Genomic DNA, 57671 nt, shown 5'->3' with positions numbered 1-57671 from the left:
CGCAGGCCATGGGCGGCGCGATGAGCACCACCGGCTTCGAGGATGGGCCGCCGACCGCGACCGGCGCGCAGATCGGCGACTCCGGCACCGGCATCCACCTGGTGGCCGCCATCCTCGCCGCGCTGTACCAGCGGACTTCCACCGGCCGCGGCCAGCGCGTCCAGGTCGCCATGCAGGACGCCGTGCTCAACCTGTGCCGGGTCAAGCTGCGCGACCAGCAGCGGCTGGCCCACGGTCCGCTGGGGGAGTACCCGAACGACCAGTTCGGCGACGAAGTCCCGCGCTCGGGCAACGCCTCCGGAGGTGGCCAGCCCGGCTGGGCGGTCAAGTGCGCGCCCGGGGGGCCGAACGACTACATCTACGTGATCGTCCAGCCACCCGGCTGGGCGCCGCTGGCGCGGCTGATCGGCAAGGCCGAGCTGGCCGACGACCCGGCGTGGGCCACGCCCGAGGTCCGGCTGTCCAAACTGGACAAGATGTTCGCGCTGGTCGAGGAGTGGACCGAAAAGCACACGAAGTGGGAAGTGATGGAGAAGCTCAACGCCTGCAACATCCCGTGCGGTCCGATCCTGTCCACGAAGGAACTGATCGAGGACGAGACCCTCGCCGAGCTCGGCTCGGTCGTCGAGGTCCCGCACCCGGAGCGCGGCACCTTCAAGACCGTCGGCTGCCCGCTCAAGCTGTCCGACTCCCCGGTGGAGATCGAACGGCCGCCGCTGCTCGGGGAGCACAACGACGAGGTACTGGCCGAGCTCGGCTACGGTGAGGCGGACCTCGACAAGTTCCGCGCGGCGGGGGTGATCTGACGTGGTTGATCGCGCGGCGGTCGAACAGATCCTCGAGCACGCGGCCGCCGAAGGCCGGTCGTCACTGACCGCGCCCGAGGGGCGTGCGGTGTGCGAGGCCTACGGTATCCCGACTCCCGCCGAGCGGCTGGCCACGACGGCCGAAGAGGCCGTGGCCCACGCGGGGGACATCGGGCTGCCGGTGGTGCTCAAGATCGTCTCGCCGGACATCCTGCACAAGACCGAGGCCGGCGGCGTGCTCGTCGGTGTGAGGGACGCCGAAGCGGTGAAGGCGGGCTTCGAGAAAATCGTCGAGAACGCGAAGGCGTACGACGCCGGCGCGAAGATCCTCGGCGTCCAGGTGCAGCAGATGCTCACCGAGGGCCAGGAGGTGATCATCGGCTCGGTCACCGACCCGACGTTCGGCAAGATCGTCGCGTTCGGTCTCGGCGGCATCCTGGTCGAGGTGCTCAAGGACGTCACCTTCCGGCTCGCGCCGACGAGCACGGCGGAAGCGCTGTCGATGATCGACGGTATCCAGGCCGCCGAAATCCTGCGCGGCGTCCGCGGTGCGGATCCGGTCGACCGCGACGCGCTGGCGGCCGTGATCACCGGGCTCGGGCAGCTGGTCGCGGACTTCCCGCAGCTGTCCGAAGTGGACCTCAACCCGGTGCTGGCCACGGCGGGCGGAGCCACCGCGGTCGACGTCCGGATCCTGGTCGACCCGGCGGCGGCGAAGGAGCCGGTGCGGTTCACCCAGGAGGAGATCCTCGCCTCGATGAACCGGATCATGAAACCGGCGTCGGTCGCCGTCATCGGCGCGTCGGCCGAAGCCGGCAAGATCGGCAACTCGGTGCTGAAGAACCTGGTCGACGGCGGTTACGCGGGGGAAATCCACCCGATCAACCCCAAGGCCGCCGAGATCCTCGACCGCAAGGCCTACGCGAGCATCACCGACGTACCCGGCGACGTCGACGTCGCGGTCTTCGCCATCCCGGCGAAGTTCGTGCCCGCGGCCCTCGAAGAGGCCGGCCGGAAGGGCGTGGCCGGCGCGATCCTCATCCCGTCCGGCTTCGGCGAAACCGGCAACATCGAGCTGCAGGACGAGGTCGTCGCGATCGCCCGCAAGCACGGCGTGCGCATCCTCGGACCCAACATCTACGGCTACTACTACACGCCGGAAAACCTGTCGGCGACATTTTGCACACCGTACGACGTCAAGGGCGGCGTCGCCCTCTCGTCGCAGAGCGGTGGCATCGGGATGGCGATCCTCGGCTTCAGCCGGTCGGCGAAGATGGGTGTCTCCTCGATCGTCGGGGTCGGCAACAAGGCCGACATCGACGAAGACGACCTGCTCACCTTCTTCGAGCACGACGACCACACCGAGCTCATCGCCATGCACCTCGAGGACCTCAAGGACGGCCGGGCGTTCGCGGAGACGGCGAAGCGGGTCTCGCGGCGGAAGCCGGTCGTGGTACTCAAGGCCGGCCGGACGTCCCAGGGCGCCAAAGCGGCGAGCTCGCACACCGGCGCGCTGGCCGGCGACGACAAGGTCTACGACGACATCCTGCGCCAGAGCGGCGTGATCCGGGCCCCGGGGCTGAACGACATGCTCGAATACGCCCGCGGTATCCCGCTGCTGCCCACGCCGCAGGGGGAGAACGTCGTCATCATCACCGGCGCGGGTGGCTCGGGCGTGCTGCTGTCGGACGCCTGCGTCGACAACGGGCTCGACCTGATGGCGATCCCGCCGGACCTCGACACGGCGTTCCGGAAGTTCATCCCGCCCTTCGGCGCGGCCGGCAACCCGGTGGACATCACCGGCGGCGAGCCACCCTCGACCTACCGCAACACGATCGCGCTGGGCCTCGAGGACGATCGCATCCACGCCCTGATCCTGGGCTACTGGCACACCATCGTCACCCCGCCGATGGTGTTCGCGGAACTGGTCGCCGAGGTGGTCGCGGAGTACCGCGCGAAGGGGATCCACAAGCCCGTTGTCGCGTCCCTGTCCGGTGACGTCGAAGTCGAGGAGGCGAGCGACTACTTGTACGACCGCGGCGTCGTCGCGTACCCGTACACGACCGAGAAGCCCGTGGCGGTGCTCGGCGCGAAGTACCGCTGGGCGCGGGCCGCGGGCCTGCTTTCGAACCTGAGTCAACGCTGACGAAGGAGAACTCTCATGACCGCAGCTACATACCAGGAGATCACTGACGAGAACGGACGGGTGTACCGGATAGGGGAGTCACCGCACGACATCATGGGGCGCTCCCGCAGTTTCATGGTCTGGCTGCCCTGGATCGCCATGATGGCGGTCAGCGTGTTCGAGTACGGCTGGGGCGCCGTCGAAGGCACCCTCGAGGAGAAGTACGGCTGGACGCTGTCCGACGCGTTCTGGCTGGCGAGCGTCTGGGCGGTGTTCCAGGCAGGGGTGGCGTTCCCGGCCGGCCGGCTCAGAGAGCGCAACGTCGTCTCGGCGAAGACGGCGATGCTGGCCGGTGCCGTGTGCAGCGGAATCGGCTACTTCACCATCGCGCACAGCGGGAACCTCACGCTGGCGTTCATCGGGTACTCGGTCCTCGGCGGCACCGGCGCCGGGCTCGTGTACGCGACCTGCATCAACATGGTCGGCAAGTGGTACCCGGAGAAGCGCGGCGCGCGCACCGGGTTCGTGAACGGCGGCTTCGCCTACGGCTCGGTGCCGTTCATCTACCTGTTCAGCGCGTTCCTCGGGCACGAGAACGTCACCGGGGTGCTGGACGGCATCGGCCTGTACATGCTGATCGTCGTCGGCGTGTGCGGGTTCCTGTTCAAGGACCCGCCGAAGAGCTGGTGGCCGAAGGAGGTCGACCCGCTCACCTGGGCGAAGGGCAAGGCCGGCGTACAGACCCTGGCCAAGAACCCGCCCGCGGTCCGCCAGTTCACGCCGGTGGAAGCGATCCGGACCGGCATGCTCCCGCTGATGTGGGTCTGCCTGGTGATCATCGGCGGGGTTTCGCTGTTCGGCATCAACTTCCAGGTGCCCTTCGCCAAGGAAAGTCACTTCGGCGCGTTCGTCGCGGCTTCGTCGGCCGGCGTGCTGGCGATCGTCAACGGCACGGGTCGCGCGGTCGTCGGCTGGGCGTCGGACAAGCTCGGCCGGCGCCAGACGCTGACGATCGTGCTGCTGATCGCCGCCGGCGCGCAGTTCGGCGTGCTGTACGCGGGGAACACGCACAACCTGGTGCTGTTCATGGTGTTCGCGTTCCTGACCGGCTTCGGTGGTGGCGCGTTCTACCCGCTGTTCGCCGCGCTCGTGCCGGACTACTTCGGCGAGAACAACAACGCGTCGAACTACGGCCTGGTCTACAGCGCGAAGCTGGTCGGTGGGGTCGGCGGCGGCGGGCTCGCCGCGGGGGTGATCAGCGCGTGGGGCTACACCGGCGCGTACGTCCTGGCCGGGTGCATCGCGGTGCTTTCGGCGGTGCTGACGCTGTTCCTGCGCCAGCCGGGCCGGCCGCGCCACCAGCTCGCCGAAACCGAGCTGGTGGCACGCCCGTCCGCCGCGGCGGGCGGCTGATCCGGTTACCTGCTCCCCGGTCCTGCCTCAATCAGGATCGGGGAGCCTCCGGACGTTCGTGGTAGGCCTGGCGGGTCCGTTCGGTGTGCTTGCCCATGATCTTCTCGGCCAGCTCCCCGTCCTCCATGGCGATCGCGGTGATCAGCTCCTCGTGCTCGTTCCACGCGTCCCGCCCACGGGGCCGGGCGATCGGCGTGTAGTACCACCGGACCCGGCGGTCGACCAGGCCGATCAGCTCCGCCAGCACGGCGTTCCCCGACAGCTGGGTGATGAACGCGTGCAGGGCGGCGTTGGCGGCGACGAGGCCTTCGGTGTCCTCGGCTTTGAGCGCCGTGAGCCCGGCTTTCTGCAGTTCCCAAAGCCGGTCGATGTCTTCCGGGGTCGCGTTGCCGGCGGCGAGCTTCGCGGAGTGGGTCTCCAGCACACTGCGGACGCTCAGCAGCTGGTCGGCCTCCTCGTCGGTGGGCAGGTGCACGAAGGCGCCCTGCGCGGGGCGGAGGTCGACCCAGCCTTCGCTCTGCAGCCGCTGCAGCGCTTCCCGGACCGGCTGCCTGCTCACGCCGAGGTATTCGGCGAGGTCGGCCTCCACCAGGTGCTGCCCGGGTTCGAGGGTGCGGTTGATGATCAGCTCGGCGAGCGCTTCGTAGACGACCTGGCGCAGCGGCGCGGGCCGCTCGACGCGCTTGGCGGCGGTCGAGCTGAGCGAGCCCTTGGCCGTGCGGCGACCGGTCGGGCCGCGGTCGGGCAGCGGGGAAGCGGGCTGGCTCACGGGACACCTCGAGTCGGAGAGGAAAGCGGTGATCTGCCTCCAGGATACAGGTTTTGGTATGCAAAATCCCACAACTCACCCGCTGGTGCCGGTTTTGGGTCGATGTGGATCAGTCGCGGCCGGAGGACGTTACCTGCGGTGTCTGAATTGTCGCTTTCAACTGCGCCGCCTGTGTGATCGCGGGGCGAAGACTGGTTTCGATAGTGGATCCAGGATACTGTATGCAATGATGCGCAGGACCAGGGAGGCACATCATGAAGGTGGCTGTTCTCGGGGCCGGGGCGATCGGCGCCTACGTCGGGGCCGCGCTGCACCGCGGCGGGACCGAGGTGCACCTGATCGCCCGCCGGGCCCACCTCGCGGCGATGCGCGAGCACGGCGTCCGCGTGCTGAGCCCCCGCGGTGACTTCACGGCCCACCCCCACGTCACGGACGACCCCGCCGAGGTGGGCGAAGCCGACTTCGTGTTCCTCGGCCTGAAGGCCAACTCCTACGCTTCGTGCGGCGAGCTGCTCGCGCCGCTGCTCGGCCCGGAGACGGCGATCGTGGCCGCGCAGAACGGCATCCCGTGGTGGTACTTCCACGGCCTGCGGGGGCATCCGCTCGAAGGGCGGCGGGTCGAGACCGTCGACCCCGGCGGCTCGGTGACCGCGGTGCTGGAACTGCACCGGGCGATCGGCTGCGTCGTGTACTGCTCGACGGTCATCGAGGAGCCGGGCGTCGTCCGGCACCTGGAGGGCACCCGGTTCTCCCTCGGCGAGCCCGGCGGCGAACTCTCGGCGCGCGCCAAGGTGCTCAGCGCGGCGATGATCGCCGGTGGGCTCAAGGCGCCGGTCGAACCCGACCTGCGCAACGACATCTGGATCAAGCTCATGGGCAACGTCGCCTTCAACCCGCTCTCGGCGCTGACCCGGGCGACCATGGCCCAGATGTGCGAGCACGAGGACACCCGCGAGCTCGTCGCCACGATGATGAGCGAGACCCTCGCCATCGCCCGCGCGGCCGGCGCCGACCCGGAGATCTCGGTCGAGAAGCGCATCGACGGCGCCCGGCGCGTCGGCCACCACAAGACGTCGATGCTGCAGGACCTGGAAGCGGGCAAGCCGCTCGAGATCGACGCGATCATCGGCGCGGTCGTCGAGCTGGCCGGCCTCACCGGCGTGCCCGCGCCGGCCCTGCGGTACGTCCACGCCGCCGTTTCCCTGCTCGACCACACCAGCAAAGTCCCCGTCGGGTCGCACTGACCGGAGGTCACCGTGAAGCGCAGGAACACCGAGCCGTACGTCCGGCTCACCCAACCCCTGGTCCGCGATTCCGGCGTGCTGCGGCCGGCCACCTGGGCCGAAGCCCTCGACCGGGCCGCCGCCGGGATCCGCCGCACCCTCGCCGGAAAGGGGCCCGAGGCGTTCGGGATGTTCTCGTGCGCCCGCGCCACCAACGAGATGAATTTCGTCGCCCAGAAGTTCACCCGCGCGGTGATCGGCACGAACAACGTCGACTCGTGCAACCGCACCTGCCACGCGCCGAGTGTCGCCGGCCTGGCGAGGGTGTTCGGCAGCGGCGGCGGCACGTCGTCCTACCAGGAGATCGAGGACGCCGACGTCATCGTGATCTGGGGTGGCAACCCGCGGGAGGCGCACCCGATCTTCTTCCACCACGTGCTCAAGGCCGTCCACAAGGGAGCGAAGCTCTTCGTGGTCGACCCGCGGCGGACCAGTACCGGGAGCTGGGCGCACCGGCAGCTGCAGCTCGAGGTCGGCACCGACATCCCCCTGGCCCACGCCATCGCGCGGGAGATCATCCACTCCGGACTCGTGAACACCACGTTCGTCGAGCGGGCCACCGAGGGGTTCGCCGAGTTCGCCGCGTCGGTCGAGCCGTGGACGCTCGAAGCCGCGGAGAAGACCACCGGTGTCCCGGCCGGGCTGATCCGCGAACTCGCCCACACCTACGCCCGCGCCGACCGCGCCCAGCTCTCGTGGACCCTCGGCATCACCGAGCACCACAACGGCACCGACAACGTGCTGGCGCTGATCAACCTGGCCCTGCTGGCCGGGCAGGTCGGCCGCTACGGCGCCGGGCTGAACCCGCTGCGCGGGCAGAACAACGTCCAGGGCGGCGGCGACATGGGTGCCATCCCGGACCGGCTCCCCGGCTTCCAGGACGTCCTCGACGCCGGCGTCCGCGCGAAGTTCGACAGCGCGTGGGGCTCGTCGATCCCGCCGCACCACGGCCTGAACCTCACGCAAATGCTCGACGCGATGGAACGCGGCGAGCTGACCTGCGTGTACATCATCGGCGAAAACCCCGTGCAGTCCGAAGCGGACTGCGAGCACACGATCAAGCGGCTGGCCAACGTCGACCACCTGGTCGTCCAGGACATCTTCCTCACCAAGACCGCCCAGCTGGCCGACGTCGTGCTGCCGGCGACGGCGGCCTGGTGCGAGAGCGACGGCACCTTCACCAACTCCGAACGGCGGGTCCAGCGCGTCCGCAAGGCCCTCGAGCCGCCGGACGGCGCGCGGGACGACATCGAACTGCTGTCGGAGCTGGCCCGCCGGCTCGGCCACGACTGGCACTACACCGGCGGCGAAGAGGTCTGGGACGAGCTGCGGTCGCTGTCGCCGATGCACGCCGGGATGTCGTACGCGCGCCTGGAAGAGCTCGGCGGCATCCAATGGCCGTGCTACGCCGAGGACACCCTCGAGCCGACGTTCCTGCACGCCCGGCTGTGGGCCGGGGACCCGGCCGAACGCGGCCGGCCGGCGCCGTTCACGGTCATCGAGCACAGCCCGCCGGTCGACCTGCTCACCGAGGAGTTCCCGATCCGGCTCACCACCGGGCGGCGGCTGGACTCCTACAACACCGGCGTCCAGTCCGGCGGGTTCCCGTCCCCGCTGCGGCAGGGGGAGACCCTCGACCTCTGCCCCGAGGACGCTCGCGCCCTCGGCGTCGAACCCGACGAGCTGGTCCGGATCTCGTCCCGGCGCGGCGAGATCGTCGCGCCCGTACGGCTGGACAAGGGGCTGAAGCCCGGGCTGGCGTTCATGACCTTCCACTTCCCGGACGAGGTCGACGTCAACGTCATCACCATCGAGGCGACCTGCCCGATCGCCGGCACCGCGGAGTACAAAGCGGCGGCCATCCGCGTCGACAAGATCCCGGCCGAGGTCTGAAGTGGACCTCAAACTGCTGGACGCGATCGCGTCGCACGAAGAACGGGCGGCGGTCGCCGGGTTCGCCGGCGGCGGCCGTGACCAGCTGCTCCCCGCCCTGCACGCCGTCAACGACCGGGTCGGCTGGATCAGCCAGGGCGCGCTGAACCTCATCTGCGAGACACTGCACGTGCCGCCCGCCGACGCGTACGGCGTCGCGAGCTTCTACTCGCTGTTCGCGCTGGAGGAGCGCCCGGAGCGGGTGGTGCACGTGTGCACCGACCTGGCCTGCCGGCTCACCGGCGCCGAGACGGTGTGCGACGTCCTCATCGAGCACGTCGGCGCCGCGGGGAAGGCACGCGGCGGGGTCACGTGGCTGCGCGGCCCGTGCCTCGGCGTCTGCGAACGGGCCCCCGCGGCGCTGACGTTCCAGGCCGGCGACCCGGCGACGACCGAGCTGCTCGCCCCGGCCACCGGTGCCTCGGCCGTCCTCGCCGCGGGCCGGGCGCCGGCGGCCGCCGAGGGCGCGCCGCCGGTGATCCACCAGAAGGACGGGCTGCGGCTGCTGCGCCGGGTCGGCGTCGTCGATCCGTCCAGTTTGGACGAATACCGCGCTACCGGCGGCTACGCAGCCCTGCGGAACGCTCTCCGCATGGGCCAGGCCGCGGTGATCCGCGAGGTCACCGATTCCGGGCTGCTCGGCCGCGGCGGCGCGGCGTTCCCGACCGGGCGCAAGTGGGCCGGCGCGGCCGGCCAGCCCGCCGCGCCGCACTACCTGGTGTGCAACGCCGACGAGAGCGAACCCGGCACGTTCAAGGACCGGGTGCTGCTCGAAGGCGACCCGTTCGCCCTCGTCGAGGCGATGACGATCGCCGCGTTCGCGATCGGTGCCCGCCAGGGGTACGTCTACCTGCGTGGCGAGTACCCGCGGGCGCTGCGGCTGCTGCGGAACGCGCTGGACGTCTGCCGCGAGCGCGGGTTCCTCGGCGTGGATGTGATGGGGCACGAGGGTTTCTCGTTCGACATCGAGATCCGGCGCGGCGCGGGTGCGTACATCTGCGGCGAGGAGACCGCGATCTTCAACTCGATCGAGGGCTTCCGCGGCGAGCCTCGCACGAAGCCGCCGTTCCCGGTCGAACAGGGCCTGTTCGGCAAGCCGACCGTGGTGAACAACGTCGAGACGCTGGTCAACGTGCCGCTGATCCTCACCGAAGGCGCGGCCGCGTACCGGGCCATCGGCACGGAGGCGTCGGCCGGGCCGAAGCTGTTCTGCCTGTCCGGCAACGTCGCACGGCCCGGTGTCTACGAGGTGCCGTTCGGGGCGACGCTGCGGGAGCTGCTCGCCCTGGCCGGGGGAGTGCCCGGGGGCCGCTCGCTGCGCGCGGTGCTGCTGGGCGGGGCCGCCGGTGGGTTCGTCCGTCCGGACGAACTGGATCTGCCGCTGACGTTCGAGGACGCGCGGGCGGCGAAGACGACGCTCGGCTCGGGCGTCGTCCTGGTCCTGGACGACCTCGCCGACTTGGGTGGGTTCCTGCTGCGGATCGCGGAGTTCTTCCGCGACGAGTCGTGCGGCCAGTGCGTCCCCTGCCGGATCGGGACCGTGCGGCAGGAAGAGGCGATCCGGCGGGTCCTCGCGGCCGGTTCGGAGGAGCGGCCGCTGCTGCGCGAGGTCGGCGGGGTCATGCGGGACTCGTCGATCTGCGGGCTCGGCCAGACCGCGTGGAACGCCATCGAATCCGCCATCGACCGGCTGGGAGCGCTGCAATGACCAGCGACGACACACGTTTTCCCGTGGAGGAGCCATGACCATCGTGGACATCGGGATGCCCAAGCGGCTCGTCGAGTTCACTGTGGACGGACAGACGGTTCGGGTGCCGGAGGGCTCGACGATCCTCGACGCGTGTACAGCGGCGGGCAAGGACATCCCGACGCTCTGCTACGGCGACACCCTCGAACCGGCGAACGCGTGCCGCGTCTGCATGGTCGAGGTGGAGGGCACGCGGACGCTCGTGCCGTCGTGTTCGCGCAAGGCCGAGCCGGGGATGGTGGTCCACACCGAATCCGAGCGGACCCGGACCAGCCGCAAGGTGGTGCTGGAACTCCTGGCGTCGGCCACGGACCTGTCGACCACGCCGGGCGTCGCGGAGTGGGTGGCGGAAACCGGCGCCGATCCCGGCCGCTTCGGCCCGGACGCCGCCACCGTCGCCCAGCCGGCCCTGGTCGACAACGAGCTGTACGTCCGGGACTACGGGAAGTGCATCCTCTGCTACAAGTGCGTCGACGCCTGCGGCGACCAGTGGCAGAACTCGTTCGCGATCACCGTGGCCGGCCGCGGCTTCGACGCCCGGATCTCGACGGAGTTCTCGAACCCGCTGCCGGACAGCGCCTGCGTCTACTGCGGCAACTGCGTCGAGGTCTGCCCGACCGGGGCGCTGAGCTTCAAGCGTGAGTACGACAAGCGCGAAGACGGCACGTGGGACGAGTCCCGCCAGACGGCCACGTCCACGATCTGCACGTTCTGCGGGGTCGGCTGCACCCTGACGCTGCACGTCCAGGACAACGAGATCGTGAAGGTGACCTCCCCGCACGAGAGTTCGGTGACGCACGGGAACCTCTGCATCAAGGGCCGCTTCGGCTGGCAGCACGTGCAGAACCGGTAGCGGCACCGACCGTGGTTCAGGCGAACCGGACGGTGAACCGCTTCTCCGGCGGATCCGCCGCGTCGCTCTCCATCACCTTGACGAGGAGCGCGGCGATGCGTCCGTACCGCTCCTCGCCGAGGTGCTCCGCGCTGGTGGCGGCGTCTTCCCACACCAGCTCCACGGGCCGGGCGACGTCCCGGTAGAGCCGATCCCAGAGGGCGTCGAGGTTCCGGCCGTAGTACGGCCCGAAGTCGAGCGGGCCGGCCAGCTGGTCGTGCAGGTCCCGTTCGGACCGGATGGTCTTCCCATCGAGGACGACTCGCATCGCTCACTTCCTCTCGGCAACCCGGACCGGCCGAACCTACCGCAGTGGCGTCCGCGCGCCGTTGACCTCGAGCCCGCGGACCAGCTATTCTCGATATGCGAAAGAAAAATTCCGGATAGCGAAATTCGAGGTCGCGATGCCTGAAGAGGGCCACTCCCTGCCGTACGTCGCCAACCTGTCGATCCTGTTCAAGGAGGTCCCCCTCCTCGAGCGGGCCGCCGCCGCGCGGGACGCCGGGTTCACCGACGTCGAGTACTGGTGGCCGTTCGACACCGCGGTCCCCGCGCGCGACGAGGTGGCCGCGTTCGTGCGGAGCCTGGACGGGGTTCGCCTGCGCGGGCTGAACTTCTACGCCGGCGACATGGCGGTGGGGGAGCGCGGCCTGGTCTCGTGGATCGGCCGCGAGGCCGAGTTCGCCGACAGCCTCGTCGTCGCCCTCGGGATCGCCGAACGCACCGGGTGCCGCAGTTTCAACGCGCTCTACGGCAACCGGCTCGACGGCGAAGACCCGGCCAAGCAGGACGACCTGGCCCGCGTGCACCTGGACAAGGCCGCCGACGCCGCCGCGCGGATCGGTGCGCAGCTGGTCCTGGAGCCCCTCTCCGGAGCGGACCGCTATCCGCTCAAGACCGCCGCGGACGCCGTGGCCGTGCTCGACGACCTCGGGCGCGAAAACGTGCGGCTGCTGGCCGACCTCTACCACCTGGCAGTCAACGGAGACGACCTGGACACCCTGGTCACGGTGCACACACCGCGGATCGGGCACGTGCAGATCGCCGACGCGCCCGGCCGACACCAGCCCGGCACCGGCGAGCTGGACCTCGACGGGTACCTCGCGAGGCTCCAGAACGCGGGTTACGCGGGGTTCGTCGGGATCGAGTACGTCCCGGAACCCGACACCGTCACGTCGCTGAGCTGGCTGCCGAAAACCCGAAGGGGACGAGCATGAAACTGGGATTCATCGGACTGGGCGTGATGGGCGCCCCGATGGCCGCGCACCTGGTCGCGGCCGGCCACGACGTCAGCGGCTACGACGTCGCCGCGGCCGCGGGGGAGAAGCTCGAAGCCGCCGGCGGGCGGGCGGCCCGCGACGTGGCCGACGCCGTGGCCGGCGCGGACGTCGTGATCACGATGCTGCCGAACCACCCGCACGTCGAAGAGGTGGTGCTGGCCGCCGGTGGCGTCCTCGACACCGCCGGGCCCGGGACGCTCCTGATCGACATGAGCACCATCCGGCCCGAGACGTCGATCGCGGTCGCGGAAGCCGCGCGGGACAAGAAGATCCGCGTGCTCGACGCCCCCGTCTCGGGCGGGCAGGCCGGCGCCGAACAGGCGTCGCTGTCCATCATGGTCGGTGGCCGCGAAGAAGACTTCGAGGCCGCCAAGCCGGTCCTGGACGCGGTCGGCAAGACCGTCGTGCACGTCGGGCCGCACGGCGCCGGCCAGGTCGTCAAGGCCGCGAACCAGCTCGTCGTGGGCGGGATCTACGGTCTCGTGGCGGAGGCGATCGTGCTGCTCGAAGCGTCCGGTGTGGACGCGGCCACGGGCCTCGACGTGCTCGCCGGCGGCCTCGCCGGCAGCCGGATCCTCGAGCTCAAGCGGCAGTCCATGGTGGACCGCCGGTTCGCCCCCGGGTTCCGGATCGACCTGCATCACAAGGACATGGGGATCGCGCTGGCCGCCGCCCGGCAGGCCGACGTCGCGCTCCCGCTCACCGGGCTGGTCGCCCAGCTCGTCGCCGCCGGCCGCGCCATGGGGTACGGCTCCCTGGACCACTCGGCCTTGCTGAAGGTCGTCGAACAGTTGTCGGGCCGCGTCCCGGCGGAGGTGTGACATGCCCAGAATCCCCGCGATGCAGGCGGTCGTCGACGTCCTGGAAAGCGAAGGCGTCGACACCGTCTTCGGTTGCCCCGGCGCCGCGATCCTCCCGCTGTATAACGCCCTACAAGGCCGGGCGATCGAGCACCTGATCGTCCGTCACGAAGAGGGCGCGACGCACATGGCCGACGGCTGGGCGAGGACGAACGGCAACGTCGGCGTCGCCATCGGCACGTCCGGGCCGGCCGGGACGAACATGATCACCGGGCTCTACACCGCGCACGCGGACTCGATCCCGATGATCTGCATCACCGGCCAGGCGGCGACCACCAAACTGCACCAGGAGGCCTTCCAGGCCGTCGACATCGTCGAGATCGCCAAGCCGGTGACCAAGTGGGCGGTGCAGGTCAAGGAGGCCGCGCAGCTCCCGTGGATCTTCCGCGAGGCGTTCCGGATCGCCCGGTCCGGCCGCCCGGGTCCGGTGCTCATCGACCTGCCGATCGACGTCCAGAGGCAGGACATCGAGTGGGACTCCTCGATCGACTCGCCGCTGCCGGTCACGGCCGTCAAGCCCGCGCCGGCGCGGGTCGAGCGCGCCCTCGAGATGCTCCTCCAAGCCGAGCGCCCGCTGATCCTGGCCGGTGGCGGGGTCGTCCTCGGCGAGGCGAGCGAGCAGCTGCGGGCCGCGGCCGAGCGGCTGGACGTCCCGGTGCAGGTGACGCTGATGGGCAAGGGCAGCTTCCCCGAGGACCACGAGCTGTTCGCCGGGATGGCCGGCATCCAGACCTCGCAGCGCTGGGCGAACGCGGCCTTCCTCGAGGCCGACCTCGTGCTCGCGCTGGGCGCCCGGTTCGGCGACCGGCACACCGGCGAGCTGTCGGTCTACCGCGGCGAGCGGAAGTTCATCCACGTCGACATCGAGCCCACGCAGCTGGGCAAGGTGTTCGGTCCCGACCTCGGGATCGTCTCGGACACGCGGGAGTTCCTCGACGCGCTGCTGGCGGCCCTGGAGAAGCGCGAGGTTCCGGAAAGGCGGGCCTGGGTCGCCCGGATCGCGGAGCTGAAGCAGGCGCTGCCCCGGCGGGACGACTTCGACAGCCTGCCGATCAAGGCGCCCCGGGTGTTCAAGGAGATCAACGAAACCTTCGGCGAGGACACCTACTTCGTCACCGCGATCGGGCTCTACCAGATCTGGTCGGGCCAGTTCCAGCAGGTGCACAAGCCGCGCCACTACCAGGTGTGTGGCCAGGCCGGCCCGCTCGGCTGGGAGATCCCGGCCGCGATCGGCGTCAAGAAGGCGCGTCCCGAAGCCGAGGTCGTCGGCGTGGTCGGCGACTACTCGTTCCAGTTCCTGGTCGAGGAGCTGGCGGTGGCCGCCCAGTACGACGTCGGGTTCGTGCTGATCATGCTGAACAACGAGTACCTCGGGCTCATCCGGCAGGCCGAGACCGGCTACGAGATGAACTTCGAGGTCGACATCCACTACGACTCGATCGGCACGGACAACGTGAAGATCATGGAGGCCTACGGCTGCTCCGGCACCCGCGTGCACGAGCCGGGGGAGATCCGCACGTCCCTGGAATGGGCGCGCAAGGAAGCCGAGCGCACCAGCCGCCCGGTCCTGGTCGAGATCATGATCGAGCGCGAGGGCAACGCCGCCATGGGCGCCGCCCTCGACGCCGTGAAGGAGTTCGAACTCGCGTAACCCCCGCGTGACCACGGCCGCCGTACGAGACCTGACCTCGTACGGCGGCCTTTCCGCGCGCTCGGCCGGGCGGTTGTCGGAAAGTACAAACCCGGGCCGTAAATTCACCCGTCTTTCAGGGGTTTAGCCGTGGTCGGAGCCACACCCGAGCGTGTGTACTTCTTCACGAAGCAGCCCCGAAAGGACGTCCACAGTGGAATTCCTCCGACCCGCCTCGCTGGCCGACGCGCTCGCCGCGAAGGCCGCGAACCCCGGTGCGGTCCCGATCGCCGGCGGCACGGACGTGATGGTCGAGCTCAACTTCGACCACCGCCGCCCGGAGTCGCTCCTCGACCTCGGCCGCGTCGCCGAGCTCCACGAGCACGGCGCCGACGGCGGCCGGATCCGGATCGGCGCGGCCGTGCCCTACGCCCGGATCATCACCGAGCTGGGCACGAAGCTGCCCGGCCTGGCGATGGCCGCGCGGACCGTCGGCTCCCCGCAGATCCGCAATCGCGGCTCGGTGGGCGGCAACCTCGGCGCGGCCTCGCCCGCGGGGGACTCGCACCCGGCCCTGCTGGCCGCGGACGCCGAGGTCGAGATCGCCTCGGTCCGCGGCACCCGGGTGGTCGCGGCGAAGGACTTCTACACCGGCGTCAAGCGGAACGTCCTGGAGCCGGACGAGCTGATCACGGCCGTGCTGCTGGCCCCGGCCGGCGGACCCCAGCAGTTCAGCAAGATCGGCACCCGCAACGCCATGGTCATCGCCGTGGCTGCCTTCGGCCTGGCCCTGCACCCGTCGGAGAAGCGGGTGGGCACCGGCGTCGGCTCGGCCGCGCCCACCCCGCGCCGGGCCCTCGACGCCGAGGAGTTCCTGGCCGGCGAGCTGGACTGGGACTCGCCCCGGGCGCTGACCGACTCCGTGAAACGTCGCTTCGGCGAACTGGTCGCGTCGGCCGCCTCGCCGATCGACGACGTCCGGGGGAGCGCGGCCTACCGGCGTCACGCGTTGAGCGTGATGGCGCGGCGCACGTTGACCTGGGCCTGGAGCGAATACTGCGAAGGGAGCGCGAAGTGCGCGTGAACGTCACCGTCAACGGCGAGCACCGCCGGGCGGACAACGTCTGGGAAGGCGAAAGCCTGCTCTACGTGCTGCGCGAGCGGCTCGGGCTGCCAGGCTCGAAGAACGCCTGTGAGCAGGGCGAATGCGGCTCCTGCACGGTCTACCTCGACGGCGTGCCGGCGTGCGCGTGCCTGGTCGCGGCCGGGCAGGCCGAGGGCCGCGACGTCGTCACGGTCGAAGGGCTGGCCGACGGGGACGCCCTCGACCCGGTGCAGGAGGCGTTCGTCGAGCGCGGCGCCGTCCAGTGCGGCTTCTGCACGCCCGGCCTGCTGGTCGCCGCGCACGACCTGATCGAGCGCGTCCCCGACCCCAGCGACGTCGAGATCCGCGAGGCCCTCGCCGGCAACCTCTGCCGCTGCACCGGGTACGAGAAGATCCTCGACGCCGTCCGTGACGCCGCCGCGAAGAAGGCCGTCCGATGAGCGCCCCGGCCCGCTCCCCGCAGGAGCTGCACGACACGATCGCCGGCGGCATCGGCGAGAGCCCGCTGCGCCCGGACGGCACGCTCAAGGTGCGTGGCGAGTTCGCCTACTCCTCGGACCTGTGGCACGAGGACATGCTGTGGGGCGCCACCCTGCGCAGCCCGCATCCGCACGCCCGGATCGTCCGCCTCGACGTCTCCCGCGCGCTGGCCCAGCCCGGCGTGCACGCGGTGCTCACGCACGAGGACGTACCGGGCGAGAACGTCTACGGCCTGAAGTACCAGGACACCCCGGCGCTGGCCGAGGGCCTGGTCCGTTACCAGGGCGAACCGATCGCGATCCTGGCCGCCGACCACCCGGAGATCGCGCGGCAGGCGCTCAAGGAGATCGTCGTCGAGTACGACGTCCTCGAGCCGATCACCGACCCGGAGCGAGCCGCGCACGACGACACCCTGCCGAAGCTGCACCCCGGCGGGAACCTGGTGCGCCACCAGCGGATCGTCAAGGGCGACCCGACGGCGACCGCGGACGTCGTCGTGTCCGGCGTGTACGAGATCGGCATGCAGGACCAGGCGTTCCTCGGCCCCGAGTCGGGGCTCGCGGTGCCGGCCGAGGACGGCGGTGTCGACCTCTACCTGGCCACCCAGTGGCTGCACGTCGACCAGCGTCAGACGGCGAAGGCCCTCGGCCTGCCCCTGGACAAGGTCCGGCTGACCCTCTCGGGGGTCGGCGGGGCGTTCGGCGGCCGCGAGGACCTGTCCATGCAGATCCACTCGTGCATGCTGGCCCTGCGCACCGGCCGCCCGGTGAAGATGAGCTACAACCGCCTGGAGTCGTTCTTCGGGCACGTCCACCGCCACCCGGCGAAGATGTACTACGAGCACGGCGCCACCCGCGACGGCAAGCTCGTCTACGTCCGCGCGAAGCTGTACTTCGACGGCGGCGCGTACGCGTCCAAGACCCCGGTCGTGGTCGGCAACGGCACCACGCTGAGCGTCGGCCCCTACGACGTCCCGAACGCGCACATCGAGGGCTGGGGCGTCTACACCAACAACCCGACCTGCGGCGCGATGCGCGGCCTCGGCGCGGTGCAGCCGACCTACGCCTACGAGTCCCAAATGGACAAGCTCGCGGCCGCTTTGGACCTGGATCCGGCGGAGCTGCGGATCCGCAACGCCCTGAGCGAAGGGTCCACTGTGGTCACCGGCCAGGTCGTCGACTTCCCGGCGCCGGTGGCGGAGCTGGTGCAGCGGGTCCGCGACCTGCCTCTCCCGCCGGAGCTCACCGGTGACCGCGACATCCGCGAGCTGCCCGGCGGAGCGTCCAACACCACTCACGGCGAAGGTGTCGTCCGCGGGGTGGGCTACGGCGTGACGATCAAGAACATCTCCTACGCCGAAGGCCTCGACGACTACTCGACCGCCCGGGTCCGCCTGGAGGTGCTCGGCGGCGAGCCGGTGGCGATGGTCCATACCGCGGCGGCCGAGGTCGGCCAGGGCCTGGTGACGCTGCAGCAGCAGATCGCCCGCACCGAGCTGGGCGTGACGCGGGTCAGCGTGCACCCGGCCGACACGAGCGTCGGCGACGCCGGCTCCAGTTCGGCGTCGCGGCAGACCTACGTCACCGGCGGCGCGGTCCGCAACGCCTGCCGTGCGGTCGCCGACGCGGTCTGCGCCCGGCTCGGTGTCTCCGCCGAAGGCATGTCCCTCACCGGCGGGAAGGTGGTCGCGGCCGACGGCGAAGTCGTCGCCGACCTGGCCGAGCTGCTCGGCGACACCGCGATCGAGGAGACCCGCGAGTTCCACCACCGGCCGACCTACCCGCTCGACCCCGAAACCGGCCAGGGCGACGCCCACGTGCAGTACGGCTTCTCGGCCCACCGCGCGGTGGTCGACGTCGACCTCGACCTCGGCCTGGTCAAGGTGGTGCAGCTCGACTGCGCCCAGGACGTCGGCAAGGCGATGAACCCCGACGCCGTCGTCGCCCAGATCCAGGGCGGCTCGGCGCAGGGCCTCGGCCTCGCCGTGATGGAGGAGATCCTGGTCCAGGACGGGAAGGTGCGGAACCCGTCGTTCACCGACTACCTCATCCCGACCATCCTCGACATGCCGCCGATGCGCGTCGACGTCCTCGAACGCCCCGACCCGCACGCGCCCTACGGTGTCCGTGGCGTCGGCGAACCGCCCACGATCTCGGCGACGCCGGCGATCGCCAACGCCATCCGCGCGGCCACCGGCCTCGAGCTGCCGCGCGTTCCGATCCGCCCCGAGCACATCACCGGAGTCTGAGATGACCACGTCCGTTTCCGTCGAGCAGGAGTGGCTCGACGAAGCCGTCCGGATCGCCACCCAGAACGTCGAGAACGGCGGTGGCCCGTTCGGCGCGCTGATCGTGCAGGACGGCAAGGTCGTCTCGACCGGCGTCAACCGCGTCACCGCGAACCTCGACCCGACCGCGCACGCGGAGGTGGTCGCGATCCGCGCGGCCTGCCAGGAGCTGGGCACGTTCAAGCTGGACGGTTGCGTGCTCGTCTCCAGCTGCGAGCCGTGCCCGATGTGCCTGTCCTCGGCGCTGTGGGCCCGGGTGGACAAGGTCCTCTTCGCCGCCGACCGCGACGACGCGGCCAAGGCCGGCTTCGACGACCGCGCCTTCTACGAACTCTTCGACCGTCCTCGGGAAACGTGGACCGTTCCCGTGACGCGACTGTCCGCAAAGGACGGTTTCGCGCCGTTCGCGGCTTGGCTCGACAAGAGCGACCGCACCGACTACTGACCCACCGCTTACTGACCCACAAGGCCAGCTGACCGGAGCACAACCGAATCGAACGTCCCGCTCGCCCAGGCACGGCGCTGTGCCTTGGCCTGGCCGAGCACACCCACCGGCAAGGGCAGGACGCATGACCCAGGTAGAGATCCAGGAATCCGAACTCGGCGAAGTACCCGAACCACCTCAGCGTCGTTCGCTGCTCGACAAGCTCTTCGAGCTGAGGGCCCGGCAGAGCACGATCGGCCGCGAAGTTCGCGGCGGCGTCACCACGTTCGTCGCGATGGCCTACATCGTGCTGTTGAACCCGCTCATCCTCGGCGCCTCCGCCGACATCACCGGCGCCCGGCTCTCGGCCGCCCAGGTGACCACGGCGACCGCGCTGGCCGCCGCGGTGATGACCGTCCTCATGGGACTCGTGGGCAACGCGCCCCTCGCGCTGGCCGCCGGCTTGGGCATCAACGGCATCGTCGCCTTCCAGATGGCGCCGTCGATGACGTGGGCGCAGGCGTTCGGGCTGGTCGTGCTCGAAGGCGTGTGCATCGTGCTGATGGCGGTCAGCGGCGTCCGCGAGCGGATCATGAACGCCATCCCCAGGCCGCTCAAGATGGCGATCACCGTCGGGATCGGGCTCTACATCGCCCTGGTCGGCCTGGTCAGCGCCGGGTTCGTGACCCGCATGCCGGACGCGGCGCAGACCACGGTCCCGGTGCGCCTCGGGGCGAGCGGGCACCTGCACGGCTGGCCGATCGTGGTGTTCTGCTTCGGCCTGCTGCTGATGGTCGTGCTGATGGCCCGTAAGGTCCCGGGCGCGGTCCTGATCAGCATCGGGGTGGCGACCGTGTTCGCCGTGGTGCTGCATCAGGTGTTCGGCGTCGGCGGCTGGGGCCTGACCACCCCCGCCTTGCCCGACCACGTCGTCGCGGCACCCGACTTCGGGCTCTTCGGCCACATCGACCTGTTCGGCGGGTTCGCGTCGGCCGGCGCGCTCGCGACCACGGTCTTCCTGTTCACGCTGGTGCTCTCCGGGTTCTTCGACGCCATGGGCACGATCACCAGCGTCTCGGACGAAGCCGGGCTGTCGAAGAACGGAAAAGTTCCGCGGATGGGCCGGATCCTGCTGGTCGACGGCGCGGGCGCGATCGCCGGAGGCGTCACGGGTTCGTCGCCGAACACGGTGTTCCTGGAATCGGCGGCGGGGGTCGGCGAAGGCGCCCGGACGGGCCTCGCGAGCGTCGTCACCGGACTGCTGTTCGCCGGGACGCTGCTGTTCACGCCGCTCGCCGGGGTGGTCCCGGCCCAGGCGGCCGCGCCCGCGCTGGTGGTCATCGGCGGCATGATGGTCGCGCAGTGCCGGAACATCCCGTGGCACGACCCGGACTACACGATCCCGGTGTTCTTGACGGCCGCGCTGATCCCGTTCACCTACTCCATCACCAACGGCGTCGGCGCCGGCCTGATCGCGTTCGTGCTGATCAAGATCGGGCGCGGCAAGTGGCGCGAGGCCGGTTGGCTGCTTTCCCTGCTGGCGCTGGTGTTCGCGGTGTACTTCGCCGTCGACGGCGTCGAAGCCCTCTTCCGCTAAGGAGTTCTCGTGGCCTTGATGTTCTTCAACGGCGGCGCCATGCGCGGCGAGCCGCTGCACCACCTCTTGGCGGGTTCGCCGTTCGTGGCGACCACGAAGACCGCGCCGAAGTACCGGTTCTACGCGGTCGGTGACCAGTGCCCGGCGCTGTACCCGGTGTCGCACGGCGGCGCGCCGGTGACCGGCGAGGTGTACGACGTCTCCCTGGACGCCTTGCGCGACAAGGTGCTCCCGTCCGAACCGCACGAGCTGGAGCTGGGGGTGGTGGAGCTGGCCGACGGCAGCTCGGCGTTCGCGATGCTGCTGCGACGGCCGTACACCTCGCACGTGGCCCTGCGGGACATCACCGAAATCGGCGACTGGCGGGCGTACAAGGCGAGCGCGTGAAGGTCCTGATCGCCCCGGACAAGTTCAAGGGGTCGCTGACCGCGGCCGAGGTGGCGTCGGCGGTGGCCGCGGGCCTCACCGACGTCCACCCGGCGGCGGTGGTCCGCACCCTCCCGGTGGCCGACGGCGGCGAGGGCACGGTCGACGCGGCCGTCGCCGCCGGGTACGAGCGGGTGCGGGTCCCGGCCCGCGGGCCGACGGGGGCGCCGGTGACGGCGTCCTACGCGGTGCGCGGAGAAACCGCGGTGGTCGAGCTGGCGGAGGCGTCCGGTCTGCACCTGCTACCCGGGCCACCACAGCCGCTCACGGCAACCAGCGCGGGAACCGGCGACGTCATCGCGGCGGCCATCCGGGCCGGCTGCCGCCGGATCGTCCTGGGCGTCGGCGGCAGCGCCTGCACCGACGGCGGCGCGGGCATGCTGACAGCACTGGGCGCCCGCCTCCTCGACGACGCCGGGCGCGAACTCCCACCGGGTGGCGCGGCCCTTTCCCGGCTCGCCTCGCTGGAGGTGCCCCGCCTGTCCGAAGTGGACATCGAGCTGGCGAGCGACGTGGACAACCCGCTGTATGGACCGAGCGGAGCCGCGGCGGTCTACGGCCCGCAGAAGGGCGCGTCCCCCGGAGACGTCCCAACCCTGGACGCGGCGCTGCGGCACTGGGCATCGATCGCGGGTCCGGAGTTCGCATCCCGCCCGGGCGCCGGAGCGGCCGGGGGAGTGGGCTACGCGGCGATGGCCCTGCTGGACGCCCGCATGCGGCCCGGCATCGAGCTGCTCCTCGACCTGCTCGGCTTCGACGCGGCCCTGGCCGGCACCGCACTGGTGATCACGGGCGAGGGATCGCTGGACGACCAGACGTTGTCCGGCAAGGCCCCGGCGGGAGTGGCCCGGGCCGCGGCGGCCCGGGGCATCCCCTGCGTCGCGGTATCCGGCCGCTGCCGGCTGACGACCTCGGAGCTGGCGAACGCGGGCATCTCGGCCGCGTACGCGCTGACGGACCTGGAGCCGGACCCGGCGCGCTGCATGGCGGAGGCGGCACCGCTGTTGCGTCGTCTCGCCCACCGAGTGGCGCTCGACCACTGCTCGCCGCCCAGCTGAGCCCCGCCCCGCCACCCGGGCCGAACACCTGATACCCAAGATTTGTTACCATCGTAACCATGGCAACGAAGACGGCGGTGGACACCCGCATCCGCATCCTCGAAGCGGCAGCGGCCCTGCTGGCGGCGGAGGGCCGCGACGGTCTGTCGACCCGAGCGGTCAGCGCGGCGGCGGGCGTCCAGCCCCCAGCGTTGTACAGGTTGTTCGGAGACAAGGACGGCCTCCTCGACGCGGTCGCGGCGTACGGCTTCGACGAGTACTTGAAGAGCAAGCGCGCGATGGGCTCGACGGGCGACCCGGTGGAGGACCTCCGCCGAGGCTGGGACTTGCACCAGGAGTTCGGGCTGTCCCGCCCGGAGTTCTACGTGCTGATGTACGGAGACGCCCGCCCGGGCCGCACATCGCCGGCAGCCCGCGAAGCGGAGGCGATGCTGCGAGCGATCATCGAGCGAGTAGCGGCGGCGGGCCGCCTGAGGGTGAGCGTGGAGCGAGCGGCAAGGCTGACGCACGCGGCGGGGATGGGCGTCGTCCTGACGCAAATAGCAACACCAGAGGACCAGCGCGACCCCGACCTCTCGGAAACGGCCCGCGAGACGGTACTGGCCCGCATCCTGACCGGAACACCAGAGCCACAGGGATCAGACCTGCCAGAGCGGGCAAACGCCCTACGAGCAGGCCTCGAGGGCGCAACGGCATTGACCAAGCCAGAGCGAACCCTGCTGGCCGAGTGGCTGGACCGCATAGCGGACGCGTAGGCACTCCCCAAGCCCGCAACCGCCCTCGAAACTCGACCCTCCGGCGGAGCTCACCCCCTCGGAACCCAGGCCCCCCGCAACCCCGATCCGAAGCCAGAACACGGCCGGTGGTGCCGGGTCAAGGCACGTTTTCCCGCCTTGACGCGGCGCCGCCGGCCGTAGTCACAATCCGGCTTCGGGGTTGCGGAGAGCGGCAGCCTCGGCCCGCAGACATCAGCAGCGGCGACCCGCAACCACAACTCAGGAGCACCCAACAGAATCGATCCAGTCCGATCAGACATTGCCCCCAACCCCCAAACAAGCCCAATATGTTGCCGCCCACAACATATTCTCCCGACAGAGCCGTCGAAGGGGCCCGATGATCAGCTGGAAAGCACTCCTGGCCGCCACCGGAACAGCAATCCTCCTGGCCGGAGCCCTCCCCGCAACAGCCCAGGCGACGGGCACGGCAACCGACTGCTGCGGCAGCGGAGCCTCCTGGTCAACGGGCAACAAATCCGCCCTGGGCACCGCCACAACCCCGAGCAGCCCAGTCTGGTTCACCGTCGCGGACGGCATAACATCCGAGGTCTTCTACCCCCGAGCGGACATCCCCAACACCCAGGACCGCCAGTTCGTCATCACCGACGGCGCGACATTCGTAGACCTGGAGCGCGACGCCACAGACCACGTCGTGACCATGCCCGACGAGAAGGCCCTCCAGTACACGATCACGAACACGGCCAAGAGCGGCAAGTACCGCATCACGACGGACTACGTCACCGACCCGGCCCGCGCAACGCTCCTGACGAACACCCACTTCCAGTCCCTCGACGGCGGAAGCTACCGGCTGTACCTCCTGGCCAATCCATCGATGGCAGGCGGCGGCGCGAACGACAACGCCTGGTGGGACTCGTCCGGCGCCCTGATGGCCGCCGGAACCGAGACACTCTTCGGCGGCACAGCAACGACGGTCGTCTCCGCGCTCCGCGTCTCGACCGGTTTCACGGCACACGACAACGGCTACAGCGGCGCGGCCAGCGACTGCCTGGTCGACCTCCGCGCCGACAAAACCTTGAACAACCAGTTCGACACGATCTCCGGCACCGGCAACGTCGTCCAGTGTGGACAGATCCCGGTAGGCACCGACACGACCTTCACGGTCGCACAAGGCTACGGCGACACGGCGGCGGCCGCCACGTCCACCGCGAGCGCCTCGCTGAGCAGCGGGTTCACGGCCGTGGCCAATTCCTACCGCAGCGGCTGGAACTCCTACGTGAACTCCCTCAAACTCGCCCCGGCCAGCGTTTCCGGGGACACGCAACGGCGTCGCGCCTACTACGTCGCGGCCATGGCCCTGAAGACCGCCGAAGACAAACAGCACCCGGGCGCGAGCGTCGCGGGGCTCGCCACCCCCTGGGGCAACTTCACGAACGGCGACCAGCTCAACGACGGCTACCACCGCGTCTGGGGCCGTGACCTCTACCAGCAAGCCACCGGGCTCCTGGCCGCGGGCGACAGCGCGCAGGCCAAGCGGATGGCCCAGTTCCTCTGGAACGCGCAGTGGATCGGCAGTCCCACGGCCGGCGACGGCATGACGTACCCGGCGGGGTCCTTCCCGCGCTACAGCCCGGTGTCCGGCGTCGCGGGGGCGAGCGCCCAGCAGCTCGGCTGCTGCGAACAGCTGGACCAGGACGCCGACGCGATCCTGCTGGCCTGGCTGACCGGCGTCACCGACGCCTCGACCTACGCCAAGGTCAAGACGACCGCCAACCACATCGTCTCCACCGGCCCGGACACCACCGAGCGGTGGGAGGAGCAGTACGGCAAGTCGCCGTCCTCGGTGGCCGCGGAGATCGCCGGGCTGATCGCGGCCGGGGCCATCGCGCGGGCGAACGGCGACACGGCGAGCGCGTCGACGTGGGAGTCCACCGCGGATTCGTGGCGCAACTCCCTGGCCGGCTGGACCGTCACGACGGCCGGCTACTGGGGCGGCCACACCTACTACGAGCGCCTCGACCGCGCCGGCAACCCGAACGACACCGCGACCATCTGCTTCGACGAAGGCTGCTTCTACGAACACGACGTCACCGACTTCGGCTTCCTCGACCTGGTGCGGCTCGGCATCCGCCCGGCCGGGGACGCGACGATCGCGAACTCGGTCGCGCCGACGGCCGCCGCGTCGGACGGCAACTCGGCGATGCAGGTCACGCTGCCGAACGGCGACGTCTACTTCCACCGCTACCCGCACGACAACTACGGCGAGAGCACGGCGAACTGCGGGGGCTGGCCGGCCGGCGGTGCCCAGCGGTTCGGGCGGCTGTGGCCGGTGCTGTCGGGGGAGCGCGGCCAGTACGAGCTCGCCAACGGCCGCTCGGCCGCGGTGTACCTGAAGTCGATGGCGGACTCGGCCAACGGCGGCTACTTCGTGCCCGAGCAGGTCTGGGACCGCGCGGACGTCGGCTGCTTCGGCCTCGGCCGGCCGACCGGCAGCGCGGGCCCGCTGATGTGGGCCGAGGGCCAGTACCTGCGGCTGGCACAAAGCATGGACGCAGGCCACAACCTAGACACCCCCTCGATCGTCAAAACCCGCTACGGCACCTGACCCGCTCCCGCCGTGTCGTCCCTCCAGACACGCGTGTCGTCCGTTCAAGCACGCGTGTCGGCCGTTCCGTCACCGCACCAGGCGGACGGTCTTCGCCGCGGGGGCGAAGGTCGCCGTCTGGCCGCGGGTGAGGGCGACCGTGTCGGCCTCGAGCCCGTCGCCGAACGCGACCAGGCGGTCGGATTCGACCTCGACCGTCAGCGGCGCCCGCGTCAAGTCGCCTTCGGTGCGGGTGGTCCCGGTCGACGGCGACGGCCACGCCTCCCGCACGAACCAGACCAGCCGGGCCTCGCCGGGGGCCGGCAGGGGCAGCCCGCTGCGGCGTTCCCGCCACACCGAGCCGCACCAGCCGGTCGCCCCGGTGCCGGTCCCGACCAGGATGCCCGACGACGCCTGGCGTTCCGCCCGCCCGCCACCGACCCCCAGCCGGTAGCGGGCGGTCTGGTGCCCGGCGTGCCCGAGGTAGATCTCGTTGAGGGCGAGCAGCCGCTGGCCGTCGTCCGCGGTCAGCTCGGCCATCGTCCGGTGTTCGACGTCGTTCGCCGACCGCACCAGGTCCGCGACCGCCTCGACCGGATGCTTGACGAGGACGCCGGGCTCGCCGGGAGCGACGCCGATCACCGGCTGGCCGTCGAGGTACTTGGCCACGTTGGCGATCAGGCCGTCCTGCCCGACCACCACGACGACGTCCTCCGGGGTGAACAGGAACCGGTCGAGGTCCGCCCGTTCGACCTCGCCGCGGCGCCAGTCCAGCGGGATCGCCGCCGACGCCGCGGCGAGGGCGGTGCGCACGGCCGCGTCCGCCGCGGTGACCTCGGCCAGGTCGCGACCGCGGGTGCGCAGGAAGAATTCGGCCTGGCCGCGGGTGCCGTGGCGGGCGACGAGCTCGGCCAGCTCGGTGCGGCGGTGGACGAGCACGACCCGCGGGGCGAGGCTCACGAGCGGACCCCCAGCTTCGTCAGCAGCGGCGTGAGCAGGTCCGGGGTGAGCACCAGGCTGTCGATCCGCGGCAGGTTCCCGGCCAGTTCCTTCAGCGCCAGCCCGGTCAGCACACCCTCGGGCAGATCGCGGTACGCCGCCAGCCGGGCCGCCTCGCCCGCCGCTTCCGCTTCGCCGAGCGCCCGCTTGCCATCGGCCTTCACCTGCGTGAGCCGCTCTTCGCGCGAAGCCTGCGCCTCCGTCTCGATCCGGTTCGCCGCCGAGGCTTCTTCGGCCTGACGACGGGCGTTCGCGCCGCGCTGGGCGAGCAGCTGCTCCTCCCGGCGGGCCAGCTCGATCTGGCTCTGCAGCTCGTTTTCGCTGATCGCGCGTTCGCGTTCGACGGCGAGCGCGCGCCGCTCGAAGGTCGCCCGGTCGGCCTCCTGCTGCACCTTCTCCCGCGCGGTCGTCTGGAGCGCCTTCTCGACCTCGGGCTGGGCCCGGATCGCGACGACGCGGACGTCGAGCACCGCCGAACCGGTCTGCGCGAGCCGCGTGTCCTCTTCGGCCAGGCCCGCGCGGATCCGGTCGCGGACCGCGCGGACGCCGTCGGCGAGGGCTTGTTCGAGCGGCGTGCGGGTCAGCACCTCGACCGCGTACTGCTGGACGTTCTCGGTGAGCAGCCCGCTGATCTGCCCCAGGGGATCGCTTCGCCAGCGGCCGGTGTCCGGGTCGATGGAGAAGTCGATGCGCTGCGCGGCGAGCGCCGGGTCCTCGATCCGGAAGGTGAGGGCGAGCTGGACGGTGACGTCCTGGAAGTCGGCCGTGCGGGCGTGGAACAGCAGCGGCAGCTCGCGGTCGTCGACCGGCACTTCCGAGACCACCGCCGTCAGCGGCCGGTACCAGAACGACAGCCCGACGCCGTCGTGCGCGAGCTTGCCGCGTCGGTAGTGCCGGATGTGCACGGTGGGCGCACCGCGCAGGTGCCGGAACCCGAACCGGCGGTTGATGTCGGCCATGAAGCCCTCCTCTTATCGTCGTGGTGACGATATGGGGTGGACTTGCTAATCGTCAAGCTGACGATTAGGGTGGGTGGCATGGGTCACCCGCCGTTCGCCGTCACCGTGGACCTCGTCGTGCTCACCCTGACCGGGGACGAGCTGTGCGCGCTGCTGGTGCGCCGGGGCGTGGAGCCGTACCTCGGCGAGTGGGCACTGCCGGGCGGGTTCGTCCGGGAGGACGAGGACCTGGCGGACGCGGCACGGCGCGAGCTGGCCGAGGAGACGGGACTGGCCCCGGGGACCGTCCACATCGAACAGCTGGCGGGCTACGGCGCCCCCGACCGCGACCCGCGGATGCGGGTGGTGACGGTGGCGTACCTCGCGCTGGCGCCGGACCTGCCGGTGCCGCGCGCGGGCACGGACGCGGCGGAGGCCCGCTGGGCACCGGTGCGCGCACTGCGGGCCGAGCGCCTGGCGTTCGACCACGACCGCATCCTGGCCGACGGCGTCGAACGCGCCCGCGCGAAACTGGAGTACTCCCCGCTGGCGACGGCGTTCTGCGCGCCGGAGTTCACGGTCGCGGAGCTGCGCCGGGTGTACGAACTGGTCTGGGACACCCGGCTCGACCCCCGCAACTTCCACCGCAAGGTGACGGGAGCGGAGGGCCTCCTGGAGCCGACGGGCCGCACGACCACCCGCGACGGCGGCCGCCCGGCCCGGCTTTACCGGCGGGGGAAGGCGGACGTGCTGTACCCGCCGATGTTGCGGAGCTGAATTCGATAGGTCCGAATCAATTTCACGGACAACCCTCAGTCGTTGACAGACTCAAGCGACCGTGCCCGTGCTCGCCTCGCCCAGCTCCGTGTGACGCCCACCCGGTCCGCGACGCGCACTGCGGGCCGCCGCGGAGGGGTCATCTGATCGAGTTAACCCGTCCGGGCCGGTAGAGTTTCTCCCATGGATCTCGACCAGCTGACTCGGCGTCTTCGCGAGTTTGCCTCTGAGCGCGATTGGGACCAGTTCCACACGCCCAAGAATTTGGCCATGGCTTTGGTGGGCGAAGCGGGCGAGCTGACGGAGATCTTCCAATGGCTGACACCGGAGGACTCCGCGCGGATCATGGAGGACCCGGCGACCGCGCAAGAGGTGCAGAACGAGATCGCGGACGTGTTCGCGTATCTCCTGCGCCTTGCCGACGTCCTCGGCATCGACATTGCGGCAGCGCTGACCGGAAAGATCGCTTTGAACGAGGTGAAGTACCCCGCAGCCCTGGCCAGGGGCACGGCAGTGAAGTACGACAAGCTGCGAACGGAACACTAATGCGAATCGTCCTCCAGCCGGCTGCCCGCAGCGATCGGGAAGTGGCTCGTCATTTCCGCGACACCATCGACACCCGGGTCCGCTTGGCTGACCACGCCGATTTGATCGAGCCGGAGACCTTCGACGCGTTGACGGCGATTCATCCGGAGGGCCTGGCCCAGCTCTGGGGAGCGACGCCCGGGTTGAGCGGTCGTAACGTGAGCAGGTGGCGCAAGCTCTTGCCTGGTGACGGAGTGTTCTTCTACGGCGAGAAGCAGATATACATGGCCGGGCACATCGCTCTCACCTTCCACAACCCGGACCTTGCGGTCCGGCTCTGGGGAAGAGACCCGAACGGGCTGACGTGGGAACTCATTTACGCCCTGGTCAACCTCCGGGACATCACGCTGCCGATCGGGGAGGTCCGTACCGCGCTAGGCTGGAACGACAAGGCCTTCATCCAGGGTTTCACAGTGGTCGATGGCCGTCAGGCCGAGAACATGGTCGAACTCTCCAACCTCCAGGACACGAGCAATCTCCTGCAGATATGCCGGGCGTTTGCTCGCCCATCCGGGACGACGGTGGCGCCGGACGGTCCGACCGATAGTGTGAGAACAGTCAACTGGCGTCGCGAGCACCCCGCGCTGAAGCGGCGGCTGGTTGAGCTGGCGGGCGACACCTGCGGGCTTTGCGGCCGGGACTTCCCGCCGTCTCTTCTGGTCGGGGCACACATCAAGAAGCGGTCGCACTGCACCGAAGACGAGCGCAAGGACTTCGACAACGTCGGTATGCTCGCCTGCGTCTTGGGCTGCGACAGCCTGTTCGAGCGGGGATATGTGGCCGTCGGCGACAACGGAAAGATCTTGATCAGCAGCGTGGCCCAGACCTCGAGCAGCGTGGCCGGGTTTGTGCGCGAACATCTCGAAGAGCGGGTCTGCGCGTGGTGGAGCCCGGGCCGGGACAAGTACTACGACTGGCATCGTCGGCACGTCTTCGTGAGGACGCACGACGGTGTTGCACCGCAGTCGAGCCCGTCGCCCGGACGCGACCTCGAGCTGGTGGTCGCTCCTGCTGGTTCGTGAGATGAGAGCGGGCGGAAATTCCGATGGGGTACAGCGCCGTGAGCTTCGTCGCCCGGCCGCCGGCCACAGCGAAACCCCTACAGGTGCTCCTTGAGCCGCGAGTCGCCGGCTGCTCGGTTCGGAGGCTGCGACTCGGACCTTCCGCCATCACCCGAGTGCCTCGACACCCGCCCCAGGTCGCCGCCCCTGCTCGGTGCGAGAGGGCAGCGGGCCTGCCCCGGAGCGCTCCTGTCTCGTCTCCGGACCTTTTCACCCAGAAAGCGGCCGGAACCACAGCGTGAACTCCGTCTTCTGCGGCACCAGCCGGTACCCCGGCAGCACCCCCGGCCCGCACGACGCCGTCCCCAGCCCGTGCTGGGCCACGTCCAGCGTCAGGTGGACCTGCTCGCCCGGCACCAGGTCGTCGGTGTGCCGGGCCTCCTCCAGCGCCGCCGCGGTCCAGCGGCGGGCCGTGAAGTCGAAGACCGGCTCGCCGTCCACCCGGATGCCCGTGCCGTCCGGGGCCGTCAGGCGAGCCCAGCGGACCGCCGTCCGGTTGCCGTTCTCCTGCGGGAAGACGTACGGCGTCTGCAGACCGTCGACGCTGCTGGAAAACCGGCCGATCCGCGCCGCCTGGCGGCTGTCCGGGTACGCCTCGCCCGGGCCGCCGCCGAACCACTCCGCCGAGCCGAGCGCGCCCGGGATCGCCATCGCCAGCCCGAGCCGGGGGAGCGTGCCGGGGAACTCGCCGTCCGGGGTCACCTCGACGCGCAGCCGCAGGCGGTCGCCGAACGCCGTCCACGTGTAGTCGGCGAACAGCCCGAACGGCTGGGCCGGCGGCGCGACCCGGGTGCGGACCACCAGCTCCTCGCCGTCGGCGTCGACCGTGATCACCCGGTGCTGCATCCGGTGCAGCCCGGCTTCGCGCCACTGGTCGGCGACCGGCCGCCCGGCGAACGTGCCGCGGTCGTTGTCGGTCGTCGCGCGCCACACGTCGAGCCGCGGCCCGGCCACGACGTGCCCGCCGAGGGCCGCCAAGCCGCCCGTCACCGGGTCGAACTCGCCGGCGCCCAGGACCAGCCGGCCGCCGGTGCGGAACACCGGCCCGCGCGGGGGGAGTGGCGCCGCCGCGGGGGCCGCCGACACCGCCAGCTGCCCCCAGCCGACCACGTGCCCGGCCGGCGCCCACGCCGTCGCCGACGTCAGCGACGCCGACACGGTCAACCACGACTCGCCGCTCGTCGCGGGCAGCCCGGGGAGCGGGACCGAAGTGCTCTGTCCGGATCGGACGGCCGGCACGTCGAGGACGCCTTGGGCGACCACGGTTCCTTCGTCCTCCAGCGTCCAGGTGAACGTGAGGTGCCCGGTGCTGACGAAGTCGTAGTGGTTGCGCACCCGGATCCCGGCCGCATCCGCGTCGATCCGGACCGGCTCTACGACCTTCGCGAACTCGGCCAGCCCCGGTGACGGCGTCCGATCGGGGAAGACCAGGCCGTCGATGACGAAGTTGCCGTCGTGGATCGGCTCGCCGAAGTCCCCGCCGTAGGCGAAGTGCCCCTCGGCGGCGAGGCCGTGGTCGATCCACTCCCAGAGGAAGCCGCCCTGGCAGTTCGGGTACCGCTCGAACAGCTCGCGGTACTCGAGCAGGCCGCCCGGGCCGTTGCCCATCGCGTGCCCGTATTCGCACTGCAGGAACGGCAGGTCCCGGCGACGCTCGTTGGTGTCTTCTCGGCGGCCGATCCGCTCGACCTCCTCGTGCGTGGCGTACATCCGGCTGTGCACGTCGACGTAGGCGCAGTCGTGGTCGCCTTCGTAGTGCACCGGCCGCGTCGGGTCGCGGTGGCGCACCCATTCGGCCATCCGCGCGAGGTTCTCGCCGGTGTGGCTTTCGTTGCCCAGCGACCAGAGGATCACGCTGGGCCGGTTCTTGTCCCGCTCCACCGTGCGCCGCATCCGGTCGAGGTACGCCTCGGCCCAGCTCGGGTCGGCGCTGGGGTTGCCGGCCCAGCCCAGCGGCTCGAAGCCGTGGGTCTCCAGGTCGCACTCGTCGATCACCCACAGTCCGTAGGTGTCGCACAGCTCGAGGAACGCCGGGTCGGGCGGGTAGTGGCTGGTCCGGACCGCGTTGACGTTGTGCCGCTTCATCAGCAGCACGTCGGCCAGCGCCGTCTCCGGTGACACGACGCGCCCGGTGCGCGGGTCGTGCTCGTGGCGGTTCACCCCGCGCAGCATCAGCGGGCGGCCGTTGACCTTGAGCTGCCCGTCCTCGATGTGCACCGTCCGGAACCCGATCCGCACCGGCACCCGCTCGGCCGCGGTGGCCAGCGTGCCCTCGTACAGCCGCGGGGTCTCGGCGCTCCACGGCTCGACCGGCAGCTCCAGCGCTTCCCCCGCCGGGTGCCCGGAGACGCCCAGCTCGGGGATGTCCAGCACGACGTCCGGGCCGGTTTCGACCCGGACCGTGCCCAGGCCGGTGGTGTGGTCGTAGTCCGCGCGGACCCAGTAGTCGCCGATGCCGCCGGCCGGCCGGGCGATCAGGGTGACGGCGCGGAAGATGCCGGAGAGCCACCACATGTCCTGGTCTTCGAGGTAGCTGCCCGCCGACCACTGGTGCACGCGCACCACGAGGACGTTCCCGGCCGGCCGCAGCAGCGGCCCGACCTCGAACTCCGACGGCAGCCTGCTGCCCTGCGTGACGCCGAGTTCGGTGCCGTTGAGCCAGATCCGGCCGCACGAGTCGATGCCGTCGAAGCGCAGCACCGCGGCCCCGGCGGGCCAGCCGGCGGGCAGGTCGAACCGCAGCCGGTGATCGCCGGTCGGGTTGTCCGACGGCACGTGCGGCGGGTCGACCGGGAACGGGTAGGGCACGTTCGTGTAGGCCGGCCGCCCGTGGCCGTGCAGCTGCCACAGCGACGGCACCGGCAGCTCGTCCCACGCCGAGTCGTCGAACTCCCCGGCTTCGATCCCCGCCGGCGCGGCCGCGAGGCTCGGCGACAGCCGGAACCGCCACGTGCCGTTCAGCGACAGCGCGGGCGCGTCGGAGGTGAAGGCCGCGCGCGGCGGAAGCGAACCGCGGCCGGGGCCGGGGTCTTCGAGGTACGACATGGGGTCCTTTCCGCGTTCGGCAGGCGCCCGAGAACGTTCCCGTGAACGTTCACGGACCGCTTCGCAGTGTGCTTCGGGGTGGGACCGGGTGTCAAGGGATCAGGCGGATTCGCGCAGGTGGAGGCGGGCGTGGACGACCAGCTCGGCGGGTTCCAGCGGTGTCGCGCCGGTGACCAGGCGGGCCGCCTGCTCGACGGCCAGCGCGCCGACCGCGCGCGTGTCGATGGCGACGCTCGAGAGCTCCGGCTCGACGAGGGTGCCGAGGGCGAGCCCGTCGAAGCCGATCACGGCGAGGTCGGCGGGCACGCGCAGGCCGAACCGGCGGGCCTCGCGCAGGGCGCCGATGGCCATCACGTCGTTGAAGGCGAACAGCGCGGTGACGTCGGGGTGGGCGGCGAGCAGGCCGGCGAGCGCGGTGCCGCCGCCGTCGACGGTCTGGGCGCCGGCGGCGATCCAGCCCGGGTGCACCGAGATCCCGCACCCGGCGGCGGCCCGCAGGAACCACTGGCGGCGCACGCTCGGGGCCGGGTTGCCGTCGAGCATGCCGATCCGCCGGTGCCCGCGCGAGACGAGGTGGGCGACGGCCTCGCGGACGCCGTCCTCCCCGTCGATCACGATGCCGCTGAACCGCGGCGTGTGCGGCTCGCGGCCGATCAGGACGACCGGGATCCCGGCGGTGAGGCGGTCGAGGTCCTCGTCGGACCGGCCGAAGTAGCCGGTGACCGCGTCGACCTGGGTGCCGATCACCCGCAGCGTGGCCAGTTCCTGATCGGGGTCGTCGGCGGTGTCGTGCACGACGACGTGCCAGCCGCGGGCCCTGGCCGCCTGCAGCGCGCCGGAGGCGACCTCGGTGAAGAAGGGGTTGAGCAGGTCCGGCACGACGAGGCCGATCGTGGTGGTGTCCGGCCGGACCAGGCCGCGGGCGAAGCGGCTGGGGCGGTACCCGAGCTCGCGGACGGCGTCGAGGACGCGCTGCTTGGTCGAGCCGTCGATCTCACCCTTGTCGTTCAGCGCCCGCGACACCGTCTGCCGGGAGACCCCGGCCGAGCGGGCGACGTCGTGGATCGTCACCCGCCGGGGTTCCGTGCTGCTCGAAGACACCCGTCGAGTATGCCCGCCCACGGCCCGGCCGCTACCCCAGCGGGGTGCGTTCGCGGCGCTTCACGAAGCGCCAGCCCACCGCCAGGACCACCGCGAGCACCGGGATCGAATAGAACGCGATCTTCTCGGCGCCATCCGAAAAGCCCATCAGCACCACGACCAGGGCCAGGAACGCGAGCGTCGCCCAGCCGCTGTAGGGCGCCCACGGCATCCGGTACGACGGGCGCTCCAGCTCGCCCCGCAGGGCGGCCTGGCGCAGCCGCAGCTGGCAGAAGATCAGCGTCGCCCAGGTGCTGATCACGCCGAGGGACGCGATCGCGATGGCGATGTCGAACGCCTCCTTCGGCACCAGGTAGTTCAGCACCACGCCGAGCACGTACGCCACCGACGTGAAGAGGATGCCGCCGTAGGGCACCTGATGGCTGCTCATCCGGCTGACGAACGACGGCGCTTCGCCCTTCTCGGCCAGCGAGCGCAGGATGCGGCCGGTCGAATAGAGGCCGGAGTTGACGCTGGACAGCGCCGCGGTCAGCACCACCGCGTTCATCACGTCGCCGATGCCCGGGATGCCGAGCCGGCTGAACACGGTGACGAACGGGCTCTCGTCGCCGCTGTAGAACGGCCACGGAAGCAGCATCGCCAGCAGCAGCACCGAGCCGACGTAGAACACGCCGATCCGCCAGACCACGCCGTTGATCGCCTTCGGCAGCACCTTGCGCGCGTCCTTGGTCTCCCCGGCCGCGATGCCGACGACCTCGATGGCCGAGTAGGCGAAGATGACCGCCTGCAACGTCATCAGCGCGATGCCGATGCCGGCCGGGAACAGTCCACTGTGTCCGGTCAGGTTGGACACGCCGGCGGGCGTGCCGCCGATGTCGGTGCTCGTCAGGACGAGACCGACGCCGACGACGAGGAAGACGACGATGGCCAGCACCTTGACCACCGAGAACCAGAACTCCAGCTCGCCGAACACCTTGACCGACAGCAGGTTCACCGCCAGCAGGACGCCCAAGGCGATCAGCGCGGTGATCCACTGCGGCACGTCCGGCAGCCACTTGTGGACGTAGATGGCGACCGCGGTGATCTCGGCGATCCCGGTCATCGCCCAGTTCACCCAGTACATCCAGCCGGAGGCGAAGCCGGCCCACGGCCCGACGAACTTCCGCGCGTAGGTGACGAAGCTGCCGGAACTGGGCTCGTGCAGGACGAGTTCGCCGAGCGCGCGCATCACGAAGTAGGCGGCCACGCCGCAGATCGCGTAGGAGAAGATCAGCGACGGGCCGACCTGGTGGAGCTTGCCGCCGGCGCCGAGGAACAGCCCGACGCCGATCGCGCCGCCGATGGCGATCATCTGCACCTGGCGGTTGCCCAGCGCTTTCGAGTAGCTTTCACCGTTTTCGGTGAGCAGCGAGGAATCCATGGTTATCGGACGCTAGAGCGGTGTGCGGCGGGTCACCAAGCCGGCTAAGGAAGACTTAAGGTGTGCGAGAGATCACCAGTGGATCCGCCGGTTCCGGCTTGACACGGGGTGGGTGCCGCCTGGCCGGGCGTGCCTTCTACGCTACGGCCGTGGATCTCGCGGCGCTGCTGGACCGGATAGCCGACGATGTCGCGCCCGAGGTCGGCCGCGGCGCCGTCGCGGACTACATTCCCGCGCTGGCCAGGGTGGATCCGAGGCGGTTCGGCATGGCGGTGGCCGAAGTGGACGGTGCGGTGCACGGCGTCGGCGACTGGGAGCACCCGTTCTCCGTGCAGAGCATGTCCAAAGTGTTCACCCTCGCGCTGACGCTTTCCCGCGGCGACGGCGTGTGGGCGCGGGTGGGCCGCGAACCGTCGGGGGATCCGTTCAATTCTCTGGTGCAGCTCGAACACGAGGACGGAATTCCGCGCAACCCGTTCATCAATGCGGGCGCGCTGGTGGTGACCGACGAACTCGCCCGCCAGGGTGACGCGGTGGACGCGCTGCTCGCCTTCCTCCGGCAGGAGAGCGGCCGGGCGGAGATCGCCGTGGACCCCGAGGTCGCGGCGTCGGAGGCCGGACACGCCGACCGCAACCGCGCCCTCGCGTATTTCATGGCCTCCTACGGCAACATGCGCCACCCGGTGCCGTCGGTGCTGGACCAGTACGTCCGCCAGTGTTCGATCGCGATGAGCTGCGCCGACGTCGCCCGGTCGGCGTTGTTCCTGGCCCGCCACGGCGTCCGCAACGACGGCTCGCGGTTGCTCGAGCTGAGCGCGGCGAAGCGGATCAACGCGGTGATGCTGACCTGCGGCACGTACGACGCGGCCGGCGAGTTCGCCTACCGCGTCGGCCTGCCGGGCAAGAGCGGCGTGGGCGGCGGCGTCCTCGCGATCGTCCCGGGCCGGTGCGCGGTCTGCGTGTGGAGCCCGGGGCTGGACGCACGCGGCAACTCCGTCGCCGGCGTCGCCGCCCTGGACCGGTTCACGACGCTGACCGGCTGGTCGATCTTCTAGCGTCAGCGCAGGTAGTTGTAGACGCTGGCCCGCGAGATCCCGAGCAGGTCGGTCAGCGCCGCCACCGCGTTCTTCAGCTCCAGGAACCCCCGTTCCTTCAGCGACCGCACCAAGTCCTTCTTCGCGCTCGCGGGCAGGCTGCGCGGGGTGTGGCCGCGCGCGGTGGCGTAGTCCTCGACCAGGGCGCGCAGCTCGTCCACCGTCCGGGCGCGCAGGGATTCGGCGAGCGGGGCGGGCTCGTCGGTGGCGGCCAAGCGGGTCAGGGCGTGGGCGGCCGAGCCGAGGAGGGAGACGTCGAGGTTGAGGCACAGGGCCGCGACGTACTCGCCGCCCGCATTGCGGATGCCGATCGACGTGCTCTTCGCGGGCCTGCCGTCCGGGAAGCGGTTGGGGTAGTTCTGCAGCACGTCCGGGAACTCCGGGTCGGCGATGCGGGCCAGGCCCAGCTCGGTGGCCGGGTCGCCCACCGCGCGGCCGGACAGGCCGCCTTCGATCGCGCGCACCGCGTGGGCCGGGTCGCGCAGGTCGTGCAGCACCACCTCGCACAGGCCGGGGAACATCCGGCCGACGGCGTGGGCGATCTTCTCGGCCTCGCGCAGCAGCAGCTCGTCCTCGGTCATCCGATCAGCTCCCGCAGCTTGTCCGCCGCCTTGAGGCCGGAACCGGTGAGCACGACCACCGTGGTCTCGCCGGGCCGGATGGCACCCCGCGCGCGGAAGACGCCGATCGCCGCCGCGGCCGTCGCGCTGGTCGGCTCCGCGTAGAGGCCGAGGGAAGCCAGGCGGCGGGCCGCCGCGGCGATGGCGTCTTCGGGGATCGCCGCGGTGTCGCCGCCCGAGCGCCGGATCGCCGCGACGACTTCGGGCAGCCGGACCGGACGGCGGATCGCCGTCCCCTCGGCGACGGTCGGGGCGAACTCCGGTGGCTCCCGGTCATGGAAGACCGCGTCGACGGGGGAGCAGTTCCGCGGCTGCGCGACGAGCAGGCGCGGGCGCCGCGCGATGGACCCCGCGGCCAGCAGCTCCCCGAACCCGAGGTCGCAGCCCAGCACGATGCTGCCCGCGCCGGCCACCGTGACGATGGCGTCCGGCGCGCGGAAGCCGAGGTCCTCCCACAGCTCGTAGGCGAGGGTCTTGGTGCCCTGCAGGAAGAACGGGTGCCAGTTGTGGCTGGCGTAGGTGGTGCGGTCCGAGCGGCGGACGGCTTCGGCGGCCGTGTCGTCGCGGGTGCCCGGCACCAGCTCGACGGCCGCGCCGTACGCGCGGGTCTGCAGCACCTTCGCCGGCGACGTCCCCGCCGGAGCCAGGACGGTGGCCGCGATCCCGGCCGCGGCGCTGTAGGCCGCCACCGACGAGCCGCCGTTGCCGGAGCTGTCCTCCAGCAGCTCGCGCACCCCGGCACCGGCCAGCGCGGAGACCATGACGCTGGTGCCGCGGTCCTTGAAGCTGCCGGTCGGGCTGAACCACTCCAGCTTGAACCGGACCTCGGCGCCGTCCCACTCCCGGGGGACGAGCGGGGTGCAGCCTTCTCCGAGCGACACCGGGCGGAGGTCGCCGGGCAGCGCGGCCCGGTAGCGCCAGAGTGAGCGGACACCGGTGTCGACGTCCTCCGGGCGCAGGCCGGGCCGGGCGGCGACGGTGAGCGGGGCGCCGTCGTCGCCACGCCAGCGCAGCGGGTCACCGGGGTACCGCGCCCCCGACCGCTCGTCGGTGTACCAGTACGCCACCGCTACCTCCTCCTCTGGACGGATAGTCCAAGTCTAGACGTACTGTCTAGAGCTACTCCCGAGTATGCGAAATGTCTTCAGCTTCTTCTCAGGAAAAGCTTGTAACGCGGTGGTGGAAAATTTCGATCACGCGTGCCCGGCGGCGTACCGCTGGTGGCCGCCCGAATACCGCCGGTCGGACCCGGTCGGGCGTGGCCGCCCGCCGGTGTCCCCGTTCGTGGTCTTGTGAGCACCGAGAATCCCGTCTCGCGACCAATCCACAATGGACGTCGTGGGCGGGGGCGGGCTCGGCTGCGCATTCTTCCGCGCATTATTTCGTGGCTCCGGAAAAGGGGGACGAATGGGCGCTCGTCACCGGCGGCGAGCGACGTTGTCGAATCCGTGAACCGAACGTTTCCGCACGCCTGCTTTACCGGCGGGATAAGCATGCGGGGTTGCGGTGTCCCGGAGACCCTCCGGTCGGCGTGGTCCGGATCGGGCAACCGCACCGCCTCCACCCGGCGGCATGGCTTGTGCCGTCCGGCCGCGGAAGCCGGGCGGACCACGCCGCGGAACCGGTCCGCGCAGCTCGGCCGGGGTGGGGGGAACGTGACGGCGACGTTAAATTCTTGCGCCGCGGGCCTGGTCGATCCCGAATTTTCTGAACCTCGGCTATGAAATCGCGGTGGGTTGTTGACGGCTTGGAAGGAACCCGCTTAAGTACTCCCCGTTACCCTTCACCCTTTCGTGCGTAGCGGGAGTTCCCATGCGTCTCTCGAAAGACGACTCCGTGCCGGCCGGGCTGGTCGTCGCCGTGTCGCCGCTGCGATGGCCGTCGGCGCGCGGGGTCGCCGCCGCGGCCCGCGGGGGCGGGCTCGGCGTGCTCGACCTGACGGCCCGGCCCGCCGCGGCCGCGGACGAGCTCGCGCTGCTGGGGGAATGGGGTGTCCCGGCGTTCGGGGTCCGGCTGGCGCGGCCGGTGGACCTGCCCGATGCCGTGACCACCGTGCTGCTGACCGAAGACGCCGTGGGCACGCCGCGGGACTTCCCGGGCCGGCGGGTGCTGGCCGAGGTCACCTCGCGCGCGGCGGCCGTGCGGGCCGTCGCCGCCGGAGCCGGCGGCCTGATCGCCCGCGGGCACGAATGCGGCGGCCGGATCGGCGAACTGAGCACTTTCGTGCTGCTGCAGGCCCTGCTCGCCGACGACGGCATCGGCGTCCCGGTGTGGGCGGCGGGCGGCATCGGGCCGCACACCGCCGCGGCCGCCGTCGCGGGTGGCGCGGCCGGCGTCGTCGTCGACACCCAGCTCGCCCTGCTGCCGGAAGCCGAACTGCCGTCGGCCCTGACCACCGCCGTCACCGGTCTCGACGGCTCGGAAACGACCGTCACCGACGGCGTCCGCGTGCTGGCCCGGCGGGGGACCGAGCCCCTCGAAGCGGGCCAGGACGTCTTCCTCGCCACCCGGTTCCGGGACCGCTGGGGCACGGTGACCGCGGCGGTGCGCGGCCTGGCCGACGCGATCGGCGCGGCCCTGCGCCTGCCGGACGCGGTGCTCGGCCCCGGCAGCGCGGGCAGCCGCGCACTCGGCACGGCGCTGCCGGTCGCCCAGGGCCCGATGACCCGGGTCAGCGACCAGCCCGCCTTCGCGGCCGAGGTCGCCGCGGGCGGCGCGCTGCCGTTCATCGCGCTGGCCCTGTCCGGCCCGGAGCAGACCCGCGACGTGCTGGAACGGACCCGCGCGGCCGTGGGCGGCGCGCCGTGGGGCGTCGGTGTCCTCGGCTTCGCCGCCGACGACGTCAAGGCCGCGCAGCTGGCGGTCATCCGCGAACTGCGGCCCACGCACGCGATCATCGCCGGCGGCCGTCCGGCCCAGGCCGCGGCCCTCGAAGACGCCGGCATCGCCACCTTCCTCCACGTGCCGTCGCCGGGACTGCTGAAGCAGTTCCTCGAGGCGGGCGCGCGCAAGTTCGTCTTCGAAGGCTCCGAGTGCGGCGGCCACGTCGGCCCGCGGACCAGCTTCCCGTTGTGGGAGGCCCAGCTCGGCGTGCTCGCCGACTTCCTCGCGGCCACCCCGGGCGCGGCCGCGGACCTGCGGCTGCTGTTCGCCGGCGGCATCCACGACGAACGCTCGGCCGCGATGGTGGCCGCCCTCGCCGCCCCGGTGGCCGCGCGCGGGGCGGCGATCGGGGTGCTGATGGGCACCGCCTACCTCTTCACCCGCGAGGCCGTCGACGCGGGCGCCGTGCTCCCGCTGTTCCAGCGCCGGCTCCTCGAAGCCGAGCAGACCGACCTCCTCGAAACCGCGCCGGGCCACGCCACCCGCTGCGTGCGCAGCCCGTTCACCGAGGAGTACGCCGCGATCAAGGCGGACCTCGCCGGACGCGGCGTGCCGAGCCGCGACGCCTGGGAACACCTGGAAACGCTCAACGTCGGCCGGCTCCGCCTGGCGAGCAAGGGCATCGAGCGCGTCGGTGCCGAGCTGCGGGACGTCGCCGAAGACCGCCAGCTGGCCGAAGGCATGTTCATGGCGGGCGAGGTCGCCGTGCTGCGCTCGGCCGTCACCACGATCGCCGAGCTGCACCACTCGGTGGGCGAAGGCGCGAACGCGTTCCTGCGCGCGCGGGCCGCCGAATTCGGTGTCACCGAGGCCGAGCCGCCCGCGCCCGAGCCGCTCGAGATCGCGATCGTCGGCATGGCCTGCATGTTCCCGCAGGCTCCCGACCTGGCCGCGTTCTGGGCGAACGTCCTGGCCGGCGCCGACGCGGTCACCGAGGTGCCCCCGCAGCGCTGGGACACCGCCCTGTACTACGACCCCGAAGGCCAAGGCGAGCGGACGCCGTCGCGCTGGGGCGGGTTCCTCCCGGAAATCGGCTTCGACCCGCTGAAGTACGGCATCCCGCCGTCGTCACTGGCCAGCATCGAGCCCGTGCAGCTGCTGGCCCTGGAGGCCGCGCACCGCGCGCTGGCCGACGCGGGCTACGCCGGCCGCGCGTTCGACCGGGCCCGGACGTCGGTCGTCTTCGGCGCCGAAGCCGGCAGCGACCTGTCGAACGCGATGACGCTTCGCTCGGTGCTGCCGTCCTACATGGGCGAACTGCCGGCCGAACTGGACGAACGGCTGCCGCGGATCACCGAGGACTCCTTCCCGGGCGTGCTCGCCAACGTGATCGCCGGGCGGATCGCCAACCGGCTCGACCTGGGCGGGGCCAACTACACCGTCGACGCCGCGTGCGCCTCCTCGCTGACCGCGGTCGACGTCGCCTGCAAGGAACTGACCGCGGGCACCAGCGACCTCGTCCTCTGCGGCGGCGCCGACCTGCACAACGGCATCAACGACTACCTCCTGTTCGCTTCGGCGCACGCGCTCTCGCCGACCGGGCGATCGGCGACGTTCGACAGCGCGGCCGACGGCATCGCGCTCGGCGAAGGCGTCGCGTGCATCGCCCTCAAGCGCCTCGCCGACGCCGAACGCGACGGCGACCGGGTGTACGCCGTGATCAAGGGCGTCGGCGCGGCTTCCGACGGCCGCGCGCTCGGCCTGACCGCGCCCCGGCCCGAGGGCCAGCACACCGCGCTGACCCGCGCCTACCGCAACGCCGGCGTCTCGCCCGCGCGCGTCGGGCTCGTCGAGGCGCACGGCACCGGCACCGTCGTCGGCGACCGGACCGAGCTCGGCACGCTGACGAAGGTGTTCACCGAGGCCGGCGCCGCGCCGGGCGCGTGCACGATCGGCTCGGTGAAGTCGCAGATCGGGCACACCAAGTGCGCCGCGGGCCTGGCCGGGCTGATCAAGGCCGCGCTGGCCGTGCACACCGGCGTCAAACCGCCGACGCTGCACCTTTCGGCACCGAACCCGGCGTGGGATGCCGAAACCAGCCCGTTCGTGTTCCAGTCGGCCGCGCAGCCGTGGACCGCACCACCGGCCGAGCGGCTCGCCGGGGTGAGCGCGTTCGGCTTCGGCGGCACCAACTTCCACGTGGTGCTGGGCGCGCACGACGGCGTGCCGCCCGCGCAGGCCGCGGACGAGTGGCCCGCCGAGCTGTTCACCTTCACGACGGAGTCGGCGGCGCGGGAGCTGCTCGCCATGGCTTCGGAAGCCGCTTCGCCGTGGCGGCTGCGGGATTTGGCGCTGGCGGCGGCCCAGCGGGCGCAGGGACGCCCGGCGCGGCTCGCCGTCGTCGCGTCCACTGTGGACGAGCTGACCGAACTGCTGCGGCAGGCGCTGGCCGGGCACGACGCACGCGGTGTGTTCCGCGCCGACGACGCGGTGGCGGGCGAGGTCGCGGTGCTGTTCCCCGGGCAGGGCAGCCAGCAGCCGGGCATGTTCGCCGAGCTGTTCGTCACCTTCCCCGAGCTGCAGCGGTACCTGCGCCTGGACCCGCCGACGGCCGAGGTCGTCTTCGGCCCGGCGGTGTTCGGGGAGACGGCGCGGCGGGACTTCGTCGAGCGGGTCACCGACACGCGCGTCGCCCAGCCCGCGCTCGGGATGGCCGGGCTGGCGGCGTTCCGGCTGCTGACCCGCGCCGGCGTGCGGCCCGCGATGCTGGGCGGGCACAGCTACGGCGAGCTGACGGCGCTGGCCGCGGCCGGTGCGCTGACCCCGGAAGCCCTGCTCCACGCCAGCCACGCCCGGGCCGGCGCGATCCTCGACGCGGTACCGGCGGACGACCCGGGCGCGATGGCCGCGGTGTCGGCGGGCGCCGCGGAAACCGCGAAGGTCCTCGCCGACGCGGGACTCGGCGCCGTCGTCCTGGCCAACCACAACTCGCCCAAGCAGACCGTGATCTCCGGGCCCACCGCCGACGTCGAGACCGCCGTCGGGCACCTGCGCGCCGCCGGGCTCGGCGCGAAGCGGATCCAGGTCGCGTGCGCGTTCCACAGCTCGCTGGTGGCGCCGGCGGGGGAGGCGTTCGGCCGGGCGCTGGAGGCGATCGGCGTCGTGCGGCCCGCCGTTCCGGTGTACGGCAACCGGACGGCCGCGCCCTACCCGGCGGACCCGGACGCGATCCGCGGCGAGCTGGCCGCCCAGCTGGGCGCGCCGGTCCGGTTCGTCGAGCAGGTCGAGGCGATGTACGCGGCCGGGGCGCGGGTGTTCGTCGAGGCCGGGCCCGGGGCCGTGCTGGCGAAGCAGGTCGCCGCCATCCTCGGCGACCGGCCGCACCGGACGGTCGGGTTCGAACAGCCGGGCCGCCGCGGCCTGCCGGGCTTGCTCGGCGCGCTGGCGCGGCTGGCGGTGTCCGGGGTGACCCTCGAGACGAGCTGGCTGTTCCGCGGCCGCGACGCGGTCGACGCCTTCACCGCGCCCCGCCCGAAGCGTCCGGGGTGGACGGTCGACGGCCACCTGGTCCGCACGGCGGACGGCACGATCCCGGCCGGCGCCCTCCGCCCGGCGGAACGGGTCTCGTTCGGGGTGGCGGCCGCGGCCCCGCAGGCGGCCACGTCGGAGGCGATGGTCGCCGACTTCCTGCGCACGAGCCGCGAGATGATCGCCGCCCAGCGTGACGTGCTCCTGGGCTTCCTCGGCACCGAAGCCCCCTCACCGCTCATCAAGCGCCCCAATGTGGCCTTGGTTGCGTTGGACGCACCGAAGGCCACATTGGGTGCGTTGAGCGCACCGAAGGCCACATTGGGGCGCTCGGTGCTGGAGACGGTGGTCGAGGTGATCGGGGAGCGGACGGGGTATCCGGTGGAGATGATCGAACCGGACCTCGATCTGGAAGCCGACCTGAGCGTGGATTCGATCAAGCGGGCGGAGATCGCGGGCGAGCTGGCGTCCCGCTTGGGGCTCGCCGGTGGAGACGTGGAGGAGTTCGCGAAAGCCCGCACGGCCGCGGCGATCGCCGGGCTGATCGGCGATGAACGTCCCCCTGCGGAGCCGGAAGCGGCTTCGGTGCTGGAGACGGTGGTCGCGGTGATCGGGGAGCGGACCGGCTATCCGGTGGAGATGATCGAGCCGGACCTCGATCTGGAAGCCGACCTGAGCGTCGACTCGATCAAGCGGGCCGAGATCGCCGGGGAACTGGCCACCCGCCTGAACCTCGACACCGGAGGCGACGTCGAGGAGCTGGCCAAGGCCCGGACCGCCGCGGCGATCGCGGAGCTCATCGACGGCGACCGCCCGAAGGCCACTTTGGGTGCGTCGGCCGAGCCGAAGGCCACCTTGGGTGCGTTGAGCGAACCGAAGGCCACCTCGGAGCCGGCCGAGCCCGCGCCGCTCATCGTGGCGCCGAAACGCCTGGTGATGGCGGAAACCGACCTCGTCGCCGCCGCAGCCCCCGATGTCACCGGGCGGAAGTTCCTGCTTCTGGGCCGCGGCCCGCTCGCCGAGGCCGTCCGGGCGCACCTCACCGGGCTCGGCGCGTCCGCCGAGATCGCCGACGAGGTCCGTGCCGGGTTCGACGGGATCCTCCACCTGCCGGGCGACGGACCGGTGCTGCCCGCCGCCTTCCCGCAGTACCAGGCCGCTCTCGCGACGAAGCCCGCCTGGCTGCTCACCGCCGGGCCCGGCGAAGGCCTGCGCGGCTTCCACCGCAGCCTCGCCCGCGAATACCCGGACACCCTCACCCGCGTGGTCGAGCTGTCCCCGGCCGAAACGCCCGAGGTCCAGGCGGCCGCGCTGGTCGAAGAACTGTCCACAACAGACCGCGAACCGGTCGTCGTCCGCGAAGGCCCGCACCGCAGAGGCTTCCGGATGAACGAACAGGACCTCGGCCCGCTCGGCAGCAGCGGCGCGGGCCCGGCGGGCGACGGCGCCGCCGAAGCCGCCGCGATCGGGCTGGACCGCGACTCGGTCGTCCTGCTCGTCGGGGGCGCCAAGGGCATCACCGCCCGGTTCGCCGCGACCCTCGCCGCGACCGCCCGCTGCCGGATCGAACTCCTCGGACGGACGCCGGTCCCGGCGGCGGAAGACGAACACCCCCAGGCCAAGACCACCGAGGACCTCCGCGCCGCGCTCATCGCCGCCGGGCTGAAGCGCCCCGCCGAAATCGAACGGACGGTCCGCCGGATCCGGGGCGAACGCGAAGTCCGCCGGACCCTGGCCAAGCTCGAAGCCCTCGGCAGCCCGGTGCGCTACCAGTCGGTCGACATGCTCGACGCCGAAGCCGTGCACCGCGCGGTCAAGGAGATCCACGCCGAGCACGGCCGCCTCGACGGCATCGTCTACGCGGCCGGCGTGATCGAGGACAAGCTCGTCGCCGAGAAGACGCCGGAGTCGTTCGAGCGCGTGTACGGCACCAAGGTCGACGGCGCCCGCACCCTCCTGGAGGCGACCGCCGACCTGCCCGACGAGCCGGCGTTCGTGGTCCTGTTCGGCAGCATCGCCGCCGCCCTCGGCAACCGCGGCCAGTCCGACTACGCCGCCGCCAACGACGCTCTCGAGGCGCTGGGCCACCGGTGGCCCGCCGGGCGCGCGGTGACCGTCCACTGGGGACCGTGGGCGCCGACCGGCGAGCACGACGGCATGGTGACGCCCGAGCTGATGCGCGACTACGCCCGCCGCGGCATCGCGCTGATCGATCCGGAGGAGGGCACCCTCGGCCTGCTGCGCGAGCTGGCGTGGGGCCGCGCCGGCACCGGCGCCGTCGTCCACACCGCGTCCGGGTGGTGACGGACGTGCGCGTGGCGATCGTCGGGATGTCGGTGCTGCTCCCGGGCGCTCCCGACCTGGCGAGCTACTGGCGCAACCTGGCCGGCGGCGTCGACGCGATCACCGAGGTGCCGCCCGGGAAGTGGGACCTCGCGCACTACGCGCCGGACGAGCAGCGCCGGGCCGACCGGCTCTACTGCCGGCGCGGCGGGTTCGTCGACGAACTGGCCGAAGTGGACGTCACCGGCTTCGGGATCATGCCGAACTCCGTGCCCGCCACCGAGCCCGACCAGCTGATCGCGCTGCGCGTCGCGGCACAAGCGGTCGCGGACGCGGGTGGCCCCGACCGCCTGCCCGCCGACCGCGCGAAGGTCGGGGTCGTGCTCGGCCGCGGCGGCTACCTGACCCCCGGGCTGGTCCGGCTCGACCAGCGCGTCCGCACCGCGACGCAGCTCGTCCGGACCCTCGGCGAGCTGCTGCCGGACCTGGACCCGGACCGGCTCGACGCCGTCCGGCAGGCCTTCACCGACCAGCTGGGCCCGGAGGCGCCCGAGTCGGCGATCGGGCTGGTGCCGAACCTGGCCGCGTCGCGGCTGGCCAACCGGCTCGACCTGCGCGGTCCGGCGTACACGGTGGACGCCGCGTGCGCGTCCTCGCTGATCGCCGTCGACCACGCCGTGCGGGAACTGGCCACCGGCCGGTGCGACGTCGTCCTCGCCGGGGGCGTGCACCACTGCCACGACATCACCTTCTGGAGCGTGTTCACCCAGCTCGGCGCGCTGTCGCCGTCCGAGCGGATCCGGCCGTTCCACCGCGACGCCGACGGCGTGCTGATCGGCGAAGGCACCGGCATCGTCGTCCTGAAGCGCCTCGCCGACGCCCAGCGCGACGGCGACCGCGTCTACGCTGTGATCACCGGCACCGGCGTCGCCTCCGACGGGCGGACCGCGAGCCTGGCCAGCCCCGACTCCGGCGGCCAGGTCCGGGCCGTCCGGCAGGCGTGGGCCGCGGCGGGCCTCGACCCGGCCGCGCCGGACTCGATCGGCCTGCTCGAGGCCCACGGCACCGCGACCCCGGCCGGTGACGCGGCGGAACTCACCACCCTCGCGGAGGTGTTCGGCAGCGCCGGCTCCGCCGTGCTGGGCTCGGTCAAGTCGATGATCGGCCACACGATGCCCGCGGCCGGGATCGCCGGGCTCGTCAAGGCCGCCTTGGCGGTCCACCACGGCGTCCTGCTGCCCACCCTGCACTGCGACGACCCGCACCCGGCGCTGGCCGCCACCCGGTTCTCCACGTTGGCCGCCGCCGAGCCGTGGGACGCGCCGGTGCGCCGGGCGGGGGTCAACGCGTTCGGCTTCGGCGGGATCAACGCCCACGTCGTCCTGGAACAGGCGCCGGGCCGCGCGACGCCGGTCGTGGTGCGCGAGCCCGAACGGGTGCTGCGGCTCGCCGCACCCACGCTCGACGCGCTGCGCGAGGCGTTCGACCGGCCCGGCCGGCCGGAAACCGGCGACGGGCCGGTCCGGCTCGGCGTCGTCGACCCGACGGAGAAGCGGCTCGCCCTGGCTCGGAAGGTCTTGACGCGGGGACGGCCCTGGCGCGGCCGCAACGACGTGTGGTTCGCCGACCGCCCCCTGCTCGGCCCGGGCGGCGGCAAGATCGCGTTCCTCTTCCCCGGCCTGGAATCGGAACTCACGCTCAACTGCGGCGATGTCGCCCGCCACTTCGGCCTGCCCTGGAAGCACGCGGACGTCGAGGTCGGCGACGTCGGCCGGCAGGGTGCCGCGGTGTTCGAACTGGGCCGGCTGCTGCACGCGGCGCTCGGCCGGATCGGCGTCACGCCGGACGCCGTCGCCGGGCACAGCCTGGGCGAGTGGACGGCGATGGCCGTGGCCGGTGTCCACGCCGAAGAAGAGGTCGACGCCTTCCTCGCCGGGTTCGACCCGGACGCGCTCGTCGTCCCCGGGCTCGCCTTCGCCGCGATCGGCGCGCCCGCGCCACGCGTGCTCGAGGAGCTGGCCGGGCGCGCGGACGTCGTCCTCTCCCACGACAACTCCCCGAACCAGGCCATGATCTGCGGCCCGGAAGCGGCGGTCGGCGCGCTCGTGCGACGGTTCCGGGACGCGGGCGTCGTGGCGCAGGTGCTGCCGTTCCGGTCCGGCTTCCACACCCCGATGCTGCGGCCCTACCTGGGGCCGATCCGCGAAGCGGCCGAGCGCTTCACGCTGCACCCGCCGTCCCTGCCGCTCTGGTCCGCGACCACGGTCTCCGAATACCCGGCGGCCGAGGCCGAGGTCCGGGAACTGTTCGTGCGGCACCTGCTGCGGCCGGTGCGGTTCCGCCCGCTCGTGCAGGCGATGCACGCCGCCGGGTTCCGCGCGTTCGTCCAGGTCGGCGCCGGGCAGCTCGGCTCCCTGGTCGGTGACACCCTGCACGGTGAGGAGCACCTCGTCGTGGCGGCGCACTCGGCGCAGCGCCCCGGCCTGGCGCAGCTGCGCCGGGTCGCGACCGCCCTGTGGGCCGACGGCCTCGACCCCGACCTCGCCCGCCTGCCGGGCGAGCGCGCGGTGACGCCGAAGGCGGTCAAGCTCGACCTCGGCGGCCGCCTGATCTCCCTCGACGAGCAGGTCCGCGCGCGGATCGCGCTGCCGGCCACCCGTCGGTCCACTGTGGACGACCTGGCGGCGAAGGGCCCGCTCGCCGCGGAGTTCGCCGCGCTGCTGGCCGACACCGCCGAACTGGCGTCCACCGTGCTCGCCGGACCGGCCCGCCGCCTCCCGGCCCCGCAAGAGCTGGACACCACGCTCACGGTGTCGCTCGAGGCGATGCCGTACCTGCTCGACCACTGCTTCTTCAAACAGCCGCCGCAGGCCGACCCGGGCGACCGCTGGCCGGTCGTCCCGGCCACCACGGTGATCGACCACCTGATGCGGTTCGCCGAGCGGGCCGCGCCCGGCCGCCAGGCGGTCGCCGTGCACGACGTCCGGCTCAGCCAGTGGATCACCGCGGTCCCGGCGGTCACCGTGCCGGTGCGCGTCCGGCCGCAGGGCACCGACCGGGTGCACGCGGCCATCGCCGGCTACTCGCAGGCCGTCGTGGAACTCGCGCCGGAACACCCGCCCGCTGCGCCGGCGCCGTGGCGGTTCCCGGCGTCGGCCGAGCAGGTCCCCGAGACCACCGCGGCGCAGCTCTACGACGAGCGCTGGATGTTCCACGGCCCGCGGTTCCGGGGCGTCACCGAGCTGACCGCCGTCGGCGAACGGCACGTCCGTGCCGTGCTGACGACGCCGGCCGCGCCCGGCGCGCTGCTCGACAACGTCGGCCAGGTGCTCGGCTACTGGATCATGTCCCGGCTGCCCGAGCGGACCACCGTCTTCCCGGTCGCCATGCGCGAAATCCGGTTCCACGGCCCGCACCCGGCCCCCGGGGACCGCCTGGAGTGCCTGGTCCGGATCACCGGGCTGACGGACGAGTTCCTCGAAGCGGACATGCAGCTCGTCCACCGCGGCGAAGTCTGGGCCGAGTTCACCGGCTGGCGCGACCGGCGGTTCGACAGCACCCCGCACATCCGCCAGGCCGACCGCACGCCCGAACGCTCGACGCTGTCGCACGAGCAGCCGGGTGGCTGGGCGCTGGTGCACGAGCAGTGGCCCGACCTGGCGACCCGCGAGCTGATCATGCGCAACTACCTCGCCGGCCCCGAACGCGACGCCTACGAACACCATCCTCCGCGCGGGCGGCGGCAGTGGCTGCTCGGCCGGATCGCGGCCAAGGACGCGGTCCGCCAGTTCCTCTGGGCCCGCGGCGAACCCGAGATGTTCCCCGCCGAGCTGCGCATCGGCAACGACGAGGCGGGCCGGCCGTTCGCGACCGGCGCCTACGGCCGGGAGCTGCCGCCGGTGACGATTTCCGTGGCGCACCGCGCGGAAGCCGGCGTGGCGATCGCCCGCCACGGGCGCTGCGGCATCGACGTCGAAGCGGTCGTGCCGCGCGCGGAGTCCACTGTGGAGGCCGCGCTCGGCGCGGGCGAGCTGGCGCTGTTCGCGAGCCTGCCCGGCGACCCGGAGCAGTGGTTCGCCCGGTTCTGGACGGCGAAGGAGGCCGTGGCGAAGCTGCGCGGCACCGGCCTGCGCGGCGAACCCCGGGACTTCGAGGTCGTCGCGGCGACCCCGGAAGAACTGACCGTCCGAGTCGCGGGCGGCGAGTACCGCGTGTGCTGCGCCGACATCGAGAACCCCCCTGGTGCGCCGCCGCGCCGCTACGTCGTCGCCTGGACCGAAGAGACGAAGGAGAGTGCCGGATGAGCATCGAGACCACGGCCGCGAACGAGGTGACCGTGCTCGCCCAGCTCGCCGAAATGCTGCGGGAGCTGCTCGAGGAGTACGGCCTCGACGACACCGAGATCACCATGGACACGACGTTCCACGACGACCTCGAACTGGAGAGCGTCGACCTCGTGGCGCTGTCCGGGCAGCTGCGCGAGCACTACGGCGACCGCGTCAACTTCGCGACCTTCATCGCCGAGCGCGACCTGGACGAGATCATCGCGCTGACGGTCGGCGAGCTCGTGCGGTACATCGTCGCCTCCCTGCGGGCGACGGCGTGAGCCGGATCCGCGCGGGCGAGCTGGACGTGCACGTCCAGCGGCTCACCCCGGACGAGCCGCTGGACGGCGACGCGCCGATCGTGGTCTGCGTCCACGGCCTGCTCACCGACAGCCTGGCCAGCTACTACTTCACCCTCGGCCCGGACTTCGCCGCGCGCGGGCTCGACGTGCTGATGTACGACCTGCGCGGGCACGGCCGCACGACGCGCCCGGCGTCCGGCTACCACCTCGAGCGGTTCGTCGACGACCTCGTCGCGGTCCTCGACGCGTGTGCCATCACCCGGCCGGTGCACGTCGTCGGCAACTCCTTCGGCGCTTCGGTGGCGTTCGGGCTGGCCGCCGCGCGGCCCGACCGGGTGGCGAGCGTCGTCGTGCTCGAGGGCGAACCCCCGACCGAAGAATGGACCCGGCACATGGCCGACGGGCTCGCCGACGCCAAGACCCGGCTGGCGATCGACGAGGTGATCGGCTGGATCGCCGACAACCACGGCGCGCACACCGCCCGGCTGTCCAAGGCCGCCAACAAGATCCTGCAGACCACCACGATCGCGGAGGACATCCCGCGCAGCGCGACGATCGCGGCGGACCTGTCGGCGGTGCGCTGCCCGGTGTTCGCCATCTTCGGCGGTGACTCCGGGCTGTCGGCGCAGGTGCCGCACTTCGAGACGCACCTGGAGCGGTGCCGCTGCGTCGTGCTGCCCGACCAGGGGCACTCGGTGCTGGTCGAGCGGACCGCCGAGGTCACCGAGCTGATCTTCGGGTGGGTCCGTGACACCGCGCGCACGCGGACGCGGGTGCGGTAGTGGCCCGGTTCCTCTTCGTCGTCCCGCCCCTGGTCGGGCACGTCAACCCGGCGGTCGGCGTGGCGGCCGAGCTCACCGCGCGCGGCCACGAGGTCGCCTGGGCGGGCCACGACGAACTGCTGTGGCAGCTGGCTGGCCCCGAAGCACTCGTGTTCTCGTGCCCCGTGCCGCGGGACCTGCCCGTGCGCCCGGCCGAGCTGAAAGGCCCGGCGGCGCTGCGCTTCCTCTGGCAGGACTTCCTCGTTCCCCTGGCCGACGCGATGGCCCCCGGCGTGGCCGCGGCGCTCGAGGCCTTCGAGCCGCACGTCGTGGTGGCCGACCAGCAGGCGCTGGCCGGCGGCCTGCTCGCCGAAGCCGCCGGCCTGCCGTGGGTCACGTCGGCGACGACCTCGGCCGAGCTCGTCGACCCCCTGGCCGGGATGCCGAAGGTCGGGGAGTGGGTCGGCTCGCTGCTCGACGGGCTGCGCGCGCGGATCGCCGGCGGCCGGGGTACGGCGGACCCGCGGTTCTCACCCCACGGCGTCCTCGCCTTCACCACCCGCGAACTGCTCGGCCCGGCCGACCTGCCGCCGTCGGTCCGGCTCGTCGGGCCCGCCCTCGGCGCGCGGCCGTCCACGACGGACTTCCCGTGGGAGTGGCTCGACCCGCTCCGCCCGACGGTGCTGGTCTCCCTCGGCACGGCGAACACCGCCGTGGGCGCCGGATTCCTGGCCGCGACGGCCGAGGCCTTCGCCGGCTCGCCCGCGCGCGCGGTGATCGCCGACCCGGGCGGCGTGCTCGGCGAGGTCCCGCCGAACGTCCTGGTGCGGCCGCACGTCCCGCAGCTGCCGCTGCTGGCGCGGGTCGACGCGGTGCTGTGCCACGCGGGCCACAACACGGTCTGCGAAACGCTGTGGCACGGCCTGCCGCTGGTGGTGGCCCCGATCCGGGACGACCAGCCGATCGTCGCGGCCCAGGTGGTCGCGGCGGGCGCGGGGATCCGCCTGCGGTTCGGCCGCGCGGACGCACCCCGCATCGCGGCGGCGGTCGAGGAGATCCTGACGGAACCGGCATACCGGCGCGCGGCCGAGACGGTGGCGGCTTCGTTCCACGCGGCGGGTGGAAGCCCGGCGGCCGCGGGGCAGCTGGAGCAGCTGGCGTTGGAGAGCTTGGCGCACCTGCGAACCTGAACCCGGGCTGCCCGTGCAGGTGTACGGCAGAACGCCGGTGCACCCGGTTTCCGTCGCGCGCAGGCTTGATCACCGGTGCCGGACGTGGGCTGGGCGGGCGTTCGCACCGGCGCGCGGCCGAGACGGTGGCGGCTTCGTTCCACGCGGCGGGTGGAAGCCCGGCGGCCGCGGGTTACCTGGAACAGCTGGCGCTGGAGAGCTTGGCTCACCTGCGAACCTGAACCCGGGGCTGCCCGTGCAGGCGTACGCGCAGAACGCCGGTGCACTCGCTTTCCCGTCGCGCGCAGCCGTTTCCGCTGGCCCGGCCGCGCACCTGGGCCGGTCGCGGGTCACACTGGACGCCATGGGTTTCCTGGACGGGCGGGCCGTCGTGATCACCGGTGCCGGACGCGGGCTGGGCCGGGCGTTCGCCCGGCACGCGGCCGAGAACGGAGCCGCGGTCGTCGTCAACGACGTCGACGCGGAACCGGCCCACGAGACGGTGGCGGCGATCACCGCGGACGGCGGGACCGCCGTGGCGAGCGTCGGGTCGGTGGCCGATGCGGCCTACGCCCGGTCGCTGATCAGCCGGTGCTGCACGCAGTTCGGGACGCTGGACGGGCTCGTCAACAACGCGGCGGTCGGCTACCACGCGCCGCCGTGGGAGGACGACGACGCCGAGCGGGCCCGCGCACTGGTCGAGACCAACGTGCTCGGTCCGCTCCACTGTGGCACCGCGGCCGCGAAGGTCATGTGCGCCCGGGGCCGCGGGGTCATCGTCAACGTGACGTCGGGGTCGATGATCGGGCAGCGCCGGGCCGCCGCGTACTCGGCGTCGAAGGGCGCGGTGGCGTCGATGACCTACTCGTGGGCCGGGGATCTGGCGAAGCACGGCGTGCGGGTCAACGCCGTCAGCCCGATCGCGTGGACCCGGCTGATGGCCGCCGACCCGAACGGGAACCGGGACGCGCCGCCACCCGAACGGGTGGCACCGCTGGTGACCTACCTGCTCAGCGACCTCTCGGCCGGTGTCACCGGGCAGGTGCTGCGGCTCGCCGACGGGCACCTGCACGCCGTCCGGCAGCCGGCCATCATCCGGCCGGTCCTGCACCGGGAGCACTGGACGGTGGAGGAGATCGCCGCGGCCGTCGCCGGCGAGCTCGTCCTCGAATCGCCGCCGCGGGACCGCTGGACCCTTTGAGCGGCGCGGACCACCGGAACGGGTGGCTATCCACAGTGGACCTCGCGCACTAGCTTGGAGGCCGAGCGAGGAGGGCGGAGATGACGGCCACCGCGGAGGTCACCCCCGGCGCCGTGGCGCCGCCCGCCCTGAGCCGCGGCCGGGTCAACGCGGTGTTCGGCGCCGTGCTGCTCGGGATGCTGCTGGCGGCGCTGGACCAGACCATCGTCGGCACGGCGCTGCCCACCATCGTCGGCGACCTCGGCGGCGCCGGGCACCTGTCCTGGGTGGTCACCTCCTACCTGCTGGCCGAGACGATCATGACCGTGGTCGTCGGCAAGCTCGGCGACCTCTTCGGCCGCAAGCTGATGTTCCAGCTGTCGGTGGTCGTGTTCGGCATCGGCTCGTTCTGCGCCGGGTTCGCCGACAGCATGATCTGGCTGATCGTCTGGCGCGCGGTGCAGGGCCTGGGCGGCGGCGGGCTGATGGTCACCTCGACCGCGCTCATCGCCGACGTCGTCCCGCTGCGCGAGCGCGGCAAGTACCAGGGCGTGCTCGGCTCGGTGTTCGGCGTGGTCACCGTCGCGGGCCCGATGCTCGGCGGGTTCTTCGTCGACCACCTCTCGTGGCGGTGGGCGTTCTACGTCAACATCCCGCTGGTCGTCGTGGTGCTGGCGGTGGCGTCCTCGGCGATGCCGAACGCCCGCGCCGCGGTCAAGCCGGTGATCGACTACCTCGGCATCCTGCTCATCGGCCTGGCCGCGACCGGCCTGACCCTGGTCACCAGCTGGGGCGGCACGCAGTACGCGTGGGGTTCGCCGGTGATCATCGGGATGGCGCTCGGCTCGGTGGTGCTGCTCGCGGCGTTCGTCTTCGTGGAGCTGCGGGCGCAGGAGCCGATGCTGCCGATGCGGCTGTTCCGCAACCCGGTGTTCACCGTCGGCGGCATCATGAGTTTCGTCGTGGGCTTCGCGATGCTCGGCGCGCTGTCCTATCTGCCGACGTATATGCAGTACGTCCAGGGCACGTCCGCGACGACGTCCGGGGTCCGGCTGCTCCCGATGGTGCTGGCGCTGCTCGTGGCGTCGATCGCCGCGGGCAACGCGGTGAGCCGCACCGGGCGGTACAAGATCTTCCCGCTGGTCGGGGCCGCCGGCATGACGATCGGGTTGTATCTGCTGTCCCGGCTGGACACCGGCACCGGGTTCTGGGAGGCCTCGGCGTACATGGCCGTGCTGGGGCTCGGCATCGGGCTCGGCATGCAGGTGCTGACCATCGCGGTGCAGAACACCGTCGACTACGCCGACCTCGGCGTCGCGACCTCGGGCGTGACGTTCCTGCGTTCGATCGGCAGCTCGTTCGGCGCGGCGATCTTCGGCACGGTGTACGCCAACCAGCTGACCCCCAAACTGGCCGCGCTCCCGGTGCCGCCGGGGGTCGACCCGCGGGCGCTGCAGGTGCCCACGGCGTTGCACGCGCTGCCGGAGCCGGTGTCGGCCCCGGTGATCCAGGCGTACAGCGACTCCCTGCACGTCGTGTTCCTCGCGGCGGCCCCGGTCGGCCTGGTGGCGTTCGCGCTGGCGTTCTTCCTCAAGGAGATCCCGCTGCGCGACACGGCCCGCGCGGCCGCCCCCGACCTCGGTGACGGCTTCGCGATGCCGGAGGCTCGCACCGACGATCGCGAGCTGGAACGCGCGGTGGCCACGCTGTTCTTCCGCGAGCGCCGGAAGGTGGCCCCCGCGATCGTCGAGCGGGCCGGCGGAGACCTCGACGAGGGCGGGATCTGGTGCCTGCTGCAGGTCCACCTGCGGGAACGCCGTGGTTCCCCGGCCACGCTGCGGGCGATCGGCGACGACTTCGGCGTGCCGGCGCCGGTGCTGGAGCCGGCGTTCAACCGCCTGGAGCTGACCGGCCACCTGCGGTACACCCGCGACGGCTGGGAACTGACGTCCGCGGGCCGCGAGGAGTTCGGAAAGGTGGTCCAGGCCTGGCACGACTGGCTGGCCGACCGCCTCGGCGACTGGGGAACGAACGACCGAGCGGAACTGGACGCGGCCATCGGCCGGGTCGCGGCCCGGCTGATGGACCAGAGCGCCGAGTCGCGCACCTCCGGCCGCCACGCCCTGGCCTGACGCTCGCCGCCCCGGCCGGCTTGCCTGCGGGCCCCGGTGCCAGCGCCCCAATGTGGCCTTCGGTGCGTTGAGCGCACCCAAGGCCACATTGGGGCGCTTGGGGGCCAGAGTGTGGGCCCGATTAGCGGCGCCAGAAGTCGTGCGGAGTGCGGCCTGGCCGGAAGCCGCACGACTCGACCAGGGCCGCCGCCTCCGTGAAGCCGTGGCCGACCAGTCCTGGCTCGTGGGCGTCGCTGCCGAACGCCACCGCCTCGCCGCCCACCTCGAACCACCACCGGACCACCTCGCCCGGCAGCGGCACCTTCGTGTTCACCTCCAGCGCGCGGCCGCTCGCCTTCAGGGACCGCAGCACCGTCCGGAACTCCTCCTCGAAGTCCGCCGCCACGAACGGCGGGCCTTCGCCCGGCCACGACCGCAGCGCGTAGTCGATGTGGGCGAGCACCGCGAAGTCCGCCGTCGACTCGACCAGGCCCAGCACCTCGCCGAGGTAGGCCCGCAGCAGCCCGCCCGGCGGCCGGGCCGACACGACCGTCAGCTCGCGGTGGTGCTCACCGTCCGGAAGGGAATGCACCGAGCCGAGGACGCGGTCGAAGTCGTGGGCCGCCAAGAGCGCGTCGGCCTGCGGGCGGTGCCAGTGCGGCTCGCTGAGCTCCACTCCGGACAGGATCCGCAGCCCCGGAAACCGTGAGCGGCACTCCTCGACGCACGCCAAGTACCCCTCGACGTCCAGCTCCGGTGGCTCAAGGACGCCGTCCGGGCGCAGCCGCACCCGGAAGTGATCCGGCAGCAACGGCCGGATCGGTTCCGGCATCAGCCACGGCGTCAGGTCCGCGTGTTCGGTGAACGCCACCGACGGCAGCCCCAGCTCGAGCGCCCGCTCGCACGAGCCGATCATCGAGCCGGTGACCGTGTCCCAGGACCATTCGGTGTGGACGTGACCGTCCGTCGGCAGGCTCACCAGCCCACCGTAGCCCGGGTTTTGGGCTACCTTCTGAGGCATGGCGCAGAAGTCGGCGGCGGTGGAGCTGGAGGTCGGCCCGCACACCGTGCGGATCTCGAACCCGGACCGGGTCTACTTCCCGGCCCGCGGCGAGACGAAGCTCGACCTGGTCAACTACTACCTCTCGGTGGGCGACGGCATCGTCAACGCCCTGCGCGAACGCCCCTGCATGCTGCACCGCTTCCCGTCCGGCGTGGCGGGGGAGAAGGTGCACCAGAAGCGCGTGCCGAACGGCGCGCCGCCGTGGCTGGAAACCGTCCGAGTGACGTTTCCGCGCTACAACCGGCATGCGGACGAACTGTGTGTCACCGAGCTCGCGCATGTCGCCTGGGCGGTGCAGATGTCCACTGTGGAGTTCCATCCGTGGAATTCCCGCCGGGCGGACACCGAGAAGCCTGATGAGTGGCGGATCGATCTCGACCCGATGCCTGACTGCGGCTATGACCGGGTTCGCCGGGTTGCGCATGTGGCCCACGAGATTCTCGACGAGCTTGGTGCTGTCGGGTGGCCGAAGACTTCCGGGGGCCGTGGGCTGCATATTTATGTCCGGATTGAACCGCGTTGGGGCTTTGCTGATGTGCGCCGGGCTGCGCTGGCTTTTGCTCACGAGGTTGAACGGCGGGCTCCGGACGATGTCACCACGACTTGGTGGCGGAAGGATCGGGATCCGCGGTTGCTCTTCGTCGACTACAACCAGAACGCTCGTGATCACACGATCGCCAGTGCGTATTCGGTTCGTGGGAATCCTGAGGGCACGGTGTCGACGCCGATCCGGTGGACGGAGATCGATGATGTCGAGCCGGGGGATTTCACCATTGCCACGGTTCCGGGGCGGTTTGCCGAGGTGGGGGATCTTCATGCCGGGATCGATGACGCGGTGTTCTCGCTTGAGCCGCTGCTGGAGTGGGCTGAGCGGGATGGGGTTGAGGAGCCTCCTGAACCTGGGTGACGTGGTTTCGCGGCCCTTCTCTGCTGTTCGCAACCCCGAAGCCCGATTGTGACACACTGAGGGAACATACCGAGGGTATGTCAGAGACCGGCGTTAGGGAACGGCCTGTGGATGGTAGAAGGGTGATGTGGACAGCTTCGGCTGGGA

General features: G+C 71.8%; 41 protein-coding genes (1 of these 41 running past the window's edge). 31 read left to right on the top strand and 10 right to left on the bottom strand.

The genetic code is table 11. The features are described 5' to 3' along the window. The 3 genes in view from frc to AB0M30_RS40740 are tightly spaced (at most 15 nt apart) and all read left to right on the top strand, a layout consistent with a single transcriptional unit that may run on beyond the window. Nucleotides 1-806: the 3' portion of a formyl-CoA transferase gene (gene frc, locus AB0M30_RS40750; RefSeq protein ID WP_103339256.1), read on the top strand. The gene continues 424 nt to the left of window position 1, outside the view; 806 of the gene's 1230 nt are visible here — the last part of the coding sequence; its start codon lies off the left edge, out of view; its stop codon occupies nucleotides 804-806. 1 nt (nucleotide 807) lies between these two features. Next, nucleotides 808-2952 (top strand): acetate--CoA ligase family protein, encoded by a 2145-nt coding sequence (locus AB0M30_RS40745; RefSeq protein WP_364595905.1) that lies wholly within the window; start codon nucleotides 808-810, stop codon nucleotides 2950-2952. Between the two features lie 15 nt (nucleotides 2953-2967). Further along, entirely contained in the window at nucleotides 2968-4344 is a 1377-nt protein-coding gene (locus AB0M30_RS40740) for an OFA family MFS transporter (protein WP_364595902.1), read from the top strand. 31 nt (nucleotides 4345-4375) lie between these two features. Here the strand turns inward: AB0M30_RS40740 and AB0M30_RS40735 are convergent, their stop codons facing one another. Next, nucleotides 4376-5113, bottom strand: coding sequence for a GntR family transcriptional regulator (locus AB0M30_RS40735; RefSeq protein WP_364595900.1), 738 nt, complete (start codon nucleotides 5111-5113; stop codon nucleotides 4376-4378). A 254-nt stretch (nucleotides 5114-5367) separates the two neighbouring features. Between AB0M30_RS40735 and AB0M30_RS40730 the strand changes: the two genes are divergently transcribed. From AB0M30_RS40730 to AB0M30_RS40715, 4 genes are read left to right on the top strand one after another with little or no spacing between them, the layout of a single operon-like run. After that, a complete protein-coding gene (locus tag AB0M30_RS40730) occupies nucleotides 5368-6357 on the top strand; it encodes a 2-dehydropantoate 2-reductase (protein WP_364595897.1) in 990 nt (329 codons plus the stop codon). A 12-nt stretch (nucleotides 6358-6369) separates the two neighbouring features. Next, complete coding sequence (locus AB0M30_RS40725; protein ID WP_364595894.1) at nucleotides 6370-8289, top strand: molybdopterin-dependent oxidoreductase; 1920 nt, start codon at nucleotides 6370-6372, stop codon at nucleotides 8287-8289. 1 nt (nucleotide 8290) lies between these two features. After that, a complete protein-coding gene (locus AB0M30_RS40720) occupies nucleotides 8291-10036 on the top strand; it encodes an NAD(P)H-dependent oxidoreductase subunit E (protein ID WP_364595891.1) in 1746 nt (581 codons plus the stop codon). Nucleotides 10037-10070: 34 nt separating this feature from the next. Continuing rightward, a complete protein-coding gene (locus tag AB0M30_RS40715; protein WP_364595889.1) occupies nucleotides 10071-10928 on the top strand; it encodes a 2Fe-2S iron-sulfur cluster-binding protein in 858 nt (285 codons plus the stop codon). Nucleotides 10929-10944: 16 nt separating this feature from the next. Here the strand turns inward: AB0M30_RS40715 and AB0M30_RS40710 are convergent, their stop codons facing one another. Then, nucleotides 10945-11235 carry a barstar family protein gene (locus AB0M30_RS40710; protein ID WP_364595886.1) on the bottom strand — a complete coding sequence of 97 codons (291 nt, stop codon included), beginning with the start codon at nucleotides 11233-11235 and terminating at the stop codon, nucleotides 10945-10947. A 136-nt stretch (nucleotides 11236-11371) separates the two neighbouring features. Here AB0M30_RS40710 and AB0M30_RS40705 point away from each other — a divergent pair, with 136 nt between their 5' ends. The 12 genes from AB0M30_RS40705 (at nucleotide 11372) to AB0M30_RS40650 (ending at nucleotide 25453) form a co-directional block, all read left to right on the top strand. Then, nucleotides 11372-12184, top strand: a complete 813-nt coding sequence (locus AB0M30_RS40705; RefSeq protein ID WP_364595883.1) for a TIM barrel protein — start codon at nucleotides 11372-11374, stop codon at nucleotides 12182-12184. Then, nucleotides 12181-13068 (top strand): NAD(P)-binding domain-containing protein, encoded by an 888-nt coding sequence (locus tag AB0M30_RS40700; RefSeq protein WP_364595880.1) that lies wholly within the window; start codon nucleotides 12181-12183, stop codon nucleotides 13066-13068. Before AB0M30_RS40705 ends, AB0M30_RS40700 begins: the two co-directional genes overlap by 4 nt. 1 nt (nucleotide 13069) lies before the next feature. Then, entirely contained in the window at nucleotides 13070-14758 is a 1689-nt protein-coding gene (gene gcl / locus AB0M30_RS40695) for a glyoxylate carboligase (protein WP_364595877.1), read from the top strand. A 193-nt stretch (nucleotides 14759-14951) separates the two neighbouring features. After that, nucleotides 14952-15821 carry an FAD binding domain-containing protein gene (locus tag AB0M30_RS40690; protein ID WP_364595874.1) on the top strand — a complete coding sequence of 290 codons (870 nt, stop codon included), beginning with the start codon at nucleotides 14952-14954 and terminating at the stop codon, nucleotides 15819-15821. Next, entirely contained in the window at nucleotides 15812-16282 is a 471-nt protein-coding gene (locus AB0M30_RS40685) for a (2Fe-2S)-binding protein (RefSeq protein ID WP_364595871.1), read from the top strand. The genes AB0M30_RS40690 and AB0M30_RS40685 overlap by 10 nt, the downstream gene beginning before the upstream one ends. Continuing rightward, nucleotides 16279-18570, top strand: coding sequence for a xanthine dehydrogenase subunit D (gene pucD / locus AB0M30_RS40680; protein ID WP_364595868.1), 2292 nt, complete (start codon nucleotides 16279-16281; stop codon nucleotides 18568-18570). The genes AB0M30_RS40685 and pucD overlap by 4 nt, the downstream gene beginning before the upstream one ends. Before the next feature lies 1 nt (nucleotide 18571). Then, nucleotides 18572-19054 carry a nucleoside deaminase gene (locus AB0M30_RS40675; RefSeq protein ID WP_364595865.1) on the top strand — a complete coding sequence of 161 codons (483 nt, stop codon included), beginning with the start codon at nucleotides 18572-18574 and terminating at the stop codon, nucleotides 19052-19054. Nucleotides 19055-19178: 124 nt separating this feature from the next. After that, nucleotides 19179-20630: an NCS2 family permease gene (locus AB0M30_RS40670; protein ID WP_364595862.1), complete on the top strand. Its 1452-nt coding sequence runs from the start codon at nucleotides 19179-19181 to the stop codon at nucleotides 20628-20630. A gap of 9 nt (nucleotides 20631-20639) precedes the next feature. Next, complete coding sequence (locus AB0M30_RS40665; RefSeq protein ID WP_364595859.1) at nucleotides 20640-21017, top strand: gamma-glutamylcyclotransferase; 378 nt, start codon at nucleotides 20640-20642, stop codon at nucleotides 21015-21017. After that, nucleotides 21014-22114 (top strand): glycerate kinase, encoded by a 1101-nt coding sequence (locus AB0M30_RS40660; protein ID WP_364595856.1) that lies wholly within the window; start codon nucleotides 21014-21016, stop codon nucleotides 22112-22114. The genes AB0M30_RS40665 and AB0M30_RS40660 overlap by 4 nt, the downstream gene beginning before the upstream one ends. A 59-nt stretch (nucleotides 22115-22173) precedes the next feature. After that, a complete protein-coding gene (locus AB0M30_RS40655) occupies nucleotides 22174-22869 on the top strand; it encodes a TetR/AcrR family transcriptional regulator (protein ID WP_364595853.1) in 696 nt (231 codons plus the stop codon). A gap of 358 nt (nucleotides 22870-23227) precedes the next feature. Beyond that, nucleotides 23228-25453: a glycoside hydrolase family 15 protein gene (locus AB0M30_RS40650; protein WP_364595850.1), complete on the top strand. Its 2226-nt coding sequence runs from the start codon at nucleotides 23228-23230 to the stop codon at nucleotides 25451-25453. A 69-nt stretch (nucleotides 25454-25522) separates the two neighbouring features. Here AB0M30_RS40650 and AB0M30_RS40645 read toward each other — a convergent pair whose 3' ends face one another. Both AB0M30_RS40645 and AB0M30_RS40640 read right to left on the bottom strand, forming a co-directional pair. After that, nucleotides 25523-26392 (bottom strand): hypothetical protein, encoded by an 870-nt coding sequence (locus tag AB0M30_RS40645; RefSeq protein ID WP_364595847.1) that lies wholly within the window; start codon nucleotides 26390-26392, stop codon nucleotides 25523-25525. After that, nucleotides 26389-27390 carry an SPFH domain-containing protein gene (locus AB0M30_RS40640; protein ID WP_364595845.1) on the bottom strand — a complete coding sequence of 334 codons (1002 nt, stop codon included), beginning with the start codon at nucleotides 27388-27390 and terminating at the stop codon, nucleotides 26389-26391. Before AB0M30_RS40640 ends, AB0M30_RS40645 begins: the two co-directional genes overlap by 4 nt. A gap of 78 nt (nucleotides 27391-27468) precedes the next feature. Here AB0M30_RS40640 and AB0M30_RS40635 point away from each other — a divergent pair, with 78 nt between their 5' ends. The 3 genes from AB0M30_RS40635 to AB0M30_RS40625 all read left to right on the top strand — a co-directional run bounded on the left by AB0M30_RS40635 (nucleotide 27469) and on the right by AB0M30_RS40625 (nucleotide 29753). Then, nucleotides 27469-28146, top strand: a complete 678-nt coding sequence (locus AB0M30_RS40635) for an NUDIX domain-containing protein (RefSeq protein WP_364595842.1) — start codon at nucleotides 27469-27471, stop codon at nucleotides 28144-28146. Nucleotides 28147-28329: 183 nt separating this feature from the next. Further along, entirely contained in the window at nucleotides 28330-28692 is a 363-nt protein-coding gene (locus AB0M30_RS40630; protein WP_364595839.1) for a nucleotide pyrophosphohydrolase, read from the top strand. Beyond that, nucleotides 28692-29753, top strand: a complete 1062-nt coding sequence (locus tag AB0M30_RS40625) for a hypothetical protein (protein WP_364595836.1) — start codon at nucleotides 28692-28694, stop codon at nucleotides 29751-29753. Before AB0M30_RS40630 ends, AB0M30_RS40625 begins: the two co-directional genes overlap by 1 nt. Nucleotides 29754-30002: 249 nt before the next feature. Here the strand turns inward: AB0M30_RS40625 and AB0M30_RS40620 are convergent, their stop codons facing one another. The 3 genes from AB0M30_RS40620 to AB0M30_RS40610 all read right to left on the bottom strand — a co-directional run bounded on the left by AB0M30_RS40620 (nucleotide 30003) and on the right by AB0M30_RS40610 (nucleotide 35358). Continuing rightward, nucleotides 30003-32837 (bottom strand): glycoside hydrolase family 2 TIM barrel-domain containing protein, encoded by a 2835-nt coding sequence (locus tag AB0M30_RS40620; protein WP_364595833.1) that lies wholly within the window; start codon nucleotides 32835-32837, stop codon nucleotides 30003-30005. A 99-nt stretch (nucleotides 32838-32936) separates the two neighbouring features. Beyond that, nucleotides 32937-33938, bottom strand: coding sequence for a LacI family DNA-binding transcriptional regulator (locus AB0M30_RS40615; protein WP_364595830.1), 1002 nt, complete (start codon nucleotides 33936-33938; stop codon nucleotides 32937-32939). A 31-nt stretch (nucleotides 33939-33969) separates the two neighbouring features. Then, nucleotides 33970-35358 carry an amino acid permease gene (locus AB0M30_RS40610; RefSeq protein ID WP_364595827.1) on the bottom strand — a complete coding sequence of 463 codons (1389 nt, stop codon included), beginning with the start codon at nucleotides 35356-35358 and terminating at the stop codon, nucleotides 33970-33972. 149 nt (nucleotides 35359-35507) lie between these two features. Here AB0M30_RS40610 and AB0M30_RS40605 point away from each other — a divergent pair, with 149 nt between their 5' ends. Further along, complete coding sequence (locus AB0M30_RS40605; RefSeq protein WP_364595824.1) at nucleotides 35508-36413, top strand: glutaminase; 906 nt, start codon at nucleotides 35508-35510, stop codon at nucleotides 36411-36413. Between the two features lie 2 nt (nucleotides 36414-36415). Here the strand turns inward: AB0M30_RS40605 and AB0M30_RS40600 are convergent, their stop codons facing one another. Together AB0M30_RS40600 and AB0M30_RS40595 are read right to left on the bottom strand one after the other, a co-directional pair. Then, the gene (locus AB0M30_RS40600) at nucleotides 36416-37033 is read right to left on the bottom strand and encodes a PAS domain-containing protein (protein ID WP_364595821.1); all 618 of its coding nucleotides are present in this window, start codon (nucleotides 37031-37033) and stop codon (nucleotides 36416-36418) included. Further along, entirely contained in the window at nucleotides 37030-38139 is a 1110-nt protein-coding gene (locus tag AB0M30_RS40595) for a pyridoxal-phosphate dependent enzyme (protein WP_364595818.1), read from the bottom strand. The genes AB0M30_RS40600 and AB0M30_RS40595 overlap by 4 nt, the downstream gene beginning before the upstream one ends. A gap of 745 nt (nucleotides 38140-38884) precedes the next feature. Between AB0M30_RS40595 and AB0M30_RS40590 the strand changes: the two genes are divergently transcribed. The 7 genes from AB0M30_RS40590 to AB0M30_RS40560 all read left to right on the top strand — a co-directional run bounded on the left by AB0M30_RS40590 (nucleotide 38885) and on the right by AB0M30_RS40560 (nucleotide 55575). Further along, the gene (locus tag AB0M30_RS40590) at nucleotides 38885-45727 is read left to right on the top strand and encodes an SDR family NAD(P)-dependent oxidoreductase (RefSeq protein WP_364595815.1); all 6843 of its coding nucleotides are present in this window, start codon (nucleotides 38885-38887) and stop codon (nucleotides 45725-45727) included. Beyond that, entirely contained in the window at nucleotides 45724-50010 is a 4287-nt protein-coding gene (locus tag AB0M30_RS40585; RefSeq protein ID WP_364595812.1) for a beta-ketoacyl synthase N-terminal-like domain-containing protein, read from the top strand. The genes AB0M30_RS40590 and AB0M30_RS40585 overlap by 4 nt, the downstream gene beginning before the upstream one ends. Then, on the top strand, nucleotides 50007-50312 hold the full coding sequence (locus tag AB0M30_RS40580) for a phosphopantetheine-binding protein (RefSeq protein ID WP_364595809.1): 306 nt from the start codon (nucleotides 50007-50009) through the stop codon (nucleotides 50310-50312). The genes AB0M30_RS40585 and AB0M30_RS40580 overlap by 4 nt, the downstream gene beginning before the upstream one ends. Then, the gene (locus AB0M30_RS40575; RefSeq protein ID WP_364595806.1) at nucleotides 50309-51115 is read left to right on the top strand and encodes an alpha/beta fold hydrolase; all 807 of its coding nucleotides are present in this window, start codon (nucleotides 50309-50311) and stop codon (nucleotides 51113-51115) included. Before AB0M30_RS40580 ends, AB0M30_RS40575 begins: the two co-directional genes overlap by 4 nt. Further along, the gene (locus AB0M30_RS40570) at nucleotides 51115-52284 is read left to right on the top strand and encodes a nucleotide disphospho-sugar-binding domain-containing protein (RefSeq protein ID WP_364595803.1); all 1170 of its coding nucleotides are present in this window, start codon (nucleotides 51115-51117) and stop codon (nucleotides 52282-52284) included. Before AB0M30_RS40575 ends, AB0M30_RS40570 begins: the two co-directional genes overlap by 1 nt. A 343-nt stretch (nucleotides 52285-52627) precedes the next feature. After that, entirely contained in the window at nucleotides 52628-53464 is an 837-nt protein-coding gene (locus AB0M30_RS40565) for an SDR family oxidoreductase (protein WP_364595800.1), read from the top strand. Nucleotides 53465-53544: 80 nt separating this feature from the next. Beyond that, on the top strand, nucleotides 53545-55575 hold the full coding sequence (locus tag AB0M30_RS40560; protein WP_364595797.1) for an MDR family MFS transporter: 2031 nt from the start codon (nucleotides 53545-53547) through the stop codon (nucleotides 55573-55575). A 121-nt stretch (nucleotides 55576-55696) separates the two neighbouring features. Here the strand turns inward: AB0M30_RS40560 and AB0M30_RS40555 are convergent, their stop codons facing one another. Further along, nucleotides 55697-56533: a PHP domain-containing protein gene (locus tag AB0M30_RS40555; RefSeq protein WP_364595794.1), complete on the bottom strand. Its 837-nt coding sequence runs from the start codon at nucleotides 56531-56533 to the stop codon at nucleotides 55697-55699. Nucleotides 56534-56573: 40 nt separating this feature from the next. Here AB0M30_RS40555 and ligD point away from each other — a divergent pair, with 40 nt between their 5' ends. Further along, complete coding sequence (gene ligD, locus AB0M30_RS40550; RefSeq protein ID WP_364595791.1) at nucleotides 56574-57524, top strand: non-homologous end-joining DNA ligase; 951 nt, start codon at nucleotides 56574-56576, stop codon at nucleotides 57522-57524. The last annotated feature ends 147 nt before the right edge of the window (nucleotides 57525-57671 follow it).

Source organism: Amycolatopsis sp. NPDC051716 (assembly GCF_040681595.1).
GTDB lineage: Bacteria > Actinomycetota > Actinomycetes > Mycobacteriales > Pseudonocardiaceae > Amycolatopsis.
The sequence above is the reverse complement of the archived record's forward strand: the minus strand, read 5'-3'. Positions and strand labels throughout refer to the sequence as shown.

Coding starts and splice junctions, on each gene's coding strand:
- AB0M30_RS40655 (WP_364595853.1), top strand. CDS start 22,174: ATGGCAACGAAGACGGCGGTGGACACCCGCATCCGCATCCTCGAAGCG.
- AB0M30_RS40635 (WP_364595842.1), top strand. CDS start 27,469: ATGGGTCACCCGCCGTTCGCCGTCACCGTGGACCTCGTCGTGCTCACC.
- gcl (WP_364595877.1), top strand. CDS start 13,070: ATGCCCAGAATCCCCGCGATGCAGGCGGTCGTCGACGTCCTGGAAAGC.
- AB0M30_RS40565 (WP_364595800.1), top strand. CDS start 52,628: ATGGGTTTCCTGGACGGGCGGGCCGTCGTGATCACCGGTGCCGGACGC.
- AB0M30_RS40600 (WP_364595821.1), bottom strand. CDS start 37,033: ATGACCGAGGACGAGCTGCTGCTGCGCGAGGCCGAGAAGATCGCCCAC.
- ligD (WP_364595791.1), top strand. CDS start 56,574: ATGGCGCAGAAGTCGGCGGCGGTGGAGCTGGAGGTCGGCCCGCACACC.
- AB0M30_RS40675 (WP_364595865.1), top strand. CDS start 18,572: ATGACCACGTCCGTTTCCGTCGAGCAGGAGTGGCTCGACGAAGCCGTC.
- AB0M30_RS40580 (WP_364595809.1), top strand. CDS start 50,007: ATGAGCATCGAGACCACGGCCGCGAACGAGGTGACCGTGCTCGCCCAG.
- AB0M30_RS40715 (WP_364595889.1), top strand. CDS start 10,071: ATGACCATCGTGGACATCGGGATGCCCAAGCGGCTCGTCGAGTTCACT.
- AB0M30_RS40560 (WP_364595797.1), top strand. CDS start 53,545: ATGACGGCCACCGCGGAGGTCACCCCCGGCGCCGTGGCGCCGCCCGCC.
- AB0M30_RS40705 (WP_364595883.1), top strand. CDS start 11,372: ATGCCTGAAGAGGGCCACTCCCTGCCGTACGTCGCCAACCTGTCGATC.
- AB0M30_RS40620 (WP_364595833.1), bottom strand. CDS start 32,837: ATGTCGTACCTCGAAGACCCCGGCCCCGGCCGCGGTTCGCTTCCGCCG.
- AB0M30_RS40640 (WP_364595845.1), bottom strand. CDS start 27,390: ATGGCCGACATCAACCGCCGGTTCGGGTTCCGGCACCTGCGCGGTGCG.
- AB0M30_RS40650 (WP_364595850.1), top strand. CDS start 23,228: ATGATCAGCTGGAAAGCACTCCTGGCCGCCACCGGAACAGCAATCCTC.
- AB0M30_RS40700 (WP_364595880.1), top strand. CDS start 12,181: ATGAAACTGGGATTCATCGGACTGGGCGTGATGGGCGCCCCGATGGCC.
- AB0M30_RS40710 (WP_364595886.1), bottom strand. CDS start 11,235: ATGCGAGTCGTCCTCGATGGGAAGACCATCCGGTCCGAACGGGACCTG.
- AB0M30_RS40625 (WP_364595836.1), top strand. CDS start 28,692: ATGCGAATCGTCCTCCAGCCGGCTGCCCGCAGCGATCGGGAAGTGGCT.
- AB0M30_RS40590 (WP_364595815.1), top strand. CDS start 38,885: ATGCGTCTCTCGAAAGACGACTCCGTGCCGGCCGGGCTGGTCGTCGCC.
- AB0M30_RS40670 (WP_364595862.1), top strand. CDS start 19,179: ATGACCCAGGTAGAGATCCAGGAATCCGAACTCGGCGAAGTACCCGAA.
- AB0M30_RS40630 (WP_364595839.1), top strand. CDS start 28,330: ATGGATCTCGACCAGCTGACTCGGCGTCTTCGCGAGTTTGCCTCTGAG.
- AB0M30_RS40740 (WP_364595902.1), top strand. CDS start 2,968: ATGACCGCAGCTACATACCAGGAGATCACTGACGAGAACGGACGGGTG.
- AB0M30_RS40730 (WP_364595897.1), top strand. CDS start 5,368: ATGAAGGTGGCTGTTCTCGGGGCCGGGGCGATCGGCGCCTACGTCGGG.
- pucD (WP_364595868.1), top strand. CDS start 16,279: ATGAGCGCCCCGGCCCGCTCCCCGCAGGAGCTGCACGACACGATCGCC.
- AB0M30_RS40610 (WP_364595827.1), bottom strand. CDS start 35,358: ATGGATTCCTCGCTGCTCACCGAAAACGGTGAAAGCTACTCGAAAGCG.